Raw genomic sequence first — 55,589 nt, forward strand, 5'->3', positions numbered from 1 at the left:
CACCGGCAGCAGGTTCTCCGCGACGGAGTGCCGCAGGAACTCCTCGTCGAGCTCCGTCACCGGGACCACGCGGGTGTCGCCTCCGGTGCCGTTCACCAGGATCTCCGGGGTCCAGGCGCCGGTCAGCGCGCCCAACTGCCTTTCGCTCTCCGGGACATCGAGGATGTCGCCGACGATCACCTCGACCTCGGTCGTCCCGGCCAACTCCGTGGCGAGGGACTTCACCGCGGCCTCGTCGCGGTCGAACAGGACGAGCCGCTCGCCCTTGTCCGCCAGCTGTCGGGAGAGTTCACGGCAGATGCCGCCGGCCGCGCCGATGATCAGGGCAGTGCGCTGTGTCATGTGAGTGTTCCTTTCTCGGATCTCGAACCTGTGGAAATCAGTCGAAGCCCGGGGAGAACCGGAGCAGGGCCGGTGACGGGACCACGCCCAGGCCCGGGCCCTGCGGCACCGCGGCGAGATGCCGGGCGCGGTCGACCCGGTACGGAGGCTCAGTCAGCGGCGGATCGAACCACTCGTCCTGACGGCCGGCCTCCACCGCCAGCAGATCGGCGAGTTCGGCGCCGAGGATCCGGCCGACCACCCAGAGCGGCCCGACCTCCGCCACCTGGACGCCCACCTGCAAGCGCAGCCCACAACGCCGGGCAGCCGCCGCGACCTTGAGTGCGCCGATCAGACCACCGCACTTGGAGACACGCAGGTTGACGGCGTCCGCGGCCCCCAGTGCGGCGGCGGTTGCAACGTCCCCGACGTCGACCGCGGACTCGTCCAGCATGACGGCCATACCCGTCTGTTCCCGGATGCGCCGCAGCTGTGCCCAGTCGCGCGGTGCGGTGGGTTCCTCCAGCCAGTCGGCGAGCCCGCCCAGGAGCTCGGCGGCGCGCAGGCTCTCGTCGCCGGTCCACGCGGCGTTCGCGTCCACCGAGACCGTCACCCCGGCGGCCCCGATGTCGGCGAGTTGCCCGCGAAGCGTACGGGCCTGGCGCGCGGTGTCGGCGGCGCTCGGTGAGGCCTTCAGCTTCACGTGCCGCAGCGCGGCGGCCGCAGTCGGGCCCAGGGCCGCGACACGTCGGTCCGCGCCGCCCGCCAGATCCACCACCAGCGTGACCGGCCGCTGCTGCGGCTCCTCTGCGAGCAGTCCCGAGGTCCCACCCGAGGCCCTGCCCGACGTCCCAGCCGACGTCCCGCCGGACGTCTCTGCCACTACCGGCAGCACGGCCCGCACTATGTCGCGCAGCGGCCGCTGGTAGAGCCTGCACCAGGCATCCAACAGCGCGGTCTCCAACGCGGCAGCGGCGGCCGGAGCCCGTCGCAGACCGCCCAGGAGGCGCGGCAGGTCGAGCAGGGCCAAGGCCCGCGGCCCCTGCTCGAACACGGCGCCCGAATCCCGGAGTTCACGCAGCAGTGTGAGCGGGAGCGCGACGTTCTCGCCGGTCAGCACCTGTTGTGCGCTCTCGGTGGTCTCACCGGTGACATAGGGTCGGGGCGCTCCCTCACCCCAGCCGGTCACGCCGTCGAGGCGGCAGCGGACCAGGACGGACTCCGCGTGGTCCCGCACGTGCGCGGCGTGGGCGAAGGAGCGTCGCATCGGCACCCGCGCGGTGGACACCGTCAGCGCGTCCGGCAGCGCGGGGGCGGCGGTCTCAGCCATGCTGCCTCGCACGGACGTACTGCCGCGGCTGAGCCGCCTTCACGAAGTCGGCGGTCCAGGCGATCAGTCGGTCGCGGACCCCGGTCTGCAGCAGGTAGTGCCGGTCGGTGGGCAGCATGCTGATCTCGCCACGCCCACCGGTGAACTGGATGAACGTCCGATGCGCGTCGTCGAGATCGATGATCGGGTCCGCCTGCCCTGACACGAACGCCGTGGTCACCCGGTCCGGCAGCGCAGGAGCGTCCGGCGACAGGTAGATCTGCTCCAACTGGAGCAGTCGGGCCCGGGAGCGGCCGGTCAGGGTGCGGACCGCAAGGTCGTCGCCGTCGATGAAGCGGCGGTAGCGGTCCTGGTCGGTGAAGTCCGCCGCGGACAGTCCGACGTCCTGCTGCTCCGTGCTCTGGTCCCCGGCCAGGGCACGCAACCGGTCGGCGGGCAGGGTGGCGTGCAGCTTGCCCAGCCAGGCCGAGCAGAACACCGCAGCGTCATAGGCGGTGTCCAGGGTGCCGGACTTGAGCAGGGCGGCGAGGAACGAACCGCCCAGGCAGTGGCCGAACAGACCCAGCGGCACGTCGTCGCCGGTCAGCTCGCGGACGGCCCGCAGCGCCGCCCGGTGGTCCGCAAGGACGGTCGCGACCGCGGGTATCTCGCCGCGGGCGCCGGGGCTGGTGCCACTGCCGCGCCGGTCGAGGACGAAGAAGGCCACGCCTCTCTCCGCGAAGGCCGGTCCGGTCTCCCACATCCAGCCCGAGTGGCTCTGCAGGCCGTGGAAGTAGAAGACCGCCGCTCTCGGTCTGGTCGGCCGCCACACGTGCAGGTCCAGAGTGATGCCGTCGCAGACGACGGGGATGATCTCCCGTCGGATGTCGACCCCGACGGGACTCGTCGCCGTGGATTCGAACATGTTCCCCCTCCTTCGATGCGCCGTCACCCGGCGCTCAGCGGCCCAGAATCTGCTGGACGAATGCGGTGTCCTGCTGGAATGGCTTGTACTTGTACTGCGTGCCGTTGCCCTGGGTACGTCGGCTCTCGACGTACCGGGACACGGACTGCCTGGAGGCGAGGTGTACGGCGAGGGGGCCCAGCCGCGCGCTGTCGCGCTTGGAGGCGTACTCGATGTTGATCCGCGCCAGCGCCCGATCCACCGCGTCCGAAAGCCGCGCCTCGACGTCCGCTTCACCGCTCGGTTCGCCGACCGGTTCGACAGCCGGTTCACCGCCCGGTTCACCGCCCGGTTCGCCGGCCTCGGGGTCCGGCGCCGAAGCGGCCTGGGACGACTCGACGACGACCAGGTAGCGGGGCGGCTCCTCCCACTCCGGCCCGCACAGGTAGAGCCCGAGTTCGAGACCGAGTTCGGCGAAACCGTCGCGCAGCGCCTCGGTGACGTGCCCCTCGGTCAGCTTCTCTCCGGTGAAGGAGTGGAAGACGCCGTCGCGGCGGACGAACCGGATGCACGGCACCGCACCGACCGTGCGTTCGACCCGGTAGATGTCGCCCGTCCACAGCCGGTACAGGCCGTTGGCCTGCGACATCACCAGGTGGTAGTCGCGGCCGGCCTCCACCTCGTCGAAGAGCAGGGTCTCGAAGTGCTCGCCTGCGTCCAGGAGTTCGCCGACCGGAACGTCGGCGGGCACGAACTCGTAGAACGCCTGGTTCACCGAGAGCGGCTGGCTGACCGGGTCGGCGTCGACGGGGATCGCCGTGACGCCCTCGGTCCCGCAGCTCATGAAGGGCAGCCGGGCCAGTCCGGGCAGGACGGCGTCCAGCTTCTGCTGGTACAGCCCGGCGCTGCCGGAGAGCCAGCAGCTGTACCCGGTGAGCCCCGGCCAGACGTCCGTGAGCCGGAAGTCCGGGTCGGCCAGGACGCGGTCCAACCGTTCAGCCCCGGCCGGGTCCGGGCTGCCCCAGGGCTCCCCGAGCAGGGTGCCCTCGCGTACGTCCCGCACCAGTTCCGCCCGGTTCTCACCGATCAGGTCGCGGAGCGAGATCAGCGTGCTGGGGTTGATCGCCGCGATGAAGTGCAGGTCCCGGCCGAGCATTGCGCGGATGCGGTGGTACATCCGCCCGTCGTGGCTGTTCGGGGTCTCCGGCCCGAACCACGGCGCCTCGTACCACGGCGGGTTCCAGTCCCCGTCGTTGAGCCGGGGATGACGGTTGCTGATCGCCTGGTGCGCCACGCCCTGGACGAACTCGCTCGCGTCCTCACGGACGGTCTGGGTGTCCAGCGTGGCGTAGGGGTGGGCGAGGATCTCGGGGTGGAGCCGCAGGTAGGTTCCCCACATCGCCCGGATCGCGGGCATGCGGTAGGAGAGCAGCCAGTGCCTGGTGTACGGAACCAGCTTGGGGTCGCCCGTGGTGCCGCTGGTGCGGAGCCAGCGCAGGACCGGACTGCAGGTCAGGATGCCGCCCTTGGTGCGGGTTTCGCGCTCGATCAGCGGGACGAAGTCGTCGTACCGCATCACCGGCAGGGTCGCCCGGTACGCCGTGGCACGGTCGGCGGGTTCGGCGGCTGCAACGGCGTCGTACCCCCGCTCACGCCAGTGCGCGGAGCCCGCGCTGACGCCGACGATGTCGGCGAGCACCCGGTCCTGTGCGGCGTAAGGATCGGCGAGGTCCCGCACCAGGGCGTCATGAGCGGCAAGGCACTCGGCCTGGAACCCAGGACTGCGCTCCTGCCAGTCGGTGAGCCAGGCAGGCTCGGAACGGTCACCGCAGAGAGTCTGCGACGCGGACATGGTTCTCCTCGGTCAGTGGTCGTGTCGGTGGTCGTGAATGTGTCGGCGGTCGAAAATGCGCCGGTAGTCGTAAATGTGTCGGTGGTCGTAAATGCGTCGGTGGTCGTGAACCTGTCGGTGCGCGGCTTCCACTGCCGCGCCCTGCCCGGCCCCCGCGGTATCGGCGCTCCCCGGTGCGCCGTGGCGGACGACTGCGCGTCAGCGCGCCTTCCGGAGCCCGAACAGCCAGATCAGGCAGACGCAGGCCCCGATGGCGGCACCGAGCACGGAGACTCCGTCCCAGCCGTAGTCGGCGTAAGCCAGCGACGCCAGGGACGAACCGACGACGCCGCCGCTGAAGTAGCAGGTCATGTAGGCGGAGGTGAGGCGGCTCCGGGCCTCGGGCCGCAGCCGGTAGATCTCGCTCTGGTTGGTGATGTGCATCGCCTGGCAGGCCAGGTCGTAGCCGATGATTCCGACGATCAGCGCGATCAGGGAGTGCTGTCCGAAGCCCATGGGCAGCCACATCACCGTCAGCAGCAGGCCGCAGAGGCCGGTCACGGCCCGGGCGCCGCCGCGGTCCGCGAGGCGGCCTGCCAGCCCGGCGGCCACCGCGCCGGCCACACCGGCCAGGCCGAAGAGGCCGATGATGTCGGGGGCGAAGTGGTAGGGGTTGCCGGCCAGCATGAGGCTGATCGGCGTCCACAGGACGCTGAAGCCGGCGAAGGTCAGCGCGCCGTACAGGGCGCGCAGGCGCAGCACCGGCTCCTCGCGCAGCAGCGAGAGCACGGAGCGGAGCAGCGCGCCGTAGCGCAGGTCGGAGGTGGGCGGCGCGAGGGGCAGCCGGGCGCGCAGCGCCCCCGCGAGCAGCACCATGAGTCCTGCCGCCACCCAGAAGACCAGGCGCCAGCCGCCCAGTTCGGCCAGGTATCCGGCGGCGGTGCGGGCCAGCAGGATGCCCAGCAGCAGTCCGCTCATCACCGTGCCGACGACCTTGCCGCGTGCCTCGGGCGCCGCGAGGCCCGCCGCGAAGGCCACCAGCATCTGCGCCGTGGTCGAGAACAGTCCCACGACGGCGCTGAAGAGATACAGCAGCCCCGCGTTCGGCGCGACGCCGACAGCGGTCAGTGCCACCGCGCTGAGCAGGCACATCGCGGTGACCAGGCGCCGCCGCTCCAGCAGGTCGCCGAGCGGCACCAGGAACAGCAGACTGAGCGCGTAGCCGATCTGAGTGATCGTCACCACCAGTCCGGCGCCGGAGGTGCTGAGATGGAGGGCCGCGCGGATGTCTTCGAGAAGCGGTTGGGCGTAGTAGAGGCTCGCGACCGACAGACCTGTGGCCGTCGACAGCAGCAGCGTCGTTGCGCGGTCCAGGCCTCGCCGGTCACGTGTGGACGGCAGGCTCGCGGCACCCGCATGCACGCTTGTACTGGTCATGACATGGCTCTTTCGAGGAGATTCGAGGAGAGGTGGGTAATCGACGCGCGGTGCACACGGATCGCGAGGCAGCAGAGCGGCGTCAGGAGTCCGCGACGGCGCCGTCCGGGGTGGCGGTCGGCACTCTGCGGTCGCGGTGACTCACGACGGGAACGTTAGCCGGGCCGTGTTATGCCAACGCCCGTTCCTGGCACGCGAAGTGGCAGGACTGCGCAAGATCTCTGTCAATTCTTCGTCTTCGTCACGGACTGCGTGACGACGGGCGCGGCCAGGCGGATCCGGGCGTCCAGGCCGGGGCTGCCCTCCGCAGCCAGCAGGTCGAGTTGCCCGCCCGAGGAGCTCACCAGCATCGTCGCGATGGACAGCCCGAGCCCGCTGCCCGCGAGCTTCCCCTGCGGAAGCCGCCAGTGCCGGCGCACCGCGAGCTCACGGTCCGCGGCGGTCATGCCCGGCCCCTCGTCCCGGACATGGATGTCGACGAACGTCTCGCCCGGCAGCACGGCCACTGCGATCTCGCCGTTGGACGGGCTGAACCTGATCGCGTTGTCGAGCAGCACGTCCAGGGCCTGTTCGAGCGCACCGGGGCGCGCCACCACGAAGACGGAGGGGCAGGGTGTGCTGTAGATCCGGACGTGCCGCTGCCAGGCCACCACCGACCAGGACGACGCCCGGTCCGCCACCACCGCGGCCACGTCCACCTCGGTGATCTGCTGCTCCTCGTTCACCACCCGGGAGATGTCCAGGATCTCCGACAGCGTCTGCCGCAGGTGGTCGATGTCGCCGAGGATCTTCCGGTAGCCGCCCCGGCCGCCGTCCGCGATGTGCGGCTCCAGGTTCTCCAGGCGCAGGCTCAGCGCCACCAGCGGGTTGCGCAGTTGATGCGACGCGTCGGCGAGAAAGAAGCGCTGCCGCTCGACGAGCGCCTGCACCGTGCCCGCGAGGTGGTTGACATGGGCGTTGAGCGTGCGCAGTTCCGGCGGCCCGCGATGGACCGAGATCCGCTCGACGTCATGCCCCCGGGTCAGGGAACGCACCGCGGCCTCGGTGGCCTTGATGGGACGCAGCACCCAGGCCGACAGGAACCAGACCATCGCGGTCGTCCCGAGGATCGCGATCAGCGCACCGGCGCCGAGTACCGCCCACCGCATCGCGATCGTCCGGCGCAGGTCCTCCGTCGGCACCCCGATCAGGAACGCGTACCAGCGGCCGTCGGTCAACTGCCACTCCTGGGCGATGACCAGGGGACGGGACGCGTCGGGGAGCAGGCTCCCCTCCTTGATCACATGCTCACCCCGGAAGGCACTTCGCACCGCCCCGGAGTTCTCCCGGTAGAAGCGCGCAGGGGACGGCCCCGAGGCGACGACCTCCCGGCCGGACTGGTCCACGACGATCGCCGTGGCTCCGCGCGCCGCCGTGAACTCGCGCACCAACTCCGGGAGTCGGGTGGGCAGTTCATGTGCGCTCAGCTTGACGATGGGCGCGATCAGATACGCCCGGTCCAACTGTCCCGCGTTCTCCAGGTCCGCCCACGCGTTGCGGGCGACGAGCACGGCCAGCGGGATCCCGAGCACGGCGACGATGAACGAGACCAGGCTCAGATTGGCGATCAGGTATCTGCGTCGCACCGCGACTCACCCGGCTCTCAGCCTGAACCCGACACCCCGCACCGTCTCGATACAGGTGGGGTCGCCGAGCTTGCGGCGCAGGCTGTTGACGTGCACGTCCAGGGTCCTGGACGAGCCGAACCAGTCACTGCCCCAGACCTCACGCATGAGCCGCTCCCGCTCGAAGACCGCGCCCCGGTCTGCCGCCAGGACGGACACCAGGTCGAACTCCTTGCGCGTCAGCTCCACCTCCAGGCCGCCGACCAGCACTTGGCGCCTTCGCGGGTCGATCGACACGTTCCCGAAGCGCAACTGCTGCGCCGGGGACGGCGAAGCGGGTGTGGGTGGCGCGGCGAACACGTCCGCCGCGGGCTCCGACGGAACCGCGACACGGCGCATCAGCGCCTCTATCCGCGCTTCGAGCTCCCAGAACCCGTACGGCTTGCCCACGACGTCGTCGGCGCCGGACTTCAGTGCCAGCACCCGGTCCATCTCGGCGACGCGCGCGCTCACCACGATGATCGGGATGGTGGAGGTCCTCCGGATCCGACGGCACACCTCCAGACCGTCGAGGTCCGGCAGCCCCAGGTCGAGCAGCAGCAGATCGAAGCCCTCGTGCCCCTCGATCGCGGACACCCCGTCAGGCGCGTGGGTCACGTCGTAACCGTGCCGCCGGAGCGTCGTGGACAACTCCTCGGCAACGTCCGAGTCGTCCTCGGTCAACAGAATCCGCATCGCCAGCCTCCCCGCGCCCCCGCCCGGCCTGTCCGCATGGTGGAATAGGAGTTCCACTATGCGGGTGGAGCCTAACACACACCGACGAGGCGGCCTCAGGTAATTCGCATACGTAACACCGCGCGGAAGCAGGGGGTTTGTCGGGCCTGCGACCTCGCCATCCGGGCCATGAGCACCGCCGGTCGTCGTGCCGGCGCGTCTCGCCCCTAGCGGAAGGCCGCCCAGGCGAGTGCGGGCAGCGCGAGGAGCACCAGCGCCGGTCCCGACGCGCCCGCCGCGCCCGACGGCCAGATCAATGCCGCCCCGTCGGCTCCGTCGGCTTCGTTGACTCCTCGGCCGTCGGCCGGAGCCGTTCGCCGCAGCGGCGGCATCGTTTGGAGCTGAGTGCCCCGTCCACCAGCACCACCACCAACAGCACCGCGCCGAACGGTACGACGAAGCCGAACCAACCAAGAGCAACGAGCGCAAACAGAGTCAGGTAGGCCAGCACGACCAGGAGCACGCTGAACAGCGCGGCCAGTGCAACGATCCACAGGCCGTGCCGGAGTGGCGCATGGACACGGCCGTCGGTCGGCCGCAGGCCGCTCACCGGGTCACGGCTGTGCGGTGGTGGTCACGCGCGTCGCGGACCGGATCCGTCGTGTCGCTGCTCATCACGTCATCCCCTCCGGCGGCGCCGGAGGGGATGACGTCCGGTCAACCCTTGGCGCGTCGCCTGCGTTTGGCACCGACCTCGGGGTCGGCGGGCGCGGCCGGCTTGGCCGACGCCGTGGTCCTGCCGATCGTCGGCAGGACGAATTCCTTGACCATGTCCACCGCGTCGCGGACCAGCGGGCGGAAGACCCGGTAGCGCGACAGGGTGACGATCTTGGCGACGAACGGGGCGCAGCGCTTCACGAACGCGCGGGTGCGCTCGGTGTCGTCGGTGCGGTCGAAGACCCAGTACAGGACCACGACCATCAGGTGCAGCCAGAGCAGGTCGGGCAGCAGCTCGTCCAGCTCGGGGTCGATCTTCGGGCCCAGGTCCGAGCCGTCCAGCACCTCGCGGAAGATCTGGACGGACGTCGCGCGGGCCGGGTGGGACTCGTTGGAGAAGGGGCTCAGCGCGCTGTTCGGGTCGGCCGCCGTCCGGAAGAACTGGGCGGCGAACTCGTGGTACGGCGCGGCGCAGTCCACCCAGGACTCCAGCGCGAGCGACAACCGCTCCGAGAAGTCGGTCCGCCCCTCCATCCGGGCCCGGGCGTCGAGGGCGTGCTCGTGGGTCATCCGGTCGTAGAACCCCTGGATCAGGAATTCCTTGCCCTCGTAGTAGTAATAGGCGTTCCCGACCGAGACCCCCGCTTCGGCGGCGATCGCCCGCATCGTGGTCTTCTCGTAGCCGCGCTCCTGGAAGAGCCGCATCGCGGTCTCCAGGATCAGCGCGCGGGTGCGCTCGCTCTTCGCCGTCCTGGCGGGCTCGGTTCCGCCGGGCTCCGCGGAGTTCCCCTGCTCGTCCTTCGCGGTGGCGGGCTGGTCGTCGGTCACGGGTCGAGGCTATCCGGACCAGCGGCCCGAAAGGATGCGAGCACCGGCTGCCCCCTGCACAGTCGCTGCTCCCTCCCGGGCCGCTCCCCGCCCGACTCGGACTGCCCCGAGCGGCCTCTGGCCGCACCTGCGCCGACCGCGCGACACCCGGGTGCCCGCGGCGTCGCTGGTGCCGTGGGTACGGCTCGGTGATGACGGTCGAGTGCATGGCGAAGCAGCCCCCCATGGCCTGGCCCTACCAGAATCGAACGCGTTCAGGTTTGCGCCGAGAAGGACTGTAGCCCTATTTTTGAACGCGTTCAATACGATGGCGCACACTCCGCCAGTGCCCTACGAAGGCTCAGATCTTGATCAACTGAGGTGTCTTGACGCACCACCACGGGAACGAGCGTCCACATCGGCGGGCAGATCCGCCGGAACAGGGGGACCACTCATGCCTATCGCCACCATGCTCGCGTTTCTCGTGGCCTGCGTACCTTTCGTCGTCGTGACGGCGGTCATCGTGGCCCTCTCCCGACGGCGCTGGCTCAAAGCGATCGACCGGAAGCGGCGGGCGCCCCGCTTCGACAACGGGCTCGGCTACCTGTCAGACCCCGGTGCCGGCGGACGTCACCACGGTCAACATCACCACCACGGCCACCACACCTCGCACAGCTCCGGCGGACACCACGGCGGCGGGCACGACTTCGGCGGCGGCGGGCACGGCCACTGACCTGTCGTTGTCAGAGGTGGCCGCTACGGTGCCGCCATGGCCGAACAGACCTCCGCGCAGACGTACTTGGACTCCACCCGCGCGTCCTACGACACCGTCGCCGCCGACTACGCCGAGCTTCTCGCCGACGAGCTCGCGCCGAAGCCGTTGGACCGAGCGATGTTGGGCGTGTTCGCTGAGGTGGTCGGGCCCAAGGCCCGTGCGGTGGAGCTCGGCTGCGGGCCCGGGCGGGTCACCGCCCACCTGCGGGGGCTGGGGCTGGAGGGGATCTTCGGGATCGACCTGTCGCCCGGCATGATCGAGGTGGCTCGACAACGGCATCCCGGCATCCGCTTCGAGGTGGGCTCGATGACGGAACTCGACCTGCCGGACGCGTCGTTGGACGGCGCGGTTGCCTGGTACTCGACCGTCCACACGCCGCCGGAGCTGCTGCCGACCGTCTTCGCGGAGATCCACCGGGTGCTGGCAGCGGGCGGACGACTCCTGCTCGCATTCAAGGTGGGAGACCTGCACCACCGCTTGAGCCAGGGCTACGGCCACGCCGTTGACCTGGACGTCTACTGGCTCCCGCTGGACCAGGTCGCCGCACTCCTCACCGACGCCGGCTTCACCCTCGACGCCCGCCTGGTCCGCGCACCCGACGAGAGTGAGCGCCCCACCCAGGGCGAGCAGGCCTTCTTCCTCGCGACCCGTCCCGCGCCGGAGGCCTCCGGAATCGACGGTGGACGCCACGCCGCCGACACGCCCGCAAACGCTTGCTAGCGGCGTGCTTGCAATTGCAAGCACAAAGGAGCAGCATGGAGTCATGGCCTCACTCAACGTCGGGTCGCTCGGCGAGTACATCCGGGAGCAGCGGCGGTATGCGCAGTATTCGCTGCGTCAGCTTGCCGACGCGGCAGGGGTGTCGAACCCGTACCTGAGTCAGATCGAGCGCGGACTGCGTAAGCCCAGCGCGGAGATCCTGCAGCAGATCGCCAAGGCGCTGCGGATCTCGGCGGAGACGCTGTACGTGCAGGCGGGGATCCTGGACGAGCGCGAGGAGGAGGGCCTGGAGCTCCGGGCCGCGATCCTGGCCGATCCGCTGATCGACGAGCGGCAGAAGCAGGTGCTGCTCGCGGTCTACGAGTCGTTCCTCAAGGAGAACGGCGTCCGGGTCAACGACCCCGATGCCACTCCCGGAAACGCCCGCTCCCGCACCGCGCCCGCCGACGGGGCCACCACCGACGAGCCGCACACACCCAGCCAGCAGACGACGTGAAGGGGAGGAATTCCGATGCCGATCACTGACGACCTCCGTAAGACCCTGTCCGACCCCACCCCGCTCTACGCCCTCGCCGGGGCCGGTGACCTGGCGGTGGAGAAGCTCCGGACCGTTCCGGAGAAGGCCGCGGCCCTCGCCGCCGACCGGCAGGCCGCGCAGGAGAAGGCGACCGCGACCCTGACCGAGGCCCAGGCCCGCCTGGTCGAGGCACAGACCAAGGTCACCGAGACGGTGCAGTCGCTGCCGACCGACATCAAGTCGCTGCAGGAGCGGGCCCAGGCCCTCGCGCTGCAGAGCGTCGGCCGTGCCGCCGAGTTCGCGGTCAAGGCGCGTGAGGTCTACGACGAGCTCGCCGTGCGCGGCAAGGTCGTCGTCGAGCGCCAGTTCGGGGAGGGCGCGGCCGACGCTGAGGCCGACCCGCAGCCGGTGACCGCGAAGGCCGAGCGCGCCAGCAACGGCACCCCGACCGCCAAGGCGGACGTCTTCGCCGCCGGTCTGGACGACGTCGAGGCAGAGGCCGAGATCGTCGAGATCGTCGAGGTCGTGGACGAGCCCGCCCCGGCCAAGAACGCAGCGGCCAAGGACGCCGCCGCGCCCAAGCCCGCGCGCAAGTCGACGCCGCGCAAGCCCCGCACCACCAGCTGAACCACCCGGCCAAAGGGCGCGCGACAAGAGAACGCCAGGATCGCAACGGCTGGGGCACGTCCTGTGTGCCCCAGCCGTTTTGCATGTCACGATGGGCCTGAGCCCGTCCGAGTGGAACGAGGGAGTGGCGATGAACCAGCTGGCCGCCTACGGACTGCTGACGGCAGCATTCGACAACGTCCTGTACTGGCTGATGATGGGCCTGACGCTGTTCACGGTCTTCACCTTCGTCGACGCCGCGTTCCGCCGCGAGGACGCGTACCGGGCCGCGGACAAGAAGACCAAGCCGTTCTGGCTGATCATCCTGGGCGTGGGCGTGGGAATCGAGTTCTTCCTCGGTTCGATCTTCCTCGACCTGATCGCGATCGTGGCCGCGATGGTCTACATGGTGGACGTGCGGCCCGCGCTGCGGCGCGTCACGCCGTCCCGCCGGGGTGGCCGGAACGGGCAGCAGAAGCAGGACCACATGGGGCCGTACGGGCCCTGGTGAGCAGGAGCACCGCGACGTCGTCGGCCAGCGCGCCGCCGTTGAGGTCCTCGACCTCGGACATGGCGGTGTCGATCAGCTGCTCGTCGCGGAGGCCCGCCTGCCGGTGGTCGCCGATCATGTCGATCAGCCCCTCCTGGCCGAGACGGCGGGTGCCGGCGCCTATCCGGCCCTCGATCAGGCCGTCCGTGTAGAGCATCAGCGCCCAGTCGTCGCCCAGCCGGACCTTGCCGGGAGGCCAGTGGCCCTCGCCGATCAGGCCGAGCGCGGGACCGGCGTCGTCGTAGGGCAGCAGCTCCGGCACGCCGTCCTCGCGCAGCAGCAGCGGCGCGGGGTGACCGGCCAGGTGCAGCTCGGCGTGGTCGCCCTCGGGGCGGATCGCCAGCATGCACAGGGTCGCGAAGATCTCCTCGCTGCGGCGCTCGTGCTCCAGCACGCGCTGCAGTGTGGCCAGCAGCGCATGGCCGGTCAGACCGGCGAAGACCAGGGTGCGCCAGGCTATCCGCAGCGCGACTCCGAGCGCGGCCTCGTCGGGGCCGTGGCCGCAGACGTCGCCGATGACGACGTGGACCGTGCCGTCAGCCGTGCGGACGGCGTCGTAGAAGTCCCCGCCGAGCAGCGCCCGGCGACGACCTGGCCGGTAGCGGGCGTGGAAGCTGAGGCCGGAGCCGTCGAGCAGTGGCGTCGGCAGCAGGTGGCGCTGGAGGCGTGCGTTCTCCTGGCCGCGCAGCTCCGCCTCGACCAGGCGGCGCTGGGACTCGTCGGCACGCTTGCGCTCGACGGCGTAGCGGACCGCGCGGGTCAGCAGACGGCCGTCCATCTCCTGCTTGACCAGGAAGTCCTGAGCACCGGCGGCGACGGCTGCGGCACCGAGCTGCAGGTCGACCGTGCCGGTGACAGCGAGGACCGCCGTGCGCGGGGCGCGGCGCAGCAGCGTGCGGATGTCCTCCAGGCCGCTGCTGTCCGGGAGTTCGAGATCGATCAGGACGCAGGCAGTGTCCGCGTCGAGCATCGGCAGCGCCTCGGGGAGACTGCGGGCCCAGCGGAAGGCGACCTCGGAGCCGAGCTCGGCAAGGAGGTTGCGCACCGACTCGGCACCGACGTCGTCGTCCTCGATGAGCAGCACGGAGAGCGGCGGCACGGGCGCAGTGGCGACGGCCACAGCAGCGGCGACCTCAGCAGACTCGGGATTCGCGCCTTTTGTGCCGGTTGCACTGGTTGCGTCCGTTGCGTCGGAGATGCGCGGGCGCGGTATCGCCGCACTCGCTGCGTTCGCAGCGGCGCCGGAACTGGCGTTCATGGGCCTACCTCCCTCTCTCCGACTCGGTAACGGCTGGGCGGCGGATCCAGTGCCCACCCAACACCATCATCTGGCGTCCTTCTCGTGACCGTGACGTGATCTGCACGACCTCTCCCCAGCGCATTCGGCCGCACCTGGGGCGACCGTGATCACTGTGCCGTACGAGAGCCCGTGCGGCGCTTGAGGCGCAACGGTGCGGCGCCACGCCCGAGAAGTCCTCTAGCGTGCCACAGGAGGAAAGGAGTTGGTGATGGAGATCACGCTGATTCAGGGGGACATCACACGGCAGGAGGTGGACGCCGTGGTGAACGCGGCGAACTCCTCGCTGCTGGGCGGAGGCGGCGTCGACGGCGCGATCCACCGCGCGGGCGGTCCGGAGATCCTGGCCGCCTGCCGGGAACTGAGGGCGGGGCACTACGGCAAGGGCCTGCCCACCGGTCAGGCGGTGGCGACCACGGCCGGACGGATGCCCGCCCGTTGGGTGATTCACACCGTGGGCCCGGTCTACCCGCAACCGGGCGAGCCGTCGGCCGAGTTCGAGCGCCGCGCCGCCCAGTTGGCCTGCTGCTATCGCGAATCGCTGCGTGTGGCCGACGAGTTGGGCGCGCGCACGGTGGCGTTCCCGGCCGTCTCGACCGGCGTCTACGGCTGGCCGATGGAGAGCGCGGCGCGGATCGCGCTCGGCGTGATGCTGTCGGCCGGAGGGTCGAACACTTCGGTTACGTCGGTCACATCGGACATGTTGGATATGTTGGACACTGCGGTCACATCGGTTGTGTCGGACATGGGCGACGTGGGGAGCCGGAGCCTGGTCGAGGAGGCCCGGTTCGTGCTGTACGGGGCAGACGCCTACGACGTCTTCGAACGGGTGTGGCAGGAGTTGTCGCACGGACCCATGGTGGACTGAGAGACCGTCAATCCACCATGGTTATTCGATAACTCGTTCGAGTGAACTTCGGCTATGCGAGTCGTCAGGACGGTCTGACCACGCCGAGGATGGGCATCGAGCCGGCCGCGGCGAGCTCGACGACACCGCCCGGGTGCGGCGCCTCGATGATGGCGCCGTCCCCGACATAGAGCGCGACGTGGCTGGCGTCGTGGAAGTAGATGATGAGGTCCCCGGGCTGCAGGTCGGAGACGGGCACGTGCGGAAGGTCCGCCCACTGCGTCTCCGAGGTCCGTGGAATGTCGACGCCCGCCGCCTGCCAGGCGCGCATGGTCAACCCCGAACAGTCGAACGAGCTGGGGCCGGTGCCGCCCCAGAGGTAGGGCCTGCCGATCTGCGCGACGGCGTAGGCGATGGCCGCCCGGCTCGCCCCCACGGCTTGACGGCCCAGCTCGGCCGCGGTGAGCGTGCCGCGCCAGGCCATCTGGGCCGCGAGCGCGGTCTGCGCCTGCATGGTCTGCAACTCCGCCAGATCAGCGGCGGAGAGCGAGGCCAGCAATGCCTTCGCGGTGGCCAACTTGCCCTTGATCTCGGAGACGGCCGCAGCAGCCTCGGCCTGACTCCGGGACAGCGCGGCCAGTTCGGTGGTCGCGTCGTTGCCATAGGCGGCGAGGGTGGCCTGCGCCTGCTGCAGTTGCTGCAGCGCGGCGGCAGCCGAGGTGGAGGCCTGCTGCGCCAGCGGGATCTGGGCCAGATAGGCGCCCGGGTCCTGGGCCAACAGCGCCTGGAGGGTGGGATCGGAGAACGAGGACAGCCCCGAGTACTGCGACTCGGCATACTGCCCGACCAGCGAGGTGAGGGTGTCGACCTTGTCCTGCGCCGCGACGATCTGCCGCGCGACGGCGACGATCCGCGCCTCCTGGGTGGTGACGGCCTGGGTCGCCTCGTCGTAGCGGGCGGACGCCGACTCGGCCTGCTGGTAGAGCGCGGCGATCTCGCCCTGCAAGTCAGCCAGGCGTTGGGCGGGCGAGAGCGGGGCGAGCTGCTGGGCGGCAACGGCGGACGGGGCGGTGGCGGTCGTTCCGGCCACGCTCAACGCGAAGGCGGAGGCAACGAACAACAGTGACTCCCAGCGACGGGGGCGGGAACGTGGCACGGCAGGCCTCCCATTTGCTGACGCTGCGTCAGATACGTCCCCGGGATGCTGCCATGGATCGCTGTAAACGACCAGGGCCGTTGCACTACCCAGGGCCGCAGCCACATGCGGGAGCGTCCGCTCAGCGCGGCGCCACAGCGCCCCAGCGGAGGGTGAGTTCACCCAGCCGGTGGCGGGAGGGGGTGTCGACGAGGGGCCAGTCCGGGGCGATGGTGCGGACGGTGGCGAGCCAGCGCTGTCGCACGCCGAAGTCCGCGTACGGCGCGGCCGAGGCCCAGGCGCGGTCGAGGTCACGGAGCAGGGCGTGGACCGGCTCGCCCGGCACGTTGCGGTGGATCAGCGCCTTGGGCAGCCGCTCCGCGAGATCGGAGGGGCGTTCCAGCGACGCGAGGTGCGTGGAGAGAGTCAGCGTGCGCGGGCCCTCCGGGCCGAGGGCGACCCAGGACTGGCGGCGGCCGATCTCGTCGCAGGTGCCCTCGACCAGCAGTCCGTCCGGGGCCAGCCGGGCGCAGATGCGCTCCCACGCCGCCGCGGCCTCGTCCTCGTCGTACTGCCGCAGCACGTTCGCCGCGCGGATCAGCAGCGGGCGCTCGCCTCCGTCAAGCGGCACCTCGAACCCGCCGCGGCGGAAGGTGAGCGCCGGCGGACGGGCGCAGCGCTGCGCCGCGGCGACGCGCTCCGGCTCGATCTCGATGCCGACCACACGCACGTCCGCCCGGACCGCGTGGAGCCGCTCGTACAGCTCGACCGCGGTCCACGGCGCGGCTCCGTAGCCGAGGTCGACGGCGACCGGACCGCCCGTCCGGGCCGCGTTCGACGGGGCCGCGTCCGTCCGGGCAGCGTTCGACGGGGATGCAGCCGGCGAGGACGCGTCCGCGCGGCGGAGGGCCGGGGCCAGGGTGTGGGCGATCCAGCGGTCCTGGCGGCGCAGACGGTTCGGGTTCGTGGTGCCCCGGGTGACCGCGCCCACCGGCTTCGTCCCCGTGCGAGCTCCCATGTCACGCAGCGTACGCGGTCCGGGCCGAGGCATCCGCACGCGATCGAACAAATGAATCGAACAGGTAACGTGGGTATGAGGGCGGGAATCGCTGGGCGATCAGACCTGTTGCACCAGTGCTGAAGGCAGGAAGCCGGACAGCAGGACGACCCAGGACCGGACCGGAAAGAGGACGAGCGGTGACCCATCAGCCCGCCCGCGTGGCCATGCTGAGCGTCCACACCTCCCCGCTGCACCAGCCCGGAACGGGCGACGCCGGCGGCATGAACGTCTACATCGTCGAACTCTCCAAGCGCCTGGCCGAGCTCGGCATCGAGGTGGAGATCTTCACCCGGGCCACGGCCTCCGAGCTGCCGCCGAAGGTCGAGCTGGCGCCCGGCGTGCTGGTGCGACACGTCACGGCGGGCCCGTACGAGGGCCTGATCAAGGAGGACCTCCCGGCGCAGCTCTGCGCCTTCACCCACTCCGTGCTGCGCACCGAGGCCGGGCACCGTCCGGGCCACTACGACGTGGTCCACTCGCACTACTGGCTCTCCGGCCAGGTCGGCTGGCTGGCCGCCGACCGCTGGGGCGTGCCGCTGGTGCACACCATGCACACCATGGCCAAGGTCAAGAACGCCTCGCTGGCGACGGGCGACAAGCCCGAACCGGCGGCGCGGATCATCGGCGAGTCCCAGGTCGTCGAGGCGGCGCACCGGCTGATCGCCAACACCGACGAGGAGGCCGAGCAGCTCGCCTCGTACTACGGCGCGCGCCGGGACCAGCTCGCGGTGGTCCACCCCGGCGTCAACCTGGACGTCTTCCGCCCTGCGACTGCCTCCCCGACCGGTCCCGTGGGGGACGCGGTCAGCGATTCCCGCGCCGCCGAGGCGTCCGTCCGGGAGATCCGGACACGCCTCGGACTGCCGTTGGACGCGGTGGTGCTGCTCTTCGCCGGCCGAATACAGCCGCTCAAGGCGCCCGACGTGCTGGTGCGCGCCGTGGCCCACCTCCTCGACGAGTCCCCTGAACTGCGCGAACGCCTCGTCGTCCCGATCGTCGGCGGCCCCAGCGGCAGCGGGATGACCCGCCCCGAGGCCCTCCACAAGCTGGCCGCTCAGCTGGGCGTCTGCGACGTCGTCCGGTTCCAGCCGCCGGTCGGCCAGGAGCAGCTCGCCGACTGGTACCGCGCGGCGACAGCCCTGGTGATGCCCTCCTACAGCGAGTCCTTCGGCCTGGTCGCCCTGGAGGCGCAGGCCTGCGGCACGCCCGTGGTCGCGGCGGCGGTCGGCGGCCTGCCCGTCGCGGTGCGCGACGGCGAGACAGGCTTCCTGGTCGCCGGCCACGACCCCGCCTCCTGGGCCCGAGTCCTGCGCCGCTTCGTCGACAACCCCGAGCTCGGCGCCCGGATGGGCGCGGCCGCGGCCCGTCACGCCCGCGCGTTCGGCTGGGAGACTGCGGCCCGCTCGACCGCCGAGGTCTACTCCGACACCATCCAGCGCGCCCGGTTCACGACCGGGCAGGTGGCGGTCGCTACGGCGCGGTAACGTGCGAAGCATGAGCGAAGGCGAAGGCGCAAGCGCAAGGGCAGGCGAAGAGAGAAGCACCCGCGAGCGGGCGGCGAAGGTGCTGGCCGCTGCGCTGGACGAGGCCGGAGTCCCCTGGGAGCAACCGTCCGGCGATCTCTGGACGTTCGTGGCGACCCTCCCGGGGACGCGCAAGCTCGCGACGACGTGCAGCCTCCGGGTGGGCGAGCAGACACTGTCGATCAACGCGTTCGTGGTGCGCCGCCCTGACGAGAACTTCGAGGCGTTCTACCGCTGGCTGCTGGAACGCAACACGCGGATGTACGGCCTCTCCTACGGCCTGGACCGCCTCGGCGACGTCTACCTGGTCGGCCGTCTCCCGCTGGCGGCGGTGACGCCGGAGGAGGTGGACCGCCTCCTCGGCACGGTCCTGGAGAACGCGGACGAGCCGTTCAACCAACTGCTGGAACTGGGCTTCGCCACGGCGATCAAGCGCGAGTGGGAATGGCGCACGAAGCGCGGCGAATCCACGCGCAACCTCGAGGCCTTCGGCCGGATCACCGGCGCCGAGGGATAGTTGCTCTCTCTGGGGGCGCGAGGAACTGCGCGACCAGCCACCCACACAGGTAGAGCACCGAACGAGCAGCGCCACCCGCACACGGTGGTGTCTCGCGCAGAGCCCCGCCCCCCTGATAGTGCAACTTCCCTCTGCCGCAGGGCTCAGAACGCCGCCCGGACCTCGCCCACCACGGCGCCCCCGCCGTACAGCGGGGCAGCCGCGATGCGAGCCAGTGCGTCCGCGGGCACCTGCACGCCCGCGCGTGCAAGCGCGGCGGCGAGGACCGGGCCGAGGGCCCGCTTCGCGCCGTCGTCGATCTTGAAGGCGAGCGCGCGGCCGTCCGGGAGGGCGACGGCCTGGACCGACTCCGCGCCCATCTTCGCCATCGCGCCCGGGACGGCACGCATCAGCCAGGTGTCGATGCGGCGGGTGCCCGCCACGTACTCAGGATGGGCGCGCATCGCGTCGGCGACGCGGCGCTGCGGGGTGCCGGGGTCCGCCAGGAGGTGTGCGCGGAAGGCGCGGGCCAGCCCGACCAGGCTGACGGCCATCAGCGGGGCGCCACAGCCGTCCGTGCCGACCGCCGCCACCGGCTCACTCGCCAGCTCCTCCAGCGTCTCGCTGACCGCGACCTGGACCGGGTGGTCGACCGCCAGGTAGCTCGCGGTGTCCCAGCCGTTGCGGACGCAGGTCGCCAGCATCGCCGCGTGCTTGCCGGAGCAGTCCATCAGGATGCGCTCGCGCTGCCCGCCGGCGCGTATCCAGGCCTCGGCCTCCTCCTCGTCCAGGGAGTAGGACGGCGGGGTCTGCAGCGCGGTCTCGTCGAGTCCGGCCGAGGCGAGGATCTTCCGCACCGCGTCCAGGTGAAACGTTTCCGCAGAGTGGCTGGCCGCAGCCAGCGCCAGCAGCTCTCCGTTGAGCTCAAGACCGGTGCGCAGCACGGCCGTGGCCTGCATCGGCTTGTTGCTGGAACGCGGGAAGACCGGCAACTCCGGGGCGCCGAGCGCGAAGTCGACGCTGCCGTCGGCGGCGAGGATCACCAGCGAGCCGCGGTGGTGGCCCTCGACGAAACCCGAGCGGACGACCTCAGCGAGGACGGGAAGGTCGGCGGGACCTGCGGCGGCGGAGGATTCAGACATGTGAGTGTTCCTTCTGTGCCTGGAGGGGACCGCCGCGCGGAGCGGGTCACCCTCCGGACAGCAGGTCGTCGACGCGTGCTTCCCCTTCACGGTACCTGCGGGTGATCTCCGCGCTGCAACCGTCCACCGTGCGCTGCAGCCGCTGGCGCTCCCGGGAGATGCCGCGCTCGTGCGCGGTCAGCCGGATGCAGGCCTTCTGGAGCTGGGCGTCGCTCTGTTCGGCCAGGTCCGCCAGGCGGGCGTCGCCCATGAGTTCGTCGGCGAGGGTCCGGTACGCGTGGCTGTTGGGCGTGCCCAGGGTGACGTGCCGGGCCGAGTGGCGGACCTGGGAGGGGATGTCCGCGAGGATCTCGGGCAGCTGCTCCAGCAGGGTGTCCGTGAGCAGCGCGGCATGGCCGCTGCGGCGGTCCAGCTCGGCGCGCAGGATGTCGACCCGGCCCTGCAGCAGTCGGCGCAGATAGGAGAGGTCGGCCTCGTCCCGCTGCGCATGGCGGCGCAGCGTGCGCAGCTCGTCCAGACCGAGTCCGGAGAGGTCGATCGGCTCGGCGAGCTCGTCATGGTGTCCCACGCGTGCATCGTGCCACCGTCCGTCGCATGTTCGGGGACGGCTGCACCCAATCGGGGCCCTGGCGAATCACCGTGATAAATACGACCGGCGCATATCCCCAGCGCACAGCCCCCGTCGGGGGTGGCGCGGGGGCGCGCGGAGCCCGCTCGCACGCCCCCTGCAACGGGTGCCGGAGAATGGGGGCATGCGTGCAGTGGCTCAGCGGGTGACCGAGGCAAGTGTGACCGTAGACGGCGAGGTCGTCGGCTCCATCCAGGAGCCGGGGCTCTGCGTGCTGGTGGGGGTGACCCACGAGGACACCCCGGAACAGGCCGCGCTGATGGCGCGCAAGCTCTGGTCGCTACGGATCTTTTCCGACAAGCACAGCCTCGAAGGGGAGAAGTCCTGCTCGGACCTGAACGCGCCGCTGCTGGTGATCAGTCAGTTCACCCTCTACGGCGACGCCCGCAAGGGCCGCCGTCCCACCTGGAACGCAGCGGCCCCCGGGCCGGTGGCGGAGCCGCTGGTCGACGAGGTCGTCGCCCAACTGCGGGAGCTGGGCGCAACGGTGGCGACGGGCCGGTTCGGCGCGGACATGAAGGTCTCGCTCACCAACGACGGCCCGTTCACCGTGCTGCTGGGCTTCTAGGCACTGCTGGACTTCTGGGTACTGCTGGACTTCTAGACCCGAGACCGGGACACGGTCAGGGCTCGACGACGATCTCCTGCGCCGCCGCAACCGTGCCCGCGGTCAGCGGGGCGTCCGCAGGGGTGTTGCGCTTGACCAACCCCAAGGCGATCGGCCCGAGTTCGTGGTGCCGGACGGCCGTGGTGACGAAGCCGACGGCACGCCCTTCGGGCCCGTCCGCAGCCAGGCGGACCGGGTCGCCGTGCGCGGGGAGCGCCTCGCCGCTGCCGTCCAGGTGCAGGAAGACCAGACGCCGCGGCGGACGGCCGAGGTTGTGCACCCGGGCCACCGTCTCCTGACCGCGGTAGCAGCCCTTCTGCAGGTGGACGGCGGTCTCCAGCCAGCCCAGCTCGTGCGGGATGGTCCGGTGGTCGGTCTCGAAGCCCAGACGCGGCCGGTGCGCCTCGACGCGCAGTGCCTCGTACGCCCACAGCCCGGCCGCCGGGCCGAAGCCGTCCGTCGCCTCGGCAAAGCTCTCGCGCGGCAGGAACAGGTCCCGGCCGTAAGCGAGTTCACGCACCGCCGCGACGGCCCCGGTCCCGCCGGACGCCTCCACAGTGGACCCGGCAGGCAGGTACACGACCGCGTAGGCGTCGGTCGCGTCGGTGATCTCGACCTGGGCGAAGAACTTCATCTTCTCCAGATAGGCGACCAACTCCCCTGTGGTGCCCGGCTCGACGTGGATCCACGTCGTACTGCCGTCGTCCACCAGGTAGAGCGCGTGCTCGATGTGGCCGTGCGGCGAGAGGATCAGCGCCTCGGTCGCCTGCTGCGGCGGGAGTCCGCTGACGTGCTGGGTCAGCAGCAGGTGCAGCCAGCTCAGCCGCTCCGGGCCGGAGACGGTGACGACGCCGCGGTGGGACAGGTCCACGAAACCCGCACCGCCGGCCAGCGCGCGCTGCTCACGGAAGAGGTCGCCGTAGTGCGCCGCGACGCCCGCGTCCACGCCGTCGGCGGACACCGCACCGGGCAGACGGTCCAGCAGGGGGCTGCGGTAGCTCACGCGTGGGTCTCCTTGTCCGTCGCTCCCCCGGCGATCCCGCCGTGGTCGGCCGTGTCCGCCCGGTCGGCGAGCTCGGCCCCGTCGGGGAGCTTGGCCGTGCAGTCCGCGCAGCGGCCGAAGATGGCGAAGTGCTTCATGTCTGTCTCAAAACCATGGGCGCGCCGCAGGGATTCCACGAACGGCGTGGCGAACGCGATGTCGGTCTCAATGACGTTGTCGCAGTCCCGGCAGACCAGGTGCATGTGCTGGTCGCGGCTGGCCAGGTGGTAGGTGGGCGCGCCGTGGCCGAGGTGGGCGTGGGTGACCAGGCCCAGCTCCTCCAGCAGGTCCAGGGTCCGGTAGACGGTGGAGATGTTGACGCCCGCGGCCGTGCGGCGGACCTCCGTGAGGACCTCCTCCGGGGTGGCGTGCGCCAGCACGTCGACCGCCTGCAGCACCAGCTGCCGCTGCGGCGTGAGCCGATATCCGCGCTGGCGCAGGTCCGCCTGCCAGTCGATGCCGCTCAACCCGAGCCCCTGTCCTGAGAAACCAGTCCTGAGAAACGCCTCTGTCCCGTACCCCCGAGTCTAGGGGGGTGCGGGACAGAGGTACCGGCCGGAGAGGAGGCGCTCAGCGCGTGCTCAGCGCTCAGTGCTCGGCACCCAGCACCCAGTGCTCAGCGGAAGAACGCGATGCCGTCGTCCGGGAGGTCGGCGATGTCCTCGATCAGCTTGGCCGGGTTGAGCACCTTCTTCAGCTGCGCGGACATGTACGGCCGGAGCGGAACCTCGGGGGCGGCCTTCTCGCCGACCCACATCAGCTCGTTGTTCACGAACCCGTACAGGCGCTTGCCGCCCGTGTACGGCGGGGCGCCCTCGATCCGGGCGACCGCGTCGGTGGCCAGGTCGATCTGCGGCTTGCCGTCGGCCAGTTCGCCGTACCAGATCTCGACCGTGCCGTCGTCGCGCACCGAGGAGAACTCGATCTCGCGGACGCCGGAGGTGCCGTGCGGGTTGCCGGTGACCCGCCAGAAGCCGGCCTCGCTCTCCAGCGGGCTGACCTTGTTGCCCTCGTTGTCCAGCACCCAGGTGCGGGAGCGGAACTCGAGGAACGGGCGGCCGTCGTGCCGGAAGATGACCTCCTGGCCGAAGTTGCACTTCTCCGCGCCAGGACCCTCCTGATTGGGCAGGGGGGCGTAAACACCCGCGCCCTCCCACGTCCCGAGCAGGAACGCGAGCGAGACGACGTCCTTGTGCAGACCCTCAGGGATCTCGATCATGGTCAGCGCTGGCCCTGGTAGAGCTTCTTCACCGAGAAGACGGCGAACGCGATGATCGCGACGGCGATCAGCGCGAGCAGGATGTCGAAGAAGGTGGTCATGGGGGCCTGCTCCTCTGAGCGGTTGCACGGTCGGACAAACGGCTTGCCACAGTCTAGTGGGGCCGGGTGTCGCCCTCTCGGTGAGCCCCGCCACTCGGGCGCTGCCGGGGTCGCGGCACCCGTCGGCTGACGGCCGGGTCGTCCCACCAGGCATCGTCCGGACCGCGCCGGTTGGCAACCACCGCCGCGATCGGCGGGATCACCATCGCGACCAGGCTCATCACCACCGCCGCCGGCACGGACCAGAGGCGCACCACGTTCCACGCCAGGACGATCAGAAAGAGGCAGACCGCCATCAGCGCGTAGTAGGCATGTCGGCGTCGCGACTGCATAAGAGGAGTCTTCCCGAAATGCTGCCGGGGGAACGCGAACAGGCCCGTCGGACGCCGTGGGTACGGCGTCCGACGGACCTGCCCCGTCACGTCAGTGCGCTACTGCGTCACTGCTCAGACCGCGATCGCGACCTCGGTGAACTGGCCCTGCTGGGCGACGACCGCACGGTCCACCGTGGCGCCCGGGACGAGCGCGCGCAGCGTCCAGCTACCCGGGGCGGCGAAGAAGCGGAACTGGCCCGTCGCCGAGGTGGGAACCTCGGCGGTGAACTCACCGCTCGCGTCGAGCAGACGGACATAGCCGTTGACCGGCTCACCGTCGCGGGTCACCGAACCCTGGATGATCGTCTCGTTGGCCACGTCCACTCCTGCCAGCTCGGGGCCTCCGGCCTTGGCTCCACACATGTCTTGCTCTCCTTGCTGCTTTTGCTGGGGCCGGCTGCTCAGTTGGAGCCGAGCTCGATCGGCACGCCGACGAGGCTGCCGTACTCGGTCCAGGAGCCGTCGTAGTTCTTGACGTTGGTCTGACCCAGCAGCTGGTGCAGGACGAACCAGGTGAGCGCGGAGCGCTCACCGATACGGCAGTAGGCGATGGTGTCCTTCGCCAGGTCGACGTTCTCCTCCTGGTAGAGGGCGCGGAGCTCGTCGTCCGACTTGAAGGTGCCGTCGTCGTTGGCGTTCTTCGACCACGGGATGTTGCGGGCGCTCGGGACGTGGCCCGGACGCTGCGACTGCTCCTGCGGCAGGTGGGCCGGCGCGAGCAGGCGGCCGGAGAACTCGTCGGGCGAACGGACGTCGACCAGGTTCTTGCTGCCGATCGCGGCGACGACGTCGTCACGGAAGGCGCGGATCGAGGTGTCCTGGGCCTTGGCCTTGTACTGGGTGGCGGCGCGGTTCGGCACGTTGGCGCCGTCGACCAGCTCGCGGGAGTCCAGCTCCCACTTCTTGCGGCCGCCGTCCAGCAGGCGGACGTCGCCGTGGCCGTACAGCTTGAAGTACCAGAACGCGTACGAGGCGAACCAGTTGTTGTTGCCGCCGTAGAGCACGACGGTGTCGTCGTTGGAGATGCCCTTGGCGGAGAGGAGGGCCTCGAAACCGGCCTGGTCCACGAAGTCGCGGCGGACCGGGTCCTGCAGGTCCTTCTTCCAGTCGATCCGGACGGCGTTGCGGATGTGGTTCTTGTCGTAGGCGGCGGTGTCCTCGTCGACCTCGACCACGACGACCTTCGGGTCGTCCAGGTGTTCCTGGACCCAGTCGGCGCTGACCAGGACGTCACTACGGCTCATGGGAATTCTCCTCCGGGGCAGTTGCGGAAGGCGATGGTGGCCGCGCGCGGTGACACGTCCGGAGGGGAGTCCGGATCGTGGGACGTGCGGCAGGAAGTCTTGCAGGGCGTGGCTCAAGCACGCGGGAACGGCGCGAGGGTGGGCAGGCTCTCTTGAAAAACCGGCCCGATCAGCGCATTCGACAGAGGCAGGCAGCGACACGGCACAGGTCCACTGCCCGCCGCTTCGTAAGGTCCGCCTGTCGCTTCATGTCGTCGACTCTAGGGAACCAGGGCAGGGGCTGTCACCGAAGTCTTGAATGGTGAGACAATGACATCCACAGCATGAGATGAATACGCGCTCGCGCACGCCGCGGGCCACTTCCGACGTGGTCGCGGAGGGGTCCCGGGCCGATCTGCGGGACGCCCATGGACAGGTCGTCTCACGGATCGGACACCAGTGCCCCTCCGCGCCGCGATTTCCCCGGGGGTTCGGCTCAGCCGTTGAGGTGGACGTCCGTGCCGGAGACGGTGACCGCGACGCCGTTCTGGTCCGCGGAGATCGACTGGAGCTGCAGACCGTACGGCAGACCGGCCAGCGGGATCTGCGGCGAGAAGACGTTGGCCAGGAACGAGGTCAGCGGGTCACCGGTGTCCAGGTTGTTCAGCTGGACGCTGTTGCCGTTCACCACGGAGATGTCGGCCGTGCCGGAGATCTGGGTGCCCTGGATCGTGGTGCTGACCTTCACCTTGCCCGGCGCGCCGCCGTACCCGATCGTCGTGTTGTTGGGCAGCGCCTTGGAGAGGTCGGTGTAGGTCAGGTATCCCGTGCCGGTCGCCGAGTCGGCGACGGCGCTGGAGTAGTTGTTCGTGATCTGCACGCCGTTGAGGGTGGCGTTCAGCGTGGCCAGCTGGACGTTGCTGCCCTTGACCTTCAGGTCGTCGGCCTGCAGCTTGACCTGGTCCAGCTTGGAGCCGACCAGCTGGGTCAGGAACGGGAACCCCTCGATGCTGACGTCCGGCTTCTGGGCCAGCCCCTGCGAACTCTGGATCTTGCTGGCGGCCTCGTTCTCGGCGATCCGGACCGCGACGCGGTCGGCGACGACGAAAAGGCCGAAGATGATCACCAGCGTGATCAGGAGTCGGCGCAGGTTGCGCATGAGGTGTTGATCCCTTCGAAGTTCGCTCGCTTGTTCTTTCGTGTGAAGCAGTGGAGCGGGGGTCAGCCTTCAAGGCTGCCACGTTCGGGAAGTAACGACGCGGGGCCGGGCAACGACGGTTGCCCGGCCCCGGCGTGCTCAGCGGTTCGGCGACTCAGCAGCTCAGCGGGTCAGCGCGCGATCAGGTAGACGACCGGCGCGGCGGCGGCCAGCGGCAGTGCGACACCGGCGGTCATGTGGACGAAGCGCGACGGGAAGTCGTACGCCGCCACCCGACGGCCGATCAGCCCACAGGCGCCGGCGGCGATTCCGAGCAGCGCGCCCTCGACCAGACCCAGACCGGTCGCGGCTGCGATCCCGGCACCGACGGCGAGCCCGGCCACCGCGCCCGCACCGAACCCGAGCGCGGCCGGCCTGCGCAGCAACGCCGAGACGCCCGCGGCGAGGGCACCCGCCAGCACGGCCTTTCCGTTGCCGACCGCCAGGAACGCGGCGCCCAGGACGGTCACCACGGTGGCCGACGCGGAGACGGTCAGCGCGTAGAAGCGCTCGTCCGGGTTGCTGGGCTTGAAGATCTGCAGGACCAGCACCAGGACGAAGAACGCCCCAAGCGTCCCCGCGATCACCGTCGGCGCGCTGGACTGCGACGACGCCGCCAGGATCGCCGCGTCGGCGACGACCCCGCCCAGTGCGGCCAGGGCGATGCCCTGCCGTGCGGGCCACATCCCGTTCAGTCGGAACCATCCGGCGGCGGTGACGGCCTGCAGCAGCAGGACCGGCACGGCCAGCCCGTACCGCCCGGCCAGCGCGGACACGCCGATCAGCGCCGACAGGACCAGCGTGAGGGCGCCGGGCTGGATGCCCGGGTCGATGATCGGCGAGCCGGTACGCCGGGCGGGCTGCGGCGCGGGCGCACCGACACCGGTCGGCTGCGCGGCCGCGAAGGCCTCACGGAGTGAACCACCCGACTGCGCGTCCAGCGGCCTCGGCCTGCCCGCCACCGGCCCGGTCGGCTGCGCGGCGGCGAACGCCTCCCGCAGCGAGCCCCCGGCCCCACCCGGCGCGCCCGCGTCAGACGGCAGGGGCGGGATCGGCGGCAGGTACGCGGTCTGCTCGGACGCGTTCTCCGGCGCGGGGACCGCGAGCAGGTACGAGGTCTCCTCGAAGGGGTTCCCGGGCTCGGCGGGAGCGGGAACGGGAACGGGAACGGGAACGGGAACGGGCAGCATGTAGGAGGTCTGCTCGAAGGCGTTGTCGGCCTCACCGGACGCGGGAGCGGCCTTCGGCTCCGATGCCACCGGTGCGGGGACCGACAGCAGGTACGAGGTCTGCTCGAAGGCGTTATCCGTCGACCCGCCAGGACCGGCTTCGACCGACCCCAGCGCGAACCCCTGCGGCTGAGGAGCGGCGTGCCTCGGCGGCGTCGGCGCTGCCCCGGACGGCTGCGGGGCCCAGGCGGCGGGCGGCGCGGCCGGACGCTCCCAGCCGTCGGGCCAGGGCGAGTCGGCGCTCTCGGCCTCCGGCACGGACGCGGGCATGGACGCAGACATGGACGCGGGCGCGGCCTGAGCAAGAGGCTCGGCGACGGGCTGCTGCACGGGGAACTCCCCCGTGCCGTAGTGCTCCTGGATGTGCCCGAACCGGGACTGCCCGGCGGCGGCCTGGTACGCGTCGGGGGCGTGCCCGTCCACGATCGGCGGAAGGTAGGCGGTCTGCTCCGCGTCGGATCCGTGGCCGCCGTACCCGAGGGGCCCACCGGGACCCTCGGCCTGCGGATAGCCGTACGAGGCCTGCGCGGTCTGCGGGGCCTGGTGCGCCTGCTGGCTCTGCGACGGCGCGGCCGGAATGGGCGGCAGATAGGCGGTGCGCTCGGCATCCGACTCCGCCGTCTGCGGCGCGCCGACCCCGGGGTCGATCGGGAAGCCGGACATCCCGTGCTGCTCGAACTGCTGCTGCGCCTGCTGGTGCTGGTGCGGCTGCTGCCCGTACTCGTACCCGTACTCGTTCGCGTTCTCGTACTGCTGCTGGTCGCTCATCGGCCGCTCACCCTCCCGCGAACGGGGGCAGGATCTCGATCGTGCCGCCCTCCGTCAGCGGCACGTCGGCGTGCTCGCGGCGGCCGACCTGTGCGCCGTCGACCAGGAACGAGCAGTGCTCCAGCACGTGCGCGAAGCGCGGGTTGTCGGCATGCCGGGCACGCGCGGCGGCGAGCGCGGCGGCCAGCGTGGTCGCCGCGTACGGCTCCTCCGCCGTGCCGGCCTCCGCCTTGGCAGCCGCCCAGTAGCGGATCACGCCGTTGCGGGCCACGCCTTCGTCGTTGACTGTCTCCGTCGCTCCTTGCATGCGAGCCATCATCGCCGTTCCCACCGGCAACAGTCACGCGTGGCTGGTCAGCCAGGCGGAGACCCGCTCCAGCAGGGCTTCGGTCGCGGCGTTCTCGGCGTGGCCGAAGCCCGGCTCGATCCACAGCTCGCTGTCGGGCGCCGCCTCGCGCAGCGAGCGCGGGTGGTCGAGCGGGAAGTAGGGGTCGGCGTCGCCGTGGACGACCAGCAGCGGGACGTTCACCCGTGCGGCTGCGTCGACAGGAGGAATCGGCACGTCAACCCACTCGTTCGGGTCAATCCGGGTCTTCAGTCCGATCCGGCCGACCACCCGTCCGAGCGGCTTCATCACCACCCAGTGCAGCCGCCGCATCGGCGCGGTGCCCTGGTAGTACCACCGGGCCGGAGCGCTCACCGCCGCGACCGCCGCGACGCCCCCGTGGAGTGCCGCGTGCCGCAGCGCGACGGCGCCGCCCATCGAGAAACCTACTGTGACAACAGTCTCGAAACCGAGCGCCCGGGCCCAGGCCACGGTGGCGTCGAGGTCGAGCACCTCCCGGTCGCCGACCGTGGACAGACCGTCGGACCGGCCGTGCCCGCGGAAGGAGAAGGTGATCACCCCGGCGCTACCCGCGAAGACCCTTGCCGCACGCCGTACGGCAGGGCGTTCCACGGCTCCGCCGAAGCCGTGGGCGAGCACGACGGCGACTGTCGCGTCAGCGTTCTGCGGGGGCAGGTACGCCGCGTGGATGCTCACGCCGTCGGCCGCGGTGAGCCGCGCTTCCGCAGACGAGCGCCAGTGCGTCCGGCGGCCGGAAGTGTCCGGGATGCGAACGGCACTCTTCGCTACGGCGTCCATGTGGGCTATTCTCCTGAGCAGTGAGGGTCCGGGCAGCGTAGCCGCCGGATCCTTTTGTGCTTTGTGAACACCAGTACGGACGTTCGCACGAGTGACGGACGTTCCCGGTAGCGCCCGACGACGTGCGCCACCGGGCCAGGAAGTGTCACCGGTCCACCCGGAAAGGGGACTAACCGGGTATGAGTTCTCTCCTGCTGCTGACCAACGCCCTGCAGCCGTCGGCCGAGGTGCTGCCCGCGCTCGGACTGCTCCTGCACAACGTCCGTGTCGCGCCCGCGGAGGGCTCCGCGCTCGTCGACACGCCAAGCTCCGACGTCATCCTGGTCGACGGACGTCGTGACCTTCCCCACACCCGCAGCCTGTGCCAGCTGCTCCGCTCCACCGGTCCGGGCGCGCCGGTGATCCTCGTGGTCACCGAGGGCGGCCTGGCGGCCGTCACCGCCGAGTGGGGCGTCGACGACGTGCTGCTGGACACGGCCGGTCCGGCCGAGGTCGAGGCCCGGCTGCGGCTGGCGCTCGGCCGTCAGCAGGTGACGGCGGACGAGAGCCCGATGGAGATCCGCAACGGCGACCTCTCCGTCGACGAGGCCACGTACAGCGCCAAGCTCAAGGGCCGGGTCCTGGACCTGACCTTCAAGGAGTTCGAGCTCATCAAGTACCTCGCCCAGCACCCGGGCCGGGTCTTCACCCGGGCCCAGCTGCTGCAGGAGGTCTGGGGCTACGACTACTTCGGCGGCACCCGGACGGTCGACGTCCACGTCCGACGGCTGCGGGCCAAGCTCGGGCCGGAGCACGAGCAGCTGATCGGCACCGTCCGCAACGTCGGCTACCGCTTCGTCGTGCCGGAGAAACCGGAGAAGGGCGCTGCCCGCGCCGAGACGCCCGCCGAGTCGTCGCGGAAGCCGTCGGAGTCGTCGGAGCTGGCGCAGTCGTCGGGATCGTCAGAGAAGTCCCCCGCGCAGTCCACGTCCTCGGCCAACGCCTCGAAGGGGTCCTAGCAGCCCAGTGCGTCGGTGACCTGTATCAGGTCCCGAACGCACTGGCCCCCAGCCCGACATGTCCAAGTAGGATTCCGCCATGCCCAAGGTGACCCGCGACGATGTCGCCAAACTGGCGGGGACGTCGACCGCGGTCGTCAGCTACGTCATCAACAACGGACCGCGCCCGGTCGCGCCTGCGACCCGCGAGCGCGTCCTCGCTGCGATAGACGAGCTCGGCTACCGGCCCAACAGCGTCGCCCAGGCGATGGCGAGCCGGCGCACCAACCTGATCGGCATGGTCGTGCCCGATGCGCGCCAGCCCTTCTTCGCCGAGCTGGCCCACGCCGTGGAGCGGGCGGCTTCGGAGCGCGGCAAGATCGTCCTGATAGGGAACTCGGACTACACCGGCGACCGTGAGATCCACTACGTCCGGGCCTTTCTCGGCATGCGGGTGGCCGGGCTGATCCTGATCAGCGAGGGCCCGAGCGAGCGCGCCGACGCGGAGTTCGCGGCGCACGACGACTCCCGGGTGGTGCTGCTGCACCGCCGCCCGGAGACCGGCGACGACATCGCGGTGGTCACCGACGACGTGGGCGGATCGATGCTCGCCGTCAGCCACCTGCTGGAACACCACGGCCACCCGTACGTCGCCTGCTTCGGCGGCCCGGTCAACGCGCCCGCGCCCGGCGACCCGGTGGTCGACCACATCCACGGCTGGCGGGCCGCGATGGACGCCGCGGGCGTCTCCACGGAGGGCCGTCTGATCGACGCGCCCTTCTCCCGCTACGGGGCCTACCAGGTCGCACTCGAGGTGCTGAAGGACCCGGCCGCCCGGCCGCCGGCGGTCTTCTGCTCCACGGACGACCAGGCCATAGGGGTCCTGCGGGCCGCCCGCGAGCTGGACCTCCGGGTGCCGGAGGACCTGGCCGTGATCGGCTTCGACGACATCCAGGAGGCGGCGTTCTGCGACCCGCCGCTGACCACCATCGCCTCGGACCGCGACGCCATGGCCAAGGCCGCGGTGGACCTGGTGCTGGACGACTCACTCGCGGTCCCGGGTTCGGACACGCCGAGGATCCGGCGTTTCCCGAGCCGTCTGGTGATCCGCCGCAGCTGCGGCTGCAACTGACTTCCCGTTCGGCGCCGGTCGGCCGCGTGCCGGTCGGCGCCCGGACCGGTGCGGACGGGGGTCCGGGACGGGAGGTCGAAGGTTCTACCTCGGTTCTGATTGGGCTCTCACAGGGTTTTCATCTACAAGGCGGAAGTTACTTCCATGAGCGAGACGCCCCGGAACCACGCAGACGACCCGTACACCCCTGCTGTGCCGCCGTTGCCCGGGTACCACCCGACCGCGTACGAGGCCCAGCCCCTCGAAGGCACGGTCCATCCGTCCTCCTCCGCCCCGATGTACCCGCAGCCCCCGGCGCCGGAGTGGCCGCGCCCGCAGCAGGCCGCCGCGCAGAGCCCGCAGGCCGCCCAACCGCAGGGCCCGCAGGCGCCGCAGCCTCAGGCTCCGCAGCCGCCGCAGGGCCCGCAGGGGTACTACTTCAGCGCCGAGCAGCCGCCCGCCGGGCCGCCCATGGGCCCGCCGGTCGTCCCACCGATCCCGCCGGTCCCGCCGACCGCCGACGGCGCGTACCCCGCCGGTGACGGCGGCGAGCCGGGAGCCCCGCGCAAGCGGATGAAGCGCCCGCTCGCGCTGGTCGCCGCCGTGGCCGTGCTCTCCGCCCTCGCGGGCGGCGTCGCGGGCGGCCTCATCAGCAACTCCACCAGCGACCACGCCAGCTACTCCACCAACGCCGTGGTCACCGGTGACAAGAGCACCTCCGGCAGCGACACGGCCGCGATCGCCAAGGCCGTCTCGCCCGCCGTCGTCCAGATCGAGGTCGACAGCTCCAACGCCCAGGACATCGGCACCGGCCAGATACTCACCGCGACCGGCCAGATCCTGACCAACTACCACGTCATCTCCGACGCGGTGAACGGCAACGGCGGCACCATCAAGGTCACCCTGAACGACGGCAAGACCGCCACCGGGACCATCGTCGCCACCGACGCCAAGCTGGACGTCGCGGTCATCAAGATAGGCGGCTACAGCAACCTCCCGACGGTCTCGCTCGGCGACTCCGGCCAGGTCGCGGTCGGCGACCAGGTCACCGCGATCGGCAACCCGGACGGCCTGACCGGCACGGTCACCTCCGGCATCGTCAGCGCGCTGAACCGCCCGGTCACCGTCGACGTCAGCCCGAGCACGGTGCAGAGCAACGGCGGCTTCGGCCTCCCGTTCTGGCAGGGCGACAGCGGCCGCAACAGCCAGCCCAGCTCCGGCCAGCAGGCGAGCTACAACGCGATCCAGACCGACGCCTCGCTCAACCCGGGCAACAGTGGCGGCCCGCTGCTCAACGCCCAGGGCCAGGTCATAGGCATCAACGCCTCGATGTACTCCTCCAGCGGCAGCGACAGCTCCGGTGGCCAGGCGGGCAGCGTGGGCCTGGGCTTCGCCATTCCGATCGACGCGGTGAAGCAGGTCCTGCCGCAGCTGCAGTCCGGCCAGAGCGTCACCAGCTGACGCGGGCGCACCCCGCGGACCTGTGCGGTCCGCGGGCCCGCGTGGCGGACAATTGCCGCAGCAACGACATTTCTCAGCACTGGTTCCAAGCGTCACCAAGCGTTACGAGGAGCAACGGGGATGACAGCCACCGAGTCCGACGCACCGGCCCGGGTCCTGGTCGTGGACGACGAGCCAGCGCTGCGGGACGCGCTGGAGAGCAGCCTGGCCTTCGAGGGCTACGAGGTGGTCACCGCCTCCGACGGCCTCGAGGCGCTGGACACGGTGGCGGAGCAGAAGCCCGACCTGGTCCTGCTCGACATCATGATGCCGCGCATGGACGGCCTCACGGCCGTCCGCCGGCTGCGCTCGCGCGGGGACACCGTCCCGGTGCTGATGCTGACCGCCCGCGACGCGGTGGGCGACCGGGTCACCGGCCTCGACGTGGGCGCCGACGACTACCTGGCCAAGCCGTTCGAACTGGACGAGCTGCTGGCCCGCGTCCGCGCGCTGCTCCGGCGCTCCACGCTCACCACCTCCGCGGGCGCGGCGGAGGCCGCGGGCGCCGACGAGATCCTCTCCTTCGAGGACCTCACCATGAACACCACCACCCGCGAGGTCACCCGCGCGGGCAAGCCGGTCGAACTGACCCGGACCGAGTACATGCTGCTGGAGATGTTCCTGGCCCACCCGCGCCAGGTGCTGACCCGCGAACAGATCCTCAAGGCGGTCTGGGGCTTCGACTTCGAGCCCTCCAGCAACTCGCTCGACGTGTACGTGATGTACCTCCGCCGCAAGACCGAGGCCGGCGGCCTGCCGCGCCTCGTGCACACCGTGCGTGGTGTGGGTTACGCGTTGCGTGCGGCATGAGAAGTCCCGGCTGGTTTCGGAGGATGACCCTCCGCGGCCGACTGGCACTCCTCACCGCCTCGGCGGTCGCACTCGCCGTGGCCATAGCGGCGCTCGCGTGCTGGTTCCTGGTACAGGGGCAGCTCTACGGCCAGGTCGACGACAACCTCACCAACGCCGGCGGCATCGGGCGCGACCTGGTGTGTGCCGGCAGCGCCCCCGAGGCCGTCTCGAAGGCCAGTGCCGCGGCGACGCCCGGCTACGCTGCGCCGTCGGGAAGCAAGACCCAGTACCGCTGGGACAGCGAACTCGTGCTGCCGGACGAGCCGACAAACAGCGTCTGTGTGCAACCGGGCAGTTCGGTCGGCATCACCGTTGCACACTCGTACCTGGCGGTCCCGGTCGGCGAGACGCAGATCATCGACGGCACCTACACCGACGGCAGCCGGGCGCGCGTCCGCGTGGTGTCCAGCGCGACCAACACCGGCGAGCCGTACATCTTGCTCACGGCCTACCCGCTGGACCAGGTGACTCACGAACTCGGCAAGTTGCTGGTCGTGCTGCTCGCCATCGCCGTCTCCGGCATCGTCGCCGCAGGGGCCATCGGACTGCTCGTGGCCCGCGCCGCGCTCAAGCCGGTGGACAAGCTCACCGCCGCCGTCGAGCACATCGCCCGCACCGAAGAGGTCGGCACGACCATCGACGTTGCCGGGGACGACGAGATCGCCCGCCTCTCCGAGTCGTTCAACAGCATGTCCACCGCGCTCGCCGCCTCCCGGGAGCGGCAGTCGCAGCTGATCGCCGACGCCGGGCACGAGCTGCGCACGCCGCTGACCTCACTGCGTACCAACGTGGACCTGCTCGTCCGCAGCGAGGATGCCGGGCGTCCGCTGCCGCCGGACACCCACACCCGTCTGCTGCGCAACATGAAGGCGCAGATGGGCGAGCTCTCCACGCTCATCGGCGACCTGCTCGAACTCTCCCGGCCGACGCGCCCGAAGGGCTCCAAGCCGCTGGAGGTCATCGCGCTGCACGACATCGTCGCCCGCGCCCTGGACCGGGCGCGGCTGCGCGGGCCGGGGCTGGAGTTCACCGTCCAGGTCGAGCCCTGGTACGTCCGCGCCGACGCGCACGCGCTGGAGCGGGCGGTGATCAACCTGCTCGACAACGCCGTGAAGTTCAGCCCGGCGGGCGGCACCATCGACGTCGCCCTGAAGTTCGGCACGCTGACCGTCCGCGACCACGGCCCGGGGATCCCGGAGGACGACCTGGCGCACGTCTTCGAGCGGTTCTGGCGCTCCCCCGCCGCCCGCCAGATGCCGGGCTCCGGCCTCGGCCTGGCGATCGTCTCCCAGACCGTCCACGACCACGGCGGCGAGGTCTCCCTCTCCAACGCCCACCCGGGCACCCTCGCCACACTCCAACTCCCCGGCGCACCGACCCCTCCCCCGGAGCTGCCGACGGAGGTGTGACCAGCCAGCCCGTCTCAGCATACGAATATTTCTGTCCCACCATATGAGTCAGCGGCCATGATGCCGTCATGACCACCAGTCAGCGCGGCCCGACCGCGCCCACCGCTTCCCCCAGCACGCCCCCTGCGCGCCGCCGCTGGGTGATGCTCGGGCTCGGGACCGCTGCGCAGACGGCGGCGTTCGCGTTCGTGTACGGGATGCCGTACCTGATCCCCGCGCTGCGCAGCGGCGAGCACCTGACGTTGGCGCAGGCCGGGCTGATGGTCGCGTGTCCGACGGCCGGGCTGTTGCTGGCGCTGTACGCGTGGGGCGCGGCGACCGACCGGTACGGGGAGCGGTGGGTGCTGGCCATCGGGCTGGGGCTGGCCACGGCCGCGCTGACGGGGGCGCTGTTCACGCACGGGCTGGTCGCGCTGGGGGCGCTCTTCGCCGTGGCGGGGGCGGCCGGGGCCAGTGTGTCGGCGGCGAGCGGGCGGGTCGTGCTGGGGTGGTTCCCACCCCAGCAGCGCGGACTGGCGATGGGCGTGCGGCAGACGTCGACGCCGCTGGGCATGCTGGTCGCCGCCGTCGCCGTCCCGCCGATCGCCGCCGCGCACGGGCTGCGCGGGGCGGTGCTGTTCGTCGCCGTGCTGAGCGGCGTGATGACGGTGCTGACGGCGGCCTTCGTCGTCGACCCGCCGCGCAGTGCGCCGAGCAAGGCGAACACCCCGGCCGAGCGCCCGGCCAGCCCCTACCGCGGCGCGACCCTGTGGCGGATCCACGGCGCGAGCGCGCTGATGGTGTGGCCGCAGTTCACCGTCGGAGCGTTCGGGCTGGTCTACCTGACCGACGTCCGCCACTGGCCGGCCGTGGCCGCCGGGCAGCTGATGGCCTGCGGTCAGGCCCTGGCCGCCGCCTGCCGGATCGGCGCGGGGCGCTGGTCGGACGCGGTCGGCAGCCGGCTGGCGCCGATGCGGGTGCTGGCCGGGGCTGTCGGCGCGCTGACGCTGGGGATGGCCTTCGTGCCCGGCCCGGCGGCCGTGGTGCTGCTGGTTCTGCTGTGCGGACTGTCGGCGAGCACCAACGGGCTCTCCTTCACCGCGGTGGCCGAGCTGGCGGGCTCGTCCTGGGCCGGGCGGGCGCTGGCCGTCCACAACACCGGGCAGAACCTGACCGCCTCGCTCTGCCCACCCGCCGTCGGGGCGCTGATCACCGCCGCCGGTTACGCCCCGGCCTTCGGGCTGGCCGCCGCCTGCGCGGTCGCCGCGATCGCGGTCCTGCCGTCCCGCCGGGCCGGGGCCGCATAGTCCATTTGTCGCAGGCGAAGGACCTGACAAGCCGTAGGGTCGAACACATGGACACTGCGGAGCGTGAGGACGTCGCGGCGCTGTTGGCGCGCGCGGCGGAGGTGGACGGGCGGCAGGCGGTTTCCGAGCAGGGGCGGCTGGCGCTGCGGAGTGGGCGGGCCGAGGTGAGCCATCTGACCAGCCGGGACGAGCACGGCACGCTGCTGGGCTACGCCCAGATCGACGGCGACCGGACCGCCGAGCTCGTGGTCGACCCGGCGCACCGGCGCCTCGGGCACGGGCGGGCGCTGCTGCTGCGGACGCTGGCCGGCGGGGCGCAGCAGCTGTGGGCGCACGGCGGGCACCCGGGGGCGCGGCGGCTGGCCGAGGAGTCCGGGCTGGCGCTGGTCCGCGAACTGCGGCAGCTGCGCCGGACGGACGCCGCCCCGGAGGCGCCCGCGCTGCCCGACGGGGTCACCGTGCGGACCTTCGTCCCCGGCAAGGACGAGGAGGCCTGGCTGCGGGTGAACGCCGCCGCCTTCGCGCACCACCCCGAGCAGGGCTCCTGGACCCGCCGCGACCTCGACGAGCGCGAGGCCGAGGGCTGGTTCGACCCGAACGGGTTCTTCCTGGCCGAGCGGAACGGCGAACTGGTCGGCTTCCACTGGACCAAGGCCGAGGGCGGCCTGGGCGAGGTCTACGTGGTCGGGGTCGCGCCGTCGGAACAGGGCAGTGGGCTGGGCAAGGTACTCACCGCAGTGGGTCTGCGCCACTTGATCGAGGACCGAGGACTGCGCACGGTCCTCCTCTACGTCGATGCCGATAACCCGGCCGCGCTGCGGGTATACGAAAGGGCAGGGTTCACGGTCCACGAAGTGGATCTCATGTACGGCGTCCGCCCCTGACCCGTCGGATGACCCGTCGGACGCCTGGTGCTGCGTGGCCCGAGGACGGCGGTGCGGAGGCGACCGCCGCAGCTTTCCCGCAGGCCATGCTGAATTCACTCCCAGTTCACACACCGTTGCAAAGATCACGAAATGCGATCCGTCAGGTCCCCCAGGCGGCCTGCGGATGACGCGCAGGAGGAGCCACCCGAGATGACAGCCCAGCCTGCCCCGTCCGCATCCGCCACCACGTCCGCGCCCGGAGCCGCCGGCGGGACCGTCCTCGTGCCCGAGGCGGGTTTCCCGACCGACGTCGAGGACGAACTGCCGCAGAACCGGTTCCTGGACCGCGAGCGCAGCTGGCTCGCGTTCAACCAGCGCGTGCTGGAGCTCGCCGAGGACCCGGAGACCCCGCTGCTGGAGCGGGCCAAGTTCCTGGCGATCTTCGCCAGCAACCTGGACGAGTTCTTCATGGTCCGCGTCGCCGGGCTCAAGCGCCGCATCGCCACCGGCGTGGCCCAGCGCAGCGCCAGCGGTCTGCAGCCGCGCGAGGTGCTGGACCTGATATGGACCCGGTCCCGCGAGCTGATGGCCCGGCACGCCGCCTGCTTCCACCAGGACGTGCTGCCCGAGCTGTCCGCCGAGGGCATCGAACTGGTGCGCTGGAACGAGCTGACCGACAAGGAGCAGGCCAGGCTGCTGGCGCTGTTCCGGCAGCAGATCTTCCCGGTGCTGACCCCGCTGGCGGTCGACCCGGCGCACCCGTTCCCGTACATCTCCGGGCTGTCGCTGAACCTGGCCGTGGTGGTGCGCAACCCGGTCAGCGGTCACAAGCACTTCGCCCGCGTCAAGGTGCCGCAGTCGCTGTCGCGCTTCCTGACGGCCTCGCCGCAGCGGTACGTGCCGCTGGAGGACGTCATGGGCGCGCACCTGGAGTACCTCTTCCCGGGCATGGAGGTCCTCGCCCACCACGCCTTCCGGGTCACCCGCAACGAGGACCTGGAGGTCGAGGAGGACGACACCGAGAACATCCTCAAGGCGCTGGAGAAGGAGCTGATGCGGCGACGCTTCGGGCCGCCGGTGCGCCTGGAGGTCGAGGAGTCGATCGACCCGTACGTGCTGGACCTGCTGGTGCGCGAGCTCAACATCTCCGCCGCCGAGGTCTACCCGCTGCCCGGCCCGCTGGACCTGACCGGCCTCTTCGCGATCGCGAACGTGGACCGGCCCGAGCTGAAGTACCGGCCGTTCGTGGCCGGGACCGCGCGCGGGCTGGCCGAGGTCGAGTCGGCGTCGCAGCCGGACATCTTCGCCGCCGTGCGCGAGCGGGACGTGCTGCTGCACCACCCGTACGACTCGTTCTCCACCTCGGTGCAGGCCTTCCTGGAGCAGGCCGCCGCGGACCCGAACGTGCTGGCCATTAAGCAGACGCTGTACCGGACCTCCGGCGACTCGCCGATCGTGGACGCCCTGATCGACGCCGCCGAGGCGGGCAAGCAGGTGCTGGTCCTGGTCGAGATCAAGGCGCGCTTCGACGAGCAGGCCAACATCAAGTGGGCCCGCAAGCTGGAGGAGGCCGGCTGCCACGTCGTCTACGGCCTGATCGGGCTGAAGACCCACAGCAAACTGTCCCTGGTGGTCCGCCAGGAGGGCGAGACGCTGCGCCGCTACGCGCACGTCGGCACCGGCAACTACCACCCCAAGACGGCCCGCCTCTACGAGGACATCGGCGTCCTGACCGCCGACCCGCAGGTGGGCGCGGACCTGTCGGACCTGTTCAACCGGCTCTCCGGCTACTCGCGCCGCGAGTCCTACCGGCGGCTGCTGGTCGCCCCGCGCTCACTGCGTAAGGGGCTGATCGAGCGGATCAACGACGAGATCGCGCACCACAAGGCCGGACGCCCGGCCCGGGTGCAGATCAAGGTCAACTCGATCGTCGACGAGGCCGTGATCGACGCGCTCTACCGGGCCTCGCAGGCCGGAGTGCCGGTCGACGTCTGGGTGCGCGGCATCTGCGCGATCCGGCCGGGCGTGCCCGGACTGAGCGAGAACATCCGGGTCCGCTCGGTGCTCGGACGCTTCCTGGAACACTCCCGGGTCTTCGTCTTCGGCAACGGCGGCGACCCCGAGGTGTGGATCGGCAGCGCCGACATGATGCACCGCAACCTGGACCGCCGGATCGAGGCCCTGCTCCGGGTCACCGACCCGGGCCACCGGGCCGAGCTGGCCGGACTGCTCGAACTCGGCATGGCCGACGACACCTCCTCCTGGCACCTGGGCGCCGACGGCGCCTGGACCAGGCACGCGCACGACGCGGAAGGCCGCCCGCTGCGCAACGTGCAGGAACTGATGATCGACTCCCGCCGCCGCGCCCGGCGCGGAAACGACGGCTGGGGGCCCGGTGCCGGGTCCAGCTGAACCAAACCCGCAATTACCGACCGCAACGGGGACTCACCGAATGACGACCGAGATCGAGCCGGCCGCCGCAGGGGCCTCGTCGGCGGAGAGCCTGCTCGGGGCCCACCTCGCCGAGCAGGCAGGACGTTTCCTCCGGGCACTGCCCGACGTGGACCTCGGCACGCTGCGGCGTGTCGACGGCGCGCTGCACGGCTTCGGCGCGCTGCTGGACCCGACCTGGGGCGACACCATGCGCGGCGACCTGGCCGCGCTGGTGGTCACCCTCGGCCAGGAACACGGCTACACCCGCAGACTCACCCGGCTGCTCACCGCGATCGACTCGCTGACCTGCACCGACGCGACCGGCGTACCGACCCCGCGCAGCGGGGAGACCTCCGGCGGGGCGGGCCTACCGAGCCTCGCCGCCGAGCCCGTGACAGGCGGCCTGCTGGCAAACCATCCCGGCGCCCCCAAGGCGCGCGCGATGCTGGACCGCCAACTCACCCTGGCCCGCTCGCGCAGCCACACCGCGGCGCTGCAGGAACTCGGCTCGGCCCGGTTCCACTCGCTCGCCGACAGGATGACGCTGCTCGTCTCCGACCTGCCGCTGCGCGCCCCCGCCGAGTCCCGCCCGCCGGAGCAGCTGCTCGCCTACGCGGGCCGGATGGGCGAGGCCCTGGAGCTCACCGTCTCCCGCCTGCCGCTGGACCGGGCGGCCCAGCCGTACAACGGCGACGCGCTGCACCGGGTCCCGGTCGCCGCGGACCCGCTGCAGGCCGCGCACGAGGACGTCTCCTGGACGCGGGTGGGCGCGGCGGTCCGCTACGCCCGCTACGCCCTGGAGGTCTGCCGCCCACTGCTCGGCGGGCGCGCGGACGAACCGCTGGCCGGCCTGGTCCAGCTCGCCGCGCACCTCGACCAACAGCAGGAGGCCGCGGACGCGGCCGAGGCGGCGGCGCTGGCGGCGCGGACGCCGCGGATCACCCCGGCGACGGCATACGTCCTCGGGGTGGTGCATGCTGATCAACGTCTGGAGGTCGAGGCCGCGCGCCACGCCTTCAGCCGCTCCTGGCCCGATTTCACCAGCTCCGGATGGCTCACCGACCCATGGCTCGCCCGCTCGACCTGAACACGTCCGAGAAGCAGCAGTCGAAGAAGAAAAAGAAGCAGCAGAAGAAGGCTATGGATCAGGCCCCGCGCAGTATGGACGTGGTGAAGGCCGCAGGCGTGGTGCTGTGGCGCCGGAGCGGGGCGTCCGGCGGCTTGGAGCTGGTGCTGGTGCACCGGCCCAAGTACGACGACTGGAGCTTCCCCAAGGGCAAGCTGGAACTGGGCGAGCGCCATCGCGAGGCGGCGCTCCGCGAGGCGTTCGAGGAGACCGGGATGACGGTCATGCTCGGACAGCGCCTGCCCACCCAGCACTATCTGATCCGGGACCGGATCAAGCGCGTCCGCTATTGGTCCGCGACCCGGCTGACCGGACGGTTCACCCCGAACCGCGAGGTCGACCAACTCCGCTGGCTCCCCGTCGAGGAGGCGCGGGCGCTGCTCAGCTACGAGCACGACCGGGGGCTGGTCGACGCCCTGCTGGAAGCGCTCTAGCCAGGCGGCAGGCCGCCCCTCGTCCCCCGGAAAGGGGCAGCCACCCCACTGGGCGCACGCCTCGCTGTGCCCTCGCCGTGCTCTCGTCGTGGCGAAACCGTTACTACTGGTCTGCGTATCCCGGTGTCCGACACAGGTTCACCCCCCGTTCATTTGCGCAGGCTGAACGCTTCACCTCCCCTGCCTAACTTCGGTGTCATCGGAGGCCGCCTGGCCTTCCTCCCACGTGAAGAACCGCTGATCGCTCCTCCTCCCCGCGGGCGGCGGTACCAGGAAAGGGACACCAGTGAAGCTCCAGCGCAACGGCCGTACCAAGGCCCTCGCCATCGGCGCCCTGGCGGTCGTCAGCTCGCTGACGCTCGCGGCGTGCGGCTCCGACAACAACAACGCGTCGAGCTCGAGCACCAGCTCGTCCACGACCACGGCCTCCGCCGCCGACTGTGGCAGCGGCAACCTGCTGGGCGCGGGCTCCACCGCGCAGGCCAACGCCATGCAGATCTGGATCCGCGACTTCCAGCAGCAGTGCTCCGGCGTCACGGTGAACTACCAGGGCACCGGCTCCACCGCCGGCCGCACCACCTTCCTCGAGGGCAAGACCCAGTTCGCCGGCTCCGACTCCGCGATGAAGGCCTCCGACATCGCCAAGTCCGGCACCGCCTGCAGCAACACCGGCAAGGCGATCAACCTGCCGATGGTCGGCGGCCCGATCGCGATCGCCTACAACCTGCCCGGCGTGAACAACCTGGTCCTGGACGCCCCCACCCTGGCGAAGATCTTCTCCGGCAAGATCACCCACTGGAACGACCCGGCGATCAAGGCCCTCAACCCGTCGGCCAACCTGCCCAGCATGGCCATCCAGACCTTCCACCGTTCGGACGGCTCGGGCACCAGCGCCAACTTCAGCGCCTACCTGGCCGCCGCCGCCCCGACCGACTGGACCTACGGCTCCAACTCGCAGTGGCCGGCCCCGGGTGGCCAGGCCGCCCAGGGCTCCAGCGGCCTGGCCGCCCAGGTCAAGCAGGTCCAGGGCGCCATCTCCTACTACGAGATGTCCTACGCCACGGCGAACAGCCAGAGCACCGCCTCCATCTCCACGGGCTCCGGCGCCCCGGTTCCGGTCTCCACCGCTGCCGCCGCCACCGCCATCTCCGAGGCCAAGGTCATCGGCACCGGCAGCAACCTGGCGCTCCAGCTGAACTACGCCACCAAGACCGCGGGCGCCTACCCGATCGCCCTGGTCACCTACGAGATCGTGTGCGACAAGGGCAACGGCGCCTCGACCCTGCCGGCGCTCAAGTCCTTCCTCAACTACACCGCCAGCGACGCGGGCCAGCAGGCCGTCAGCTCCGCCGGCTACCTCCAGCTGCCGACCGCCATCACCACCAAGGTGAAGGCCGTCATCGCCACGCTGGGCTGAACCACCTGACCTTCCCTGCCCGTCCGGTTCCGCCCAGTAGGCGGGTGCCGGGCGGGCCGGGGCCATTGTCCCGGTCGGAACGCACGTCCTGACAGGGGCGGCCGGCCCCACCTGTTCTGCCCGTCCCATCTGTTCCCGACCAGTCCGGTGCACCGCCGCCACGCGCCGCCTCCCCGGAGGGGCGCACCCAGACCGGAGCAAACCATGGATACCCCGAACCCAACCTCGCCCCCGGAGACCAGCGGTCCCCCGCACCACCGTCCCGCCGGGACCACTGCGACCGCCGCCGGCTCCGCCCCGAAGTTCAAGAAGCGCTTCGCGCTCGGTGACTCGCTCTTCTTCAACGCCTCCCGCGGATCCGGCATCCTGCTGCTCGTTGTGATGGCCGCCATCGCCGGCTTCCTGATCGTGCGGGCCGTCGGCGCCCTCGGTCAGAACCACGGCAACTTCCTGACCACCCAGGCCTGGACACCGGACAACACGCCGCCGGTCTTCGGCATCGCCGTGCTGCTGGTCGACACGCTGATCAGCGCCGCCATCGCGATGGCCATCGCCGTGCCGATCGCCATCGGGATCGCGCTGTTCATCTCGCACTACGCGCCGCGCCGCGTCGCGCAGTTCTTCGGCTACCTGGTCGACCTGCTCGCCGCCGTTCCCAGCATCGTCTTCGGCCTATGGGGCGCTCTGTTCCTGGCCCCGCACATGCTGGGCGTCAACGCGTGGCTGAACCAGTACTTCGGCTGGACCTACATCTTCAGGCAGACCCAGCCGGGCTCCGCGCCGCGCACGATCTTCACCGTGAGCATCGTGCTGGCGATCATGATCCTGCCGATCATCACCGCGGTCAGCCGTGAGGTCTTCCGGCAGGTCCCGCCGATGCACGAAGAGGCGGCCCTGGCGCTCGGCGCCACCCGCTGGGAGGTCATCCGCACCGCCGTCCTGCCGTTCGGCCGGGCCGGCGTGATCAGCGCCGCGATGCTGGGCCTCGGCCGCGCGCTCGGCGAGACCATGGCCGTCGCGGTGGTCCTCTCCCCCAGCTTCGTGCTGTCGCTGCACCTGACCGACCCGGGCGGCGGCACCCTCGCCCAGAACATCGCGTCGCAGTTCAACGAGGCGTCCTCGCTCGGACGTGACGCGCTGATCGCCTCCGGCCTGGTCCTCTTCGTCATCACACTGCTGGTCAACGGCGCGGCACGGATCATCATCGAGCGCCGCAAGGACTACTCGGGAGCGAGCGCCTGATGAGCACCGCACTTCAGGACCGCGCAGCCCTCGGTCCCACCAGCCTCACCGCCCGGCGTCTGCCCAAGTGGGCCCCCGCGGCGGTCGCCGCCGTGGCGATCGCCCTCGGCTGCGCGATCGGTGCCGGGTTCGGCATCACCAGCAAGCTCCAGTGGGGCCTGATGGCCGTCATCCTCTTCGTGGTCGGCCAGTACGTGCTGTCCACCGCCGTCGAGGGCCGCCGCTGGGCCAAGGACCGTCTGGCCACCAGCCTGGTCTGGTCCGCGTTCATCCTCGCGGTCATCCCGCTGTTCGGCCTGATCTACTACACGATCGCGCAGGGCATCGGCTACCTCAACATCGACTTCCTCACCCACTCGATGAAGGGCGTGCTGGCCACCGACACCAACGGCGGCCTCTACCACGCCCTGATCGGCACGCTGGAGCAGGTCGGCCTGGCCACGCTCATGGCGGCACCGGTGGGCATCTTCACCGCGATCTACCTGGTCGAGTACCAGGGCGGCCGACTGGCCCGCGCGGTGACCTTCTTCGTCGACGTGATGTCGGGTGTCCCGTCGATCGTCGCCGGTCTGTTCGTTCTCTCGTTCTGGATCATCCTGCTGGGCTTCTCCTTCTCCGGCTTCGCCGGAAGCATCGCGCTCGCGATCCTGATGCTTCCGGTCGTCGTCCGCTCCACCGAGGAGATGCTCAAGCTGGTACCGAACTCGCTGCGCGAGGCCAGCCTGGCCCTCGGTGTGCCAAAGTGGCTCACCATCCTCCGGGTCGTGCTGCCCACCGCGCTCGGTGGCATCACCACCGGCCTGATGCTCGCCGTCGCGCGCATCACCGGTGAGACGGCTCCGATCCTGCTGCTGGTCTTCGGCGCGGACGCGATCAACGCCAACCCGTTCAGCGGGCCGCAGTCGTCGCTGCCGCTGTTCGTCTACCAGCAGTACGCCCTCGGTACGAACGCCTCCCAGTCCCGTGCCTGGGCCGGTGCCCTGGTGCTGATCGCCTTCGTGATGATCCTGAACCTTGCGGCGCGCCTCATCGCGCGCTGGAAGGCCCCGAAGGCCGGACGCTGACGGCGATCGCTTCGCCGCCCCAGACTTCATTCGAACGAGAGAGACAGAGCACGATCATGGCCAAGCGCATCGACGTCAGCGGACTGAACGCGTACTACGGCAGCTTCCGGGCCGTTGAGGACATCTCCATGGTGGTCGAGCCCCGCTCGGTGACCGCCTTCATCGGCCCCTCCGGCTGCGGGAAGTCGACCTTCCTGCGGACCCTCAACCGCATGCACGAGGTGATCCCCGGCGCCCGCGTCGAGGGCAAGGTGATGCTCGACGACGAGAACCTGTACGGTTCCGGCGTCGACCCGGTCGCCGTGCGGCGCACCGTCGGCATGGTCTTCCAGCGGCCGAACCCGTTCCCGACCATGTCCATCAAGGAGAACGTGGCCGCCGGCCTCAAGCTGAACGGCATCCGCAACAGGAAGGTGGTCGACGAGGCCGTCGAGCGCTCCCTGCGCGGCGCGAACCTGTGGAACGAGGTCAAGGACCGCCTCGACAAGCCGGGCGCGGGCCTCTCCGGCGGTCAGCAGCAGCGTCTCTGCATCGCCCGCGCGATCGCGGTCGAGCCGCAGGTCCTGCTGATGGACGAGCCCTGCTCGGCCCTGGACCCGATCTCGACCCTGGCCATCGAGGACCTGATCGGCCAGCTCAAGGAGCAGTACACGATCGTCATCGTCACCCACAACATGCAGCAGGCTGCGCGTGTGAGTGACCGGACGGCGTTCTTCAACCTGGCGGGCGTGGGCCAGCCGGGCCGGCTGATCGAGATCGACTCGACGGAGAAGATCTTCTCCAACCCGAGCGTCCAGGCGACCGAGGACTACATCTCCGGCCGCTTCGGCTGAGCGGGTCAGCCGCACAGTGACCCCTCCGCGGCGCTACTAGGCGGTGCCGCCGCGGGGGTAGCAAGAGAAGGGCCCCGCATCCTGCTTACGCACCAGGATGCGGGGCCCTTTCTGCGTTTCGGCGGCGGGGACCAGGCACGGTCCGTCCACTGTCCAGGGGGCAACCACCGGTCAGCTGACGACGGCCCAGCTGATCCAGTAGACGAGCGCAGCGACCAGCCCCGCCGCGGGGAGGGTGATGAACCAGCCCAGGACGATGTCCTTGGCCACCCCCCAGCGCACCGCGCGCACCCGCTTCGTCGCGCCGACGCCCATGATCGCGGAGGTGATCACGTGGGTGGTGGAGACCGGGACCTTGTAGACGTACGCCGTCACGTAGAGGACCAGCGACGAGACCGACTCGGCGGCGAAACCCTGCGGGGGGTCGAGCTCGATGATCCGGCGGCCGAGGGTGCGCATGATGCGCCAGCCGCCCGCCCAGGTGCCCAGCGCCATGACCAGGGCCGTGCTGATCTTGACCCAGGTGGGGATGTTGCTCCCGGAGTAGTGGCCGGAGATGGTCAGCGCCATCACCACCACACCCATCGTCTTCTGGGTGTCCTGGAGGCCGTGGCCCAGGGCCATCGCCGCCGCGGAGACGGTCTGCGCCACCCGGAAGCCGCGCTTGGACCGGTGCGGGTTGGACCTGCGGAAGATCCACAGAATGGCCACCATCAGCGCGAAGCCCAGGATCAGGCCCGCGATCGGAGAGGTGATCATCGGCAGGATGACCTTCTCCCACAGGCCCATCCAGTACACGTCGGTGCCGCCCGCCAGCGCCGCGCCGACCATGCCGCCGAAGAGGGCGTGGGTGGACGAGGACGGTAGGCCGAAGTACCAGGTCACCAGGTTCCAGGCGATCGCCCCGATCAGGGCCGACCAGAGGATGACCATGCCGTGACTGCCACTGGGAGTGGCGATGATGCCCTTGCTGACGGTCTGTGCGACGCCCTCCCCGAGGAAGGCGCCGAGGAGGTTCATGACCGCTGCCATCAGCAGGGCCGCCTTCGGCGTCAGCGCGCGCGTCGAGACCGAGGTCGCGATCGCGTTGGCCGAGTCGTGGAAGCCGTTGGTGTAGGCGAAGCCGAAGGCGACGGCGACGACCAGTACCAGTCCGAAGATGTCCACGTGCGGTTCAGGACTCCTTGACGGCGATGGTCTCCACCGTGTTCGCCACATGTTCGAACGCGTCGGCAGCCTCTTCGAGGACGTCGACGATCTGCTTGAGCTTGAGGACCTCGATCGCCTCGTACTGGCCGCCGAAGAGGTGGGCCAGCAGCTTGCGGTGGATCTGGTCGGCCTGGTTCTCGAGGCGGTTGATCTCGATCCAGAACTCGGTCATGTTGTCCATCGTCCGCAGGTTCGGCATCGCCGCCGCGGTCAGGTCGGCCGCCCGAGCCAGCACCTCGATCTGCTGCTCCACGCCCTTGGGCAGGGTGTCGATCTCGTAGAGGACCACAAGATCGACCGCCTCCTCCATGTAATCCATGATGTCGTCCAGAGAGGACGCCAAGTTGTAGATGTCCTCACGGTCGAAAGGCGTGATGAAGGAGGAGTTGAGCTGATGGAAGATCGTGTGGGTCGCCTCGTCTCCCGCGTGCTCGGCTGCGCGCATCCGGTCGGCGATCTCCGACCGTGCGGCGACATCTGCGCCGAGCAGCTCCAGGAGCAGCTTGGAACCGGTGACGAGGTTGTTCGCCGAGGCGGCGAACAAGTCATAGAAGCTCGTCTCCCGGGGGGTCAGACGAATGCGCACAAAAGTCTCCGAAGTACAGGGGCGGACGTAGCGATGCTAGGCGCTGCGCCCGGACATTGCGCACACCGGGGTGCAACGGCCGACACGGAGTACCTGGAATCATCCTTCCGTACGTAGAGGTGACACGCCGAAACGTAATAAGCCTCACGCGCCGCCGCACACTTTGGATTCAAAGCACGGGATTCGATATCCAGCCGTGACCGCTTGCGGACACGTCCCTCTACCATGGGGGGTATGGACGTCGTGGACGCGGACAACGTGGCGGGCACCGAGGGCCACACCGGCCCGCACGGGTACAGCGCCCGCAGGGACGACCACATCAAGCGACTGCGCCGGATCGAAGGACAGATCCGCGGGCTGCAGCGCATGGTCGAGAACGACACCTACTGCATCGACATCCTCACCCAGGTCTCCGCGAGCACGAAGGCGCTCCAGTCCTTCGCGCTCAGCCTGTTGGAGGAACACCTGCGTCACTGCGTCGCGGACGCGATGGAGAAGGGCGGCCCGGAGGCCGACGACAAGGTCGCCGAGGCGACCGCGGCGATCTCGCGCCTGCTGCGGTCCTGAACGCCTGCTGCGGCCCCGAGCTGCCGGCCCCTACGCGTCGGGCACGTCCTCGTCACTGACGCGCTGTTGCGGCACGCGTGGCCCGTTCGGATCCCGTTCGACGCGGAGGATGGTGTCGATGCGGTCCAGCGGGAGTTTCGAGCGGGACGTGGCGGCGGCGGCGATCATGAGGTCGCCGTACATCTCGATCTCCGCCAGCGCGACCGGGTCGTCTGCGGCCACACGCCACCTCCTCTCCTGGCTGGGAGCCGGGAGCCGGAAAAAACGAACGGGTAGTCAACTCTTTACAGAGTAGGCAGCCCGTGCCGGACATGCATGGCACGTCTGGGCCATTTTGCGGCTACCACCCGCCGGCAGGCTTGCGGCCGACCCGGAGCTGCGCTACTTGCCCGAGGGCGCGGCGCTCGGACCGACGATGTCCTGGTCCGCCGGGACGGCGATCGCGACCGGGGTGCCGAAGTCCGAGAAGACGCTCGTCGAGGTGACCTGGACCTGGTCCTTGGCCACCGTCGAGCCCGGGACCTGCGAGAACGTGAAGACCTCGACCACCTTGGCGATCCGCCCGTGCGCGTCCAGCCAGACGTCGTAGGGGACCTTCTTCACGGTGAAGGTGTGCGCGGCGACGTCGAGCCCCGTGCCGCCCGGGCCGCCCGTCGCCTTGGCCGCCTCGGAGAGGTCGAGCGTGCCCTTGTAGTGCTTGAGGACTACGCCGTCGACGGTGGAGGTGCCCACGAGCGTCGCCTTCTGGGCCCCGCGCAGCGCGTCCGAGGCGCTGGCCGGGTCGGTGGCGCCGGAGGAGACGAGGTTGCCGTCGCCGAGCTGCTGCACCCCGAGCTTGATCCACTTTCCCTTCGGGACCTTGGCGCCACTGTTCTGCATGTAGACGATGCCGGGGCTGGTCACCTCGTTCAACTGCCCCGTGGCGCTGGTGCCCGCCCCCGGCGGGACGTCGACCGAGAGCTTGCCGAGGTGGTCGGCGTAGTCGTACGCGCCCGTGCCGTGCAGCGTCATCTGCTTGGACGCGGAGGCGGTGTGGAGCGTGGTGGTGTCCTTGAGGAAGCCGTTGTGGCCCGTGATGTCCGCTGCGGCGCGGACCGCCGTCAGCGGGTCGCCGGCCAGGCGGTCGGCCATGGGGTTGAACGTCTGCGCGTCACTGCTGGCGCCGGTGGCGCTGCTGCTGCCCGAGCAGGCGCTCAGGCTCACCACGACGAGGGCGGCAGCGGTGACGGCGAGGGCCGCGCGGGGGGCGCGGGGTGAGCGAGACATAGGAGTCCTCCTGGACACGCGTGCGTGTGCGCTGTGAACAACGAGGAGGGGGGAGGGCGGTTACGGCCGTCCGGGTTACCGTTGTCGGGTGACCAACACGACGGGTCCGGCCATCCCGACGCAGCACGCGAGCTCGCACGAGACGTCCGTCACGGAGAAGGGTGCGTTCGCCGTCGCCCACTGCAGCTGCGGCTGGTACGCGCCGGCGCGGCGCTCACGCGACAAGGCCCGCAGGGATGCTGCGCAGCACGAGGCTGACGCGTAGACCTTGGGTACGGGGGTCACTTGCACGTCCCGTCTGCGGTGCGGGCCCCACATGCAACTGATTCGGGTGGACTGTCGTCTACTAGCGCGTAACCTCACCGCCGGCAGGTAGAAGGAACAGCATGGGCGACAACGGGACCAGCCGCCGTACTCTCCTCCGGGTCGGCGGCGCGCTTGCCGCGGGCGCCGGGCTCGCCGCCTGCAGTGGCACCAAGACACTGCAGGCCGGTGCCACGGGTTTCACCGGCGCCTCCGCGCCCTCCGTGGGTGCGACCAGTGTCTCCGGCTCGCCGCTGTCCACCTCCGCCGCCGCGAACTGGACCGCGCTCGCCAAGGACCTCAGCGGGACGCTGATCCGGCCCGGGGACTCGCGCTACGGCGAAGCCGTCGAGCTGTTCCAGCCGCAGTACGACGCCGTGCGGCCCGCCGCGGTCGCGTACGTCGCGTCCGCGCAGGACGTCGCCACCTGCCTCGCGTTCGCCCGGCGCTACCGGGTGCCGATCGTGCCGCGGAACGGCGGTCACAGCTACGCCGGGTGGTCCACCGTCAGCAACGGCCTGGTGCTCGACGTGGGCCGGCTCAACAGCGTCTCGTCCAACGGCAGCATCGGCGCGGGAGCGCGGCTGTTCGACGTCTACAACGGCCTCGCCGCGTACGGGCGGACGATACCCGCCGGGTCGTGCCCCACCGTGGGCGTCAGCGGGCTCGCGCTCGGCGGCGGCGTCGGGGTCACCGGGCGGGCCAACGGGCTGACGACGGACAACCTGGTCGGCGCGGAGATCGTCACCCCCGACGGCCGGATCCGCGAGGTCAACGCGAGCAGCGACGCGGACCTGTTCTGGGCGCTGCGCGGCGCGGGCGGCGGCAACTTCGGTGTGGTGACCCGGCTGGACTTCCGGACGCACCCGGCGGACGACTGCGCCTACGGCTTCCTCTCCTGGCCGTGGTCCCGGGCCGCCGCGGTGATCGAGGCCTGGCAGTCCTGGGCGCCGACCGCGCCCGACGCGCTCTGGTCCAACCTGCACCTGGTCGCCGACGCGGACGGCAGGCTCAGCATCAGCTCCACGGTGAACCTGCTCGGCGGCTCGCGGACCGAACTCGGCAACCTGGTGGACCAGCTGACGGTCCGCCCGTCGAGCGTGTCGCTGCACAGCTCCTCCTACCTGACGACCATGCAGATCATGGGCGGGGTCGCGGGCGAGTCGATCGCGCGGGCGCACGTGCACGGCCAGCTGCCCGGCCACAACCCGGCGGGGACCGTCAGCCGGTCCAACTACGGGGCGCGGTCGGACATCTACACGCGCCGTCTCAGCGGAGCGGGTGCCGCCGCCGTGGTCGACGCCGTGGCGCGCTATCCGCAGATGGCGCCGGCCGGGGGCCAGGCGGCCGTCGCGTTCGACGCGCTCGGCGGGGCGATCAACCGCGTCGGCGCGCAGAGCACCGCGTTCGTGCACCGGGACGGCCTCTTCATGGCGCAGTACACCGCCGACTACACCAGCGGCAGCAGCGCGGCTGCGGCCAGCTGGACCTGGCTGGACGACACCTGGGTCGGCCTGCGCCCGTACGCGAGCGGGGAGGCGTACCAGAACTACATCGACCCGCACCTGCGCAACTGGGAGCAGGCCTACTACGGCGTCAACGCGACCCGCCTGCGGCAGGTCAAGCGCACGTACGACCCGACGGGGCTGTTCCGCTTCCCGCAGGGCGTACCGCTCGCGTAAGCGGGCGAGCCGGGGACGCGTCAGGCGGGCTCGGGCGAGCTCGGGCAGGCTCCGGCCCGGCCTCAGGCGGGTCAGGCGGGCTCAGGCGGCGAGGTCCTGGTCGGGTCGCTCGGGGTCGCTGCCGGGGCCGTCGCCCGGGCCGACCGGGTGGACGGCCGGGCCGCGTCCGCGCCGGGAGGCGCGCGCCGGAGCGCGGACGAGCGGCGCGAGCGCCGTGCGCGTCAGCGCCTGCACGAAGGGGGTGAGCACCGCCATGGCGATCGGCGCCAGCAGCAGCACGACGGCGGTGCCGAGGGCGTAGCCGCCCAGGATGTCGGAGGGGTAGTGGACCCCCGCGAACATGCGGAGGAAGCCCTCGATCGCGGCCAGCCCGATGCCGATCAGGCCGTACCGGCGGTTGACCAGGAAGAGGCCGATCGCGACGGCCATGGTGAAGGTCGCGTGGTCACTGGCGAACGAGCCGTTGGACTGGTGCTTGAGCAGCAGGTCGATCTGTCCGGGGTGGTCGACGAACGGTCTCGGTCTCTCGACCATCGCCCGCACCGGAATGTTCATCAGCAGCGCCAACGCGGCCGCGAGCCCCGCCCACAGCACCCCGGCGACGCCCGCAGGCGCACTCTGCTCCCGACGCGCCGTCAGCCACGCGCCCAGAAGCAGCAGCACGGACGCGAACGGAACCCCGTACTCGCCGAGATACGCCAGCGCGCTGTCCACCCCGTGCGGAAGGTGCTCCGCAAGGCCGTTCACCCAATGGACGACGGACCAGTCGACATTCCCACCGGGTCCGTCCGCCAGTTGCGAGCCCACCCCGCACCTCCGCTGTCACGCGCACACAAGAAGCCGTCGAGCAACCCCCGTTGCGTCGTTGCACCAAGGTCAAGTGTGCTCGTTTGACAGCGGGCACAACGGAGCGAATGCCCCAAAGTGTTCCGCCTGGCACGGAAGTTATCGGAATGTTGCGCTTCGCTCACGAGAAGCGCACAAGCGATACGCGGTGTGTCGTGCGCACGTGGTGATCCGCGCGCCGCAGTGCCTCCGCCCCTCACTGGCCGTTGGCGATGGTGCCGTTCGGCTGGACGGTCGGGAGGGCACCCGCGCCGCCGCTGGTGACCCGGGTGGCGCCGAAGTAGTCGCCCTCGGCGTCGATGGAGTCGTAGCGGATGACCGCGCCCGTGTGCGGGGCGTTGATCATGTAGCCGCCGCCGACGTAGATGCCGACGTGGTGGATGGTCGCCGGGTCGTGCGGGTCGGTGGCGAAGAAGACCAGGTCGCCCGGCTGGAGCTGACTGCGGCTCGGATGCGGGCCCGCGTACCACTGGTCGGCGGCGACGCGCGGCAGCGTGATGCCGACGCTGGCGTAGGCGGCCTGGGTGAGCCCGCTGCAGTCGAACCGGTAGCCCTGCGAGGCGAGGCCCTCGCCGCCCCAGAGGTAGGGCGTCCCCAGCTTGGTCTGCGCGAAGTAGATCGCGCCCGCGGCCTGGTAGGAGAAGGCGACGGTGGTCACCGCGGTGAAGGTCTGCGCGAGCCGCTTGATGTTGGTGACGTAGTTCTGCGTCTCCGTGATCGACGGCACGCCGCCCGCGCTGATCACCGCGTACGGACCGGCGTTGTAGGCCGCGAGCATGTTCGACTGGTGGTCACCCGGGACGTTGGCGGTGTCCTTGGCCAGTTGGCAGTCGTAGGAGGCGGCGGAGGGGATCGCGTCCTGCGGGTCCCAGACACTCGGCGTCTGTGTGTGAGTGGGGTCGATGCCGTAGATCTTCCAGGTGCCCGGCATGAACTGCGCTATCCCCTGCGCACCGACCGGACTGACCGCACTCGGACTGAAACCGCTCTCCTGGTAGAGCTGGGCGGCAAGCAGAGGGGGCGTCAGTTCGGGGCAGAGATTGCCCCATTGCTGGATCAGCCCCGTGTAGGCGGTGGGCACCGTCCCCGGCGCCAGGGAGAGCGCACCCTGCGCCGCGGCCTGGTTGAGCGATCCGGCCGCGGCAAGCGTTCCGACGACGATCAATGTCATCATCAGTCCGAGGACCAGGACGATGCCACCGCCGGCCAGCGCGATCCTGCGCGACGCCGCCATCAGGGCCCTCCGAGACGTATGGATCGAACGGGACGAGCGGTGCACGTACGGGCGAACGCTTTCGGACAGTGTCCGCAGGAGCATTGCCGAACGCAATCACCGGCGACACGGAGAGTTAGCGGTAGGGTCGAATGTGTGATGCACATGGGGTTTCGCCCGGTCCTGCGGACCCCCATCGTGTCAGCTGTGACGCGCGCCTCGGGAGAGAACCTTCCGAAAGTGGCCAAGTCGACATCGGATCTGGCCAAGAATAGGACTGGGCCCTTCGCCACGGCCGAGCGTTGGGCTTTGAATGATGATCAGGTGGGTGGTTGCGTTGTATCTCAGTGCGAGCAAGGGTGACATCAACACCATCATCGGCGGCATCGCGCCCAACTGGGGGCCGTTCGCCAATCTGGGCAACCAGGCCCGGACGATGGTCGAGGTCGTGATGGCGGTCGCCATTCTGGCGTGTCTTGCCATCGCCATCTGGGGCGCGGCCAAACAGCGCATCGGCGCGACGGCGCTGCGCGACACATTCAGCGCGGAACAGGGCAAAGGGCTGATCATCGCCGGCCTGACCGGCGTGTTCATCATCGGTTCCCTCGGCACGCTCTTCACCATTGTGTATGGGATGGCGATCTGATTACCCGTCTGCTTTCGTCACCCAGTGCCAGGGCTGGGTTGCATCCGCGTCCAAGCCTGAACTGACCGCCCGAGCTGACCAGCCCGGTTCTGGCCCGGTTCGGTGAATCCCCGCCCACGGGTCACCGTCCGAGTGTCAGAGTTGACGCACGCCCCTCCGGGGTGTGCGACGTCTGCCCGCCTGCCCGCCCACCCTCGTCCCAAGGGGGCCGCCGTGTCGTTCTCCGACGACCAGCCGCACACGCGTACCCGCCTCCCGGCCAGCGAGCAGCCGACGGCGCCTCAGGCGTCCGGTTTGCGACGACTGAAGACGTTGGCGGCCGTGTTCGTGGTCGTCTTCCTGATGGTCGTCGCCGTGGCGGTGATCAACCGCACGAACGGCAGTGCGAACAGCGGCGGCGGCAACGGCACCTCCAACGACGCCGGCCCGGGCCCCGGCGCGAGCGCCTCGGCGACAGCCCCGACGGGCACCCAGCCGGTGACGACCACGCAGAACGGCATCGGCGTCCAGTACCCGCACACCAGCGAGGGCGCGCAGAGCGCGGCGGCGAACTACAGCGTGGCGCTGGGGTCGAGCGAGATGTACGCGACCGCGAGTCGGCACGCGATAGTGGCGACGGTCGCCGACCCGACCGCTCAGGGCGGTCTGAACGCACGCTTCGACAAGTCCTACGACGCAGAAGCATCCCAGATCGGACTGACCAACGGTCAGGCTCCGGCCGGGCTGACCTTCGTGTCCCGAACTGTTCCGGTGGGCACCAAGGTCGACAGCTACAGCGCGGACACCGCCACGGTCGACATCTGGAACACCTCGATCGGTGGTCTCGCAGGCCAGGGCTCGACCCGTCCAGTGACCGAGTACTGGTACACCCTGACG

The 55,589-nt window shown here is 70.7% G+C and carries 59 protein-coding genes (2 of these 59 cut by a window edge); 28 read left to right on the forward strand and 31 right to left on the reverse strand.

The features are described 5' to 3' along the window. The 9 genes from ABH928_RS15540 to ABH928_RS15580 form a co-directional block, all read right to left on the reverse strand. Window positions 1-342: the start of an SDR family NAD(P)-dependent oxidoreductase gene (locus tag ABH928_RS15540; protein WP_370066525.1), read on the reverse strand. Its footprint begins 405 nt before the window's first position; only the first 342 of its 747 coding nucleotides appear in the window; its start codon is at window positions 340-342; its stop codon lies off the left edge, out of view. A gap of 37 nt (window positions 343-379) precedes the next feature. After that, window positions 380-1,651 carry an enolase C-terminal domain-like protein gene (locus ABH928_RS15545; protein ID WP_370066527.1) on the reverse strand — a complete coding sequence of 424 codons (1,272 nt, stop codon included), beginning with the start codon at window positions 1,649-1,651 and terminating at the stop codon, window positions 380-382. Continuing rightward, window positions 1,644-2,555, reverse strand: coding sequence for an alpha/beta hydrolase (locus tag ABH928_RS15550; RefSeq protein WP_370066529.1), 912 nt, complete (start codon window positions 2,553-2,555; stop codon window positions 1,644-1,646). The genes ABH928_RS15545 and ABH928_RS15550 overlap by 8 nt, the downstream gene beginning before the upstream one ends. A 34-nt stretch (window positions 2,556-2,589) precedes the next feature. Further along, window positions 2,590-4,386: a GH3 auxin-responsive promoter family protein gene (locus ABH928_RS15555; protein WP_370066531.1), complete on the reverse strand. Its 1,797-nt coding sequence runs from the start codon at window positions 4,384-4,386 to the stop codon at window positions 2,590-2,592. A 198-nt stretch (window positions 4,387-4,584) separates the two neighbouring features. Then, window positions 4,585-5,802 carry an MFS transporter gene (locus ABH928_RS15560; RefSeq protein WP_370066534.1) on the reverse strand — a complete coding sequence of 406 codons (1,218 nt, stop codon included), beginning with the start codon at window positions 5,800-5,802 and terminating at the stop codon, window positions 4,585-4,587. A 224-nt stretch (window positions 5,803-6,026) separates the two neighbouring features. Beyond that, window positions 6,027-7,427 carry a sensor histidine kinase gene (locus ABH928_RS15565; RefSeq protein ID WP_370066536.1) on the reverse strand — a complete coding sequence of 467 codons (1,401 nt, stop codon included), beginning with the start codon at window positions 7,425-7,427 and terminating at the stop codon, window positions 6,027-6,029. A 6-nt stretch (window positions 7,428-7,433) separates the two neighbouring features. Next, the gene (locus ABH928_RS15570; RefSeq protein WP_370066538.1) at window positions 7,434-8,141 is read right to left on the reverse strand and encodes a response regulator transcription factor; all 708 of its coding nucleotides are present in this window, start codon (window positions 8,139-8,141) and stop codon (window positions 7,434-7,436) included. A 292-nt stretch (window positions 8,142-8,433) separates the two neighbouring features. Further along, window positions 8,434-8,730 (reverse strand): hypothetical protein, encoded by a 297-nt coding sequence (locus ABH928_RS15575; RefSeq protein ID WP_370066540.1) that lies wholly within the window; start codon window positions 8,728-8,730, stop codon window positions 8,434-8,436. 107 nt (window positions 8,731-8,837) lie between these two features. Beyond that, window positions 8,838-9,665: a TetR family transcriptional regulator gene (locus tag ABH928_RS15580; protein WP_370066542.1), complete on the reverse strand. Its 828-nt coding sequence runs from the start codon at window positions 9,663-9,665 to the stop codon at window positions 8,838-8,840. Window positions 9,666-10,098: 433 nt separating this feature from the next. Between ABH928_RS15580 and ABH928_RS15585 the strand changes: the two genes are divergently transcribed. The 5 genes from ABH928_RS15585 (at window position 10,099) to ABH928_RS15605 (ending at window position 12,773) form a co-directional block, all read left to right on the forward strand. Next, the gene (locus tag ABH928_RS15585; protein WP_370066544.1) at window positions 10,099-10,377 is read left to right on the forward strand and encodes a hypothetical protein; all 279 of its coding nucleotides are present in this window, start codon (window positions 10,099-10,101) and stop codon (window positions 10,375-10,377) included. A 36-nt stretch (window positions 10,378-10,413) separates the two neighbouring features. Next, window positions 10,414-11,139, forward strand: a complete 726-nt coding sequence (locus tag ABH928_RS15590; RefSeq protein ID WP_370066546.1) for a class I SAM-dependent methyltransferase — start codon at window positions 10,414-10,416, stop codon at window positions 11,137-11,139. Between the two features lie 43 nt (window positions 11,140-11,182). Further along, window positions 11,183-11,635, forward strand: a complete 453-nt coding sequence (locus ABH928_RS15595) for a helix-turn-helix domain-containing protein (RefSeq protein WP_370066548.1) — start codon at window positions 11,183-11,185, stop codon at window positions 11,633-11,635. Between the two features lie 15 nt (window positions 11,636-11,650). Further along, the gene (locus tag ABH928_RS15600; RefSeq protein ID WP_370066550.1) at window positions 11,651-12,283 is read left to right on the forward strand and encodes a hypothetical protein; all 633 of its coding nucleotides are present in this window, start codon (window positions 11,651-11,653) and stop codon (window positions 12,281-12,283) included. Between the two features lie 130 nt (window positions 12,284-12,413). Then, on the forward strand, window positions 12,414-12,773 hold the full coding sequence (locus tag ABH928_RS15605) for a DUF2516 family protein (protein WP_370066646.1): 360 nt from the start codon (window positions 12,414-12,416) through the stop codon (window positions 12,771-12,773). Here the strand turns inward: ABH928_RS15605 and ABH928_RS15610 are convergent. After that, window positions 12,700-13,932: a PP2C family protein-serine/threonine phosphatase gene (locus ABH928_RS15610; protein ID WP_370066552.1), complete on the reverse strand. Its 1,233-nt coding sequence runs from the start codon at window positions 13,930-13,932 to the stop codon at window positions 12,700-12,702. The genes ABH928_RS15605 and ABH928_RS15610 overlap by 74 nt on opposite strands. A gap of 385 nt (window positions 13,933-14,317) precedes the next feature. On the opposite strand from ABH928_RS15610, the gene ABH928_RS15615 reads away from it, so the two are divergent. Beyond that, on the forward strand, window positions 14,318-14,977 hold the full coding sequence (locus tag ABH928_RS15615) for an O-acetyl-ADP-ribose deacetylase (protein ID WP_370066648.1): 660 nt from the start codon (window positions 14,318-14,320) through the stop codon (window positions 14,975-14,977). A gap of 64 nt (window positions 14,978-15,041) precedes the next feature. On the opposite strand, the gene ABH928_RS15620 is transcribed toward ABH928_RS15615, so the two are convergent. Both ABH928_RS15620 and ABH928_RS15625 read right to left on the reverse strand, forming a co-directional pair. Next, entirely contained in the window at window positions 15,042-16,076 is a 1,035-nt protein-coding gene (locus tag ABH928_RS15620) for an NlpC/P60 family protein (RefSeq protein ID WP_370066554.1), read from the reverse strand. Between the two features lie 157 nt (window positions 16,077-16,233). Continuing rightward, complete coding sequence (locus tag ABH928_RS15625; RefSeq protein ID WP_370066556.1) at window positions 16,234-17,109, reverse strand: class I SAM-dependent methyltransferase; 876 nt, start codon at window positions 17,107-17,109, stop codon at window positions 16,234-16,236. 206 nt (window positions 17,110-17,315) lie between these two features. On the opposite strand from ABH928_RS15625, the gene mshA reads away from it, so the two are divergent. Next, on the forward strand, window positions 17,316-18,635 hold the full coding sequence (mshA, locus tag ABH928_RS15630) for a D-inositol-3-phosphate glycosyltransferase (RefSeq protein ID WP_370066650.1): 1,320 nt from the start codon (window positions 17,316-17,318) through the stop codon (window positions 18,633-18,635). A gap of 10 nt (window positions 18,636-18,645) precedes the next feature. Then, window positions 18,646-19,191 (forward strand): YbjN domain-containing protein, encoded by a 546-nt coding sequence (locus ABH928_RS15635; RefSeq protein ID WP_370066558.1) that lies wholly within the window; start codon window positions 18,646-18,648, stop codon window positions 19,189-19,191. A 143-nt stretch (window positions 19,192-19,334) separates the two neighbouring features. Here the strand turns inward: ABH928_RS15635 and ABH928_RS15640 are convergent, their stop codons facing one another. Together ABH928_RS15640 and ABH928_RS15645 are read right to left on the reverse strand one after the other, a co-directional pair. Continuing rightward, entirely contained in the window at window positions 19,335-20,312 is a 978-nt protein-coding gene (locus tag ABH928_RS15640; RefSeq protein ID WP_370066560.1) for an asparaginase, read from the reverse strand. Between the two features lie 46 nt (window positions 20,313-20,358). Then, on the reverse strand, window positions 20,359-20,880 hold the full coding sequence (locus ABH928_RS15645) for an aerial mycelium formation protein (RefSeq protein WP_370066562.1): 522 nt from the start codon (window positions 20,878-20,880) through the stop codon (window positions 20,359-20,361). Between the two features lie 184 nt (window positions 20,881-21,064). On the opposite strand from ABH928_RS15645, the gene dtd reads away from it, so the two are divergent. After that, window positions 21,065-21,508: a D-aminoacyl-tRNA deacylase gene (gene dtd / locus ABH928_RS15650; protein WP_370066564.1), complete on the forward strand. Its 444-nt coding sequence runs from the start codon at window positions 21,065-21,067 to the stop codon at window positions 21,506-21,508. A 55-nt stretch (window positions 21,509-21,563) separates the two neighbouring features. On the opposite strand, the gene ABH928_RS15655 is transcribed toward dtd, so the two are convergent. The 11 genes from ABH928_RS15655 to ABH928_RS15705 form a co-directional block, all read right to left on the reverse strand. After that, a complete protein-coding gene (locus ABH928_RS15655) occupies window positions 21,564-22,550 on the reverse strand; it encodes a folate-binding protein YgfZ (protein WP_370066566.1) in 987 nt (328 codons plus the stop codon). Further along, the gene (locus tag ABH928_RS15660; protein ID WP_370066568.1) at window positions 22,547-23,056 is read right to left on the reverse strand and encodes a Fur family transcriptional regulator; all 510 of its coding nucleotides are present in this window, start codon (window positions 23,054-23,056) and stop codon (window positions 22,547-22,549) included. The genes ABH928_RS15655 and ABH928_RS15660 overlap by 4 nt, the downstream gene beginning before the upstream one ends. A gap of 149 nt (window positions 23,057-23,205) precedes the next feature. Beyond that, on the reverse strand, window positions 23,206-23,808 hold the full coding sequence (locus ABH928_RS15665; protein ID WP_370066570.1) for an FABP family protein: 603 nt from the start codon (window positions 23,806-23,808) through the stop codon (window positions 23,206-23,208). Window positions 23,809-23,962: 154 nt separating this feature from the next. Further along, window positions 23,963-24,241, reverse strand: coding sequence for a DUF3099 domain-containing protein (locus ABH928_RS15670; RefSeq protein ID WP_370066572.1), 279 nt, complete (start codon window positions 24,239-24,241; stop codon window positions 23,963-23,965). Between the two features lie 114 nt (window positions 24,242-24,355). After that, the gene (locus ABH928_RS15675) at window positions 24,356-24,646 is read right to left on the reverse strand and encodes a DUF1416 domain-containing protein (RefSeq protein ID WP_196197444.1); all 291 of its coding nucleotides are present in this window, start codon (window positions 24,644-24,646) and stop codon (window positions 24,356-24,358) included. Window positions 24,647-24,684: 38 nt separating this feature from the next. Beyond that, the gene (locus ABH928_RS15680) at window positions 24,685-25,527 is read right to left on the reverse strand and encodes a sulfurtransferase (protein WP_370066574.1); all 843 of its coding nucleotides are present in this window, start codon (window positions 25,525-25,527) and stop codon (window positions 24,685-24,687) included. 169 nt (window positions 25,528-25,696) lie between these two features. Next, a complete protein-coding gene (locus ABH928_RS15685) occupies window positions 25,697-25,777 on the reverse strand; it encodes an Ms5788A family Cys-rich leader peptide (RefSeq protein ID WP_369405619.1) in 81 nt (26 codons plus the stop codon). Between the two features lie 225 nt (window positions 25,778-26,002). After that, window positions 26,003-26,665 carry a DUF2993 domain-containing protein gene (locus tag ABH928_RS15690; RefSeq protein ID WP_370066576.1) on the reverse strand — a complete coding sequence of 221 codons (663 nt, stop codon included), beginning with the start codon at window positions 26,663-26,665 and terminating at the stop codon, window positions 26,003-26,005. Window positions 26,666-26,835: 170 nt separating this feature from the next. Beyond that, entirely contained in the window at window positions 26,836-28,701 is a 1,866-nt protein-coding gene (locus ABH928_RS15695; RefSeq protein ID WP_370066578.1) for a hypothetical protein, read from the reverse strand. 7 nt (window positions 28,702-28,708) lie between these two features. Continuing rightward, window positions 28,709-29,008 (reverse strand): MoaD/ThiS family protein, encoded by a 300-nt coding sequence (locus ABH928_RS15700; protein ID WP_370066580.1) that lies wholly within the window; start codon window positions 29,006-29,008, stop codon window positions 28,709-28,711. A 33-nt stretch (window positions 29,009-29,041) separates the two neighbouring features. After that, window positions 29,042-29,845, reverse strand: coding sequence for an alpha/beta hydrolase (locus ABH928_RS15705; RefSeq protein ID WP_370066582.1), 804 nt, complete (start codon window positions 29,843-29,845; stop codon window positions 29,042-29,044). 179 nt (window positions 29,846-30,024) lie between these two features. Between ABH928_RS15705 and ABH928_RS15710 the strand changes: the two genes are divergently transcribed. The 14 genes from ABH928_RS15710 (at window position 30,025) to pstB (ending at window position 46,395) form a co-directional block, all read left to right on the forward strand. Further along, a complete protein-coding gene (locus ABH928_RS15710; protein WP_370066584.1) occupies window positions 30,025-30,843 on the forward strand; it encodes a response regulator transcription factor in 819 nt (272 codons plus the stop codon). 79 nt (window positions 30,844-30,922) lie between these two features. Continuing rightward, a complete protein-coding gene (locus tag ABH928_RS15715; RefSeq protein WP_370066586.1) occupies window positions 30,923-31,954 on the forward strand; it encodes a LacI family DNA-binding transcriptional regulator in 1,032 nt (343 codons plus the stop codon). A 144-nt stretch (window positions 31,955-32,098) separates the two neighbouring features. Beyond that, window positions 32,099-33,394, forward strand: coding sequence for a S1C family serine protease (locus tag ABH928_RS15720; protein ID WP_370066588.1), 1,296 nt, complete (start codon window positions 32,099-32,101; stop codon window positions 33,392-33,394). A 120-nt stretch (window positions 33,395-33,514) separates the two neighbouring features. Further along, on the forward strand, window positions 33,515-34,243 hold the full coding sequence (locus tag ABH928_RS15725; protein ID WP_370066590.1) for a response regulator transcription factor: 729 nt from the start codon (window positions 33,515-33,517) through the stop codon (window positions 34,241-34,243). A gap of 23 nt (window positions 34,244-34,266) precedes the next feature. Continuing rightward, window positions 34,267-35,694, forward strand: a complete 1,428-nt coding sequence (locus tag ABH928_RS15730; RefSeq protein WP_370066592.1) for a sensor histidine kinase — start codon at window positions 34,267-34,269, stop codon at window positions 35,692-35,694. Between the two features lie 68 nt (window positions 35,695-35,762). Next, complete coding sequence (locus tag ABH928_RS15735) at window positions 35,763-36,980, forward strand: MFS transporter (protein WP_370066594.1); 1,218 nt, start codon at window positions 35,763-35,765, stop codon at window positions 36,978-36,980. Between the two features lie 47 nt (window positions 36,981-37,027). Further along, window positions 37,028-37,864 (forward strand): mycothiol synthase, encoded by an 837-nt coding sequence (gene mshD / locus ABH928_RS15740; RefSeq protein ID WP_370066596.1) that lies wholly within the window; start codon window positions 37,028-37,030, stop codon window positions 37,862-37,864. 132 nt (window positions 37,865-37,996) lie between these two features. Continuing rightward, a complete protein-coding gene (locus ABH928_RS15745; RefSeq protein WP_370066598.1) occupies window positions 37,997-40,258 on the forward strand; it encodes an RNA degradosome polyphosphate kinase in 2,262 nt (753 codons plus the stop codon). A 40-nt stretch (window positions 40,259-40,298) separates the two neighbouring features. After that, window positions 40,299-41,366 (forward strand): CHAD domain-containing protein, encoded by a 1,068-nt coding sequence (locus tag ABH928_RS15750; protein ID WP_370066600.1) that lies wholly within the window; start codon window positions 40,299-40,301, stop codon window positions 41,364-41,366. A 74-nt stretch (window positions 41,367-41,440) separates the two neighbouring features. Then, on the forward strand, window positions 41,441-41,839 hold the full coding sequence (locus tag ABH928_RS15755) for an NUDIX hydrolase (RefSeq protein WP_370066653.1): 399 nt from the start codon (window positions 41,441-41,443) through the stop codon (window positions 41,837-41,839). Window positions 41,840-42,125: 286 nt separating this feature from the next. Beyond that, complete coding sequence (pstS, locus tag ABH928_RS15760; protein ID WP_370066602.1) at window positions 42,126-43,256, forward strand: phosphate ABC transporter substrate-binding protein PstS; 1,131 nt, start codon at window positions 42,126-42,128, stop codon at window positions 43,254-43,256. A gap of 204 nt (window positions 43,257-43,460) precedes the next feature. Beyond that, window positions 43,461-44,498: a phosphate ABC transporter permease subunit PstC gene (gene pstC, locus ABH928_RS15765; RefSeq protein ID WP_370066604.1), complete on the forward strand. Its 1,038-nt coding sequence runs from the start codon at window positions 43,461-43,463 to the stop codon at window positions 44,496-44,498. Further along, complete coding sequence (pstA, locus tag ABH928_RS15770) at window positions 44,498-45,562, forward strand: phosphate ABC transporter permease PstA (RefSeq protein ID WP_370066606.1); 1,065 nt, start codon at window positions 44,498-44,500, stop codon at window positions 45,560-45,562. Before pstC ends, pstA begins: the two co-directional genes overlap by 1 nt. Before the next feature lie 56 nt (window positions 45,563-45,618). After that, window positions 45,619-46,395 carry a phosphate ABC transporter ATP-binding protein PstB gene (pstB, locus tag ABH928_RS15775; protein WP_370066608.1) on the forward strand — a complete coding sequence of 259 codons (777 nt, stop codon included), beginning with the start codon at window positions 45,619-45,621 and terminating at the stop codon, window positions 46,393-46,395. A 171-nt stretch (window positions 46,396-46,566) separates the two neighbouring features. Here the strand turns inward: pstB and ABH928_RS15780 are convergent, their stop codons facing one another. Together ABH928_RS15780 and ABH928_RS15785 are read right to left on the reverse strand one after the other, a co-directional pair. Next, window positions 46,567-47,562 (reverse strand): anion permease, encoded by a 996-nt coding sequence (locus ABH928_RS15780; RefSeq protein WP_370066610.1) that lies wholly within the window; start codon window positions 47,560-47,562, stop codon window positions 46,567-46,569. Between the two features lie 7 nt (window positions 47,563-47,569). Then, entirely contained in the window at window positions 47,570-48,190 is a 621-nt protein-coding gene (locus ABH928_RS15785; RefSeq protein ID WP_370066612.1) for a DUF47 domain-containing protein, read from the reverse strand. Between the two features lie 234 nt (window positions 48,191-48,424). On the opposite strand from ABH928_RS15785, the gene ABH928_RS15790 reads away from it, so the two are divergent. After that, a complete protein-coding gene (locus tag ABH928_RS15790) occupies window positions 48,425-48,757 on the forward strand; it encodes a metal-sensitive transcriptional regulator (RefSeq protein ID WP_370066614.1) in 333 nt (110 codons plus the stop codon). A 30-nt stretch (window positions 48,758-48,787) separates the two neighbouring features. Here ABH928_RS15790 and ABH928_RS15795 read toward each other — a convergent pair whose 3' ends face one another. Both ABH928_RS15795 and ABH928_RS15800 read right to left on the reverse strand, forming a co-directional pair. Then, a complete protein-coding gene (locus ABH928_RS15795) occupies window positions 48,788-48,979 on the reverse strand; it encodes a hypothetical protein (protein ID WP_370066616.1) in 192 nt (63 codons plus the stop codon). Between the two features lie 159 nt (window positions 48,980-49,138). Continuing rightward, window positions 49,139-50,023, reverse strand: a complete 885-nt coding sequence (locus ABH928_RS15800) for a hypothetical protein (protein WP_370066618.1) — start codon at window positions 50,021-50,023, stop codon at window positions 49,139-49,141. Window positions 50,024-50,111: 88 nt separating this feature from the next. Between ABH928_RS15800 and ABH928_RS15805 the strand changes: the two genes are divergently transcribed. Next, on the forward strand, window positions 50,112-50,288 hold the full coding sequence (locus ABH928_RS15805) for a hypothetical protein (protein ID WP_370066620.1): 177 nt from the start codon (window positions 50,112-50,114) through the stop codon (window positions 50,286-50,288). 121 nt (window positions 50,289-50,409) lie between these two features. Continuing rightward, window positions 50,410-52,008: an FAD-binding oxidoreductase gene (locus tag ABH928_RS15810; protein ID WP_370066622.1), complete on the forward strand. Its 1,599-nt coding sequence runs from the start codon at window positions 50,410-50,412 to the stop codon at window positions 52,006-52,008. Between the two features lie 81 nt (window positions 52,009-52,089). Here ABH928_RS15810 and ABH928_RS15815 read toward each other — a convergent pair whose 3' ends face one another. Continuing rightward, on the reverse strand, window positions 52,090-52,815 hold the full coding sequence (locus ABH928_RS15815) for a phosphatase PAP2 family protein (protein ID WP_370066624.1): 726 nt from the start codon (window positions 52,813-52,815) through the stop codon (window positions 52,090-52,092). Window positions 52,816-53,050: 235 nt separating this feature from the next. Next, the gene (locus tag ABH928_RS15820) at window positions 53,051-54,088 is read right to left on the reverse strand and encodes an NlpC/P60 family protein (RefSeq protein WP_370066626.1); all 1,038 of its coding nucleotides are present in this window, start codon (window positions 54,086-54,088) and stop codon (window positions 53,051-53,053) included. Between the two features lie 316 nt (window positions 54,089-54,404). On the opposite strand from ABH928_RS15820, the gene ABH928_RS15825 reads away from it, so the two are divergent. Then, window positions 54,405-54,713: a hypothetical protein gene (locus ABH928_RS15825; RefSeq protein ID WP_370066655.1), complete on the forward strand. Its 309-nt coding sequence runs from the start codon at window positions 54,405-54,407 to the stop codon at window positions 54,711-54,713. A 213-nt stretch (window positions 54,714-54,926) separates the two neighbouring features. Next, a protein-coding gene (locus ABH928_RS15830; protein WP_370066628.1) for a hypothetical protein crosses the window boundary here: on the forward strand, window positions 54,927-55,589 show its 5' portion. The gene runs 153 nt beyond the window's last position; the window shows 663 of its 816 coding nt (coding positions 1-663); the start codon lies at window positions 54,927-54,929; the stop codon falls past the right edge of the window.

It is taken from the genome of Streptacidiphilus sp. MAP5-3 (genome assembly GCF_041262505.1).
Lineage (GTDB): Bacteria > Actinomycetota > Actinomycetes > Streptomycetales > Streptomycetaceae > Streptacidiphilus.

Excerpts from the sequence above, each read along its gene's own strand:
- ABH928_RS15545 (WP_370066527.1), bottom strand. The coding sequence starts at position 1,651 with ATGGCTGAGACCGCCGCCCCCGCGCTGCCGGACGCGCTGACGGTGTCC.
- ABH928_RS15550 (WP_370066529.1), bottom strand. The coding sequence starts at position 2,555 with ATGTTCGAATCCACGGCGACGAGTCCCGTCGGGGTCGACATCCGACGG.
- ABH928_RS15555 (WP_370066531.1), bottom strand. The coding sequence starts at position 4,386 with ATGTCCGCGTCGCAGACTCTCTGCGGTGACCGTTCCGAGCCTGCCTGG.
- ABH928_RS15560 (WP_370066534.1), bottom strand. The coding sequence starts at position 5,802 with ATGACCAGTACAAGCGTGCATGCGGGTGCCGCGAGCCTGCCGTCCACA.
- ABH928_RS15570 (WP_370066538.1), bottom strand. The coding sequence starts at position 8,141 with ATGCGGATTCTGTTGACCGAGGACGACTCGGACGTTGCCGAGGAGTTG.
- ABH928_RS15585 (WP_370066544.1), top strand. The coding sequence starts at position 10,099 with ATGCCTATCGCCACCATGCTCGCGTTTCTCGTGGCCTGCGTACCTTTC.
- ABH928_RS15590 (WP_370066546.1), top strand. The coding sequence starts at position 10,414 with ATGGCCGAACAGACCTCCGCGCAGACGTACTTGGACTCCACCCGCGCG.
- ABH928_RS15595 (WP_370066548.1), top strand. The coding sequence starts at position 11,183 with ATGGCCTCACTCAACGTCGGGTCGCTCGGCGAGTACATCCGGGAGCAG.
- ABH928_RS15600 (WP_370066550.1), top strand. The coding sequence starts at position 11,651 with ATGCCGATCACTGACGACCTCCGTAAGACCCTGTCCGACCCCACCCCG.
- ABH928_RS15605 (WP_370066646.1), top strand. The coding sequence starts at position 12,414 with ATGAACCAGCTGGCCGCCTACGGACTGCTGACGGCAGCATTCGACAAC.
- ABH928_RS15625 (WP_370066556.1), bottom strand. The coding sequence starts at position 17,109 with ATGGGAGCTCGCACGGGGACGAAGCCGGTGGGCGCGGTCACCCGGGGC.
- mshA (WP_370066650.1), top strand. The coding sequence starts at position 17,316 with ATGCTGAGCGTCCACACCTCCCCGCTGCACCAGCCCGGAACGGGCGAC.
- ABH928_RS15635 (WP_370066558.1), top strand. The coding sequence starts at position 18,646 with ATGAGCGAAGGCGAAGGCGCAAGCGCAAGGGCAGGCGAAGAGAGAAGC.
- ABH928_RS15640 (WP_370066560.1), bottom strand. The coding sequence starts at position 20,312 with ATGTCTGAATCCTCCGCCGCCGCAGGTCCCGCCGACCTTCCCGTCCTC.
- dtd (WP_370066564.1), top strand. The coding sequence starts at position 21,065 with ATGCGTGCAGTGGCTCAGCGGGTGACCGAGGCAAGTGTGACCGTAGAC.
- ABH928_RS15665 (WP_370066570.1), bottom strand. The coding sequence starts at position 23,808 with ATGATCGAGATCCCTGAGGGTCTGCACAAGGACGTCGTCTCGCTCGCG.
- ABH928_RS15670 (WP_370066572.1), bottom strand. The coding sequence starts at position 24,241 with ATGCAGTCGCGACGCCGACATGCCTACTACGCGCTGATGGCGGTCTGC.
- ABH928_RS15675 (WP_196197444.1), bottom strand. The coding sequence starts at position 24,646 with ATGTGTGGAGCCAAGGCCGGAGGCCCCGAGCTGGCAGGAGTGGACGTG.
- ABH928_RS15680 (WP_370066574.1), bottom strand. The coding sequence starts at position 25,527 with ATGAGCCGTAGTGACGTCCTGGTCAGCGCCGACTGGGTCCAGGAACAC.
- ABH928_RS15685 (WP_369405619.1), bottom strand. The coding sequence starts at position 25,777 with ATGAAGCGACAGGCGGACCTTACGAAGCGGCGGGCAGTGGACCTGTGC.
- ABH928_RS15690 (WP_370066576.1), bottom strand. The coding sequence starts at position 26,665 with ATGCGCAACCTGCGCCGACTCCTGATCACGCTGGTGATCATCTTCGGC.
- ABH928_RS15695 (WP_370066578.1), bottom strand. The coding sequence starts at position 28,701 with ATGAGCGACCAGCAGCAGTACGAGAACGCGAACGAGTACGGGTACGAG.
- ABH928_RS15700 (WP_370066580.1), bottom strand. The coding sequence starts at position 29,008 with ATGCAAGGAGCGACGGAGACAGTCAACGACGAAGGCGTGGCCCGCAAC.
- ABH928_RS15705 (WP_370066582.1), bottom strand. The coding sequence starts at position 29,845 with ATGGACGCCGTAGCGAAGAGTGCCGTTCGCATCCCGGACACTTCCGGC.
- ABH928_RS15710 (WP_370066584.1), top strand. The coding sequence starts at position 30,025 with ATGAGTTCTCTCCTGCTGCTGACCAACGCCCTGCAGCCGTCGGCCGAG.
- ABH928_RS15715 (WP_370066586.1), top strand. The coding sequence starts at position 30,923 with ATGCCCAAGGTGACCCGCGACGATGTCGCCAAACTGGCGGGGACGTCG.
- ABH928_RS15720 (WP_370066588.1), top strand. The coding sequence starts at position 32,099 with ATGAGCGAGACGCCCCGGAACCACGCAGACGACCCGTACACCCCTGCT.
- ABH928_RS15725 (WP_370066590.1), top strand. The coding sequence starts at position 33,515 with ATGACAGCCACCGAGTCCGACGCACCGGCCCGGGTCCTGGTCGTGGAC.
- ABH928_RS15730 (WP_370066592.1), top strand. The coding sequence starts at position 34,267 with ATGACCCTCCGCGGCCGACTGGCACTCCTCACCGCCTCGGCGGTCGCA.
- ABH928_RS15735 (WP_370066594.1), top strand. The coding sequence starts at position 35,763 with ATGACCACCAGTCAGCGCGGCCCGACCGCGCCCACCGCTTCCCCCAGC.
- mshD (WP_370066596.1), top strand. The coding sequence starts at position 37,028 with ATGGACACTGCGGAGCGTGAGGACGTCGCGGCGCTGTTGGCGCGCGCG.
- ABH928_RS15745 (WP_370066598.1), top strand. The coding sequence starts at position 37,997 with ATGCGATCCGTCAGGTCCCCCAGGCGGCCTGCGGATGACGCGCAGGAG.
- ABH928_RS15750 (WP_370066600.1), top strand. The coding sequence starts at position 40,299 with ATGACGACCGAGATCGAGCCGGCCGCCGCAGGGGCCTCGTCGGCGGAG.
- ABH928_RS15755 (WP_370066653.1), top strand. The coding sequence starts at position 41,441 with ATGGACGTGGTGAAGGCCGCAGGCGTGGTGCTGTGGCGCCGGAGCGGG.
- pstC (WP_370066604.1), top strand. The coding sequence starts at position 43,461 with ATGGATACCCCGAACCCAACCTCGCCCCCGGAGACCAGCGGTCCCCCG.
- pstA (WP_370066606.1), top strand. The coding sequence starts at position 44,498 with ATGAGCACCGCACTTCAGGACCGCGCAGCCCTCGGTCCCACCAGCCTC.
- pstB (WP_370066608.1), top strand. The coding sequence starts at position 45,619 with ATGGCCAAGCGCATCGACGTCAGCGGACTGAACGCGTACTACGGCAGC.
- ABH928_RS15790 (WP_370066614.1), top strand. The coding sequence starts at position 48,425 with ATGGACGTCGTGGACGCGGACAACGTGGCGGGCACCGAGGGCCACACC.
- ABH928_RS15800 (WP_370066618.1), bottom strand. The coding sequence starts at position 50,023 with ATGTCTCGCTCACCCCGCGCCCCCCGCGCGGCCCTCGCCGTCACCGCT.
- ABH928_RS15810 (WP_370066622.1), top strand. The coding sequence starts at position 50,410 with ATGGGCGACAACGGGACCAGCCGCCGTACTCTCCTCCGGGTCGGCGGC.
- ABH928_RS15820 (WP_370066626.1), bottom strand. The coding sequence starts at position 54,088 with ATGGCGGCGTCGCGCAGGATCGCGCTGGCCGGCGGTGGCATCGTCCTG.